46 protein-coding genes (2 of these 46 running past the window's edge) are annotated in these 57,671 nt (G+C 53.5%); 27 read left to right on the forward strand and 19 right to left on the reverse strand.

Annotation, left to right across the window (positions count from 1 at the left end):
• Positions 1 to 133, forward strand: the 3' portion of a protein-coding gene (locus DHf2319_RS06080; protein WP_243479901.1) for a hypothetical protein. Its footprint begins 212 nt before the window's first position; 133 of the gene's 345 nt are visible here — the last part of the coding sequence; its start codon lies beyond the left edge, outside the window; it ends in the stop codon at positions 131 to 133.
• Positions 134 to 734: 601 nt separating this feature from the next.
• Here DHf2319_RS06080 and DHf2319_RS06085 read toward each other — a convergent pair.
• The 4 genes from DHf2319_RS06085 to DHf2319_RS06100 all read right to left on the reverse strand — a co-directional run bounded on the left by DHf2319_RS06085 (position 735) and on the right by DHf2319_RS06100 (position 2,638).
• The gene (locus DHf2319_RS06085; RefSeq protein ID WP_243479902.1) at positions 735 to 1,163 is read right to left on the reverse strand and encodes a hypothetical protein; all 429 of its coding nucleotides are present in this window, start codon (positions 1,161 to 1,163) and stop codon (positions 735 to 737) included.
• Complete coding sequence (locus DHf2319_RS06090; RefSeq protein ID WP_243479903.1) at positions 1,153 to 1,731, reverse strand: nucleotidyltransferase domain-containing protein; 579 nt, start codon at positions 1,729 to 1,731, stop codon at positions 1,153 to 1,155. Before DHf2319_RS06090 ends, DHf2319_RS06085 begins: the two co-directional genes overlap by 11 nt.
• Before the next feature lie 356 nt (positions 1,732 to 2,087).
• Positions 2,088 to 2,423, reverse strand: a complete 336-nt coding sequence (locus DHf2319_RS06095; RefSeq protein WP_305802179.1) for a DUF5615 family PIN-like protein — start codon at positions 2,421 to 2,423, stop codon at positions 2,088 to 2,090.
• Positions 2,420 to 2,638, reverse strand: coding sequence for a DUF433 domain-containing protein (locus tag DHf2319_RS06100; protein ID WP_243479904.1), 219 nt, complete (start codon positions 2,636 to 2,638; stop codon positions 2,420 to 2,422). Before DHf2319_RS06100 ends, DHf2319_RS06095 begins: the two co-directional genes overlap by 4 nt.
• 592 nt (positions 2,639 to 3,230) lie before the next feature.
• Between DHf2319_RS06100 and DHf2319_RS06105 the strand changes: the two genes are divergently transcribed.
• The 3 genes from DHf2319_RS06105 (at position 3,231) to DHf2319_RS06115 (ending at position 4,772) form a co-directional block, all read left to right on the forward strand.
• A complete protein-coding gene (locus DHf2319_RS06105) occupies positions 3,231 to 3,482 on the forward strand; it encodes a ribbon-helix-helix domain-containing protein (protein WP_243479905.1) in 252 nt (83 codons plus the stop codon).
• 4 nt (positions 3,483 to 3,486) lie between these two features.
• A complete protein-coding gene (locus DHf2319_RS06110) occupies positions 3,487 to 3,807 on the forward strand; it encodes a type II toxin-antitoxin system RelE/ParE family toxin (protein WP_243479906.1) in 321 nt (106 codons plus the stop codon).
• 227 nt (positions 3,808 to 4,034) lie between these two features.
• Positions 4,035 to 4,772 (forward strand): Bax inhibitor-1/YccA family protein, encoded by a 738-nt coding sequence (locus DHf2319_RS06115; RefSeq protein ID WP_243479907.1) that lies wholly within the window; start codon positions 4,035 to 4,037, stop codon positions 4,770 to 4,772.
• 147 nt (positions 4,773 to 4,919) lie between these two features.
• Here the strand turns inward: DHf2319_RS06115 and DHf2319_RS06120 are convergent, their stop codons facing one another.
• Positions 4,920 to 6,572: an ATP-binding protein gene (locus tag DHf2319_RS06120; RefSeq protein ID WP_243479908.1), complete on the reverse strand. Its 1,653-nt coding sequence runs from the start codon at positions 6,570 to 6,572 to the stop codon at positions 4,920 to 4,922.
• A 162-nt stretch (positions 6,573 to 6,734) separates the two neighbouring features.
• Between DHf2319_RS06120 and DHf2319_RS13180 the strand changes: the two genes are divergently transcribed.
• The gene (locus DHf2319_RS13180) at positions 6,735 to 6,881 is read left to right on the forward strand and encodes a Bax inhibitor-1/YccA family membrane protein (protein WP_369810240.1); all 147 of its coding nucleotides are present in this window, start codon (positions 6,735 to 6,737) and stop codon (positions 6,879 to 6,881) included.
• On the opposite strand, the gene DHf2319_RS06125 is transcribed toward DHf2319_RS13180, so the two are convergent.
• Entirely contained in the window at positions 6,878 to 7,753 is an 876-nt protein-coding gene (locus DHf2319_RS06125) for an alpha/beta fold hydrolase (RefSeq protein WP_243479909.1), read from the reverse strand. The two genes, DHf2319_RS13180 and DHf2319_RS06125, sit on opposite strands and share 4 nt — an antisense overlap.
• Before the next feature lie 343 nt (positions 7,754 to 8,096).
• Between DHf2319_RS06125 and DHf2319_RS06130 the strand changes: the two genes are divergently transcribed.
• From DHf2319_RS06130 to DHf2319_RS06140, 3 genes are all read left to right on the forward strand, one after another.
• Positions 8,097 to 12,902: a cadherin-like domain-containing protein gene (locus tag DHf2319_RS06130; protein ID WP_243479910.1), complete on the forward strand. Its 4,806-nt coding sequence runs from the start codon at positions 8,097 to 8,099 to the stop codon at positions 12,900 to 12,902.
• A gap of 271 nt (positions 12,903 to 13,173) precedes the next feature.
• The gene (locus DHf2319_RS06135) at positions 13,174 to 14,316 is read left to right on the forward strand and encodes an AAA family ATPase (RefSeq protein ID WP_243479911.1); all 1,143 of its coding nucleotides are present in this window, start codon (positions 13,174 to 13,176) and stop codon (positions 14,314 to 14,316) included.
• Positions 14,317 to 14,328: 12 nt separating this feature from the next.
• Positions 14,329 to 14,826 (forward strand): hypothetical protein, encoded by a 498-nt coding sequence (locus tag DHf2319_RS06140; RefSeq protein WP_243479912.1) that lies wholly within the window; start codon positions 14,329 to 14,331, stop codon positions 14,824 to 14,826.
• A 59-nt stretch (positions 14,827 to 14,885) separates the two neighbouring features.
• Here DHf2319_RS06140 and DHf2319_RS06145 read toward each other — a convergent pair whose 3' ends face one another.
• Genes DHf2319_RS06145 through DHf2319_RS06155 form a run of 3 tightly spaced genes read right to left on the reverse strand, consistent with a single transcriptional unit; the run spans position 14,886 to position 17,798 of the window.
• Complete coding sequence (locus DHf2319_RS06145) at positions 14,886 to 15,329, reverse strand: hypothetical protein (protein WP_243479913.1); 444 nt, start codon at positions 15,327 to 15,329, stop codon at positions 14,886 to 14,888.
• A gap of 55 nt (positions 15,330 to 15,384) precedes the next feature.
• Positions 15,385 to 16,002 carry a response regulator transcription factor gene (locus DHf2319_RS06150; RefSeq protein ID WP_243479914.1) on the reverse strand — a complete coding sequence of 206 codons (618 nt, stop codon included), beginning with the start codon at positions 16,000 to 16,002 and terminating at the stop codon, positions 15,385 to 15,387.
• Positions 15,999 to 17,798: a PAS domain-containing sensor histidine kinase gene (locus tag DHf2319_RS06155; RefSeq protein ID WP_243479915.1), complete on the reverse strand. Its 1,800-nt coding sequence runs from the start codon at positions 17,796 to 17,798 to the stop codon at positions 15,999 to 16,001. The genes DHf2319_RS06150 and DHf2319_RS06155 overlap by 4 nt, the downstream gene beginning before the upstream one ends.
• A gap of 343 nt (positions 17,799 to 18,141) precedes the next feature.
• Here DHf2319_RS06155 and DHf2319_RS06160 point away from each other — a divergent pair, with 343 nt between their 5' ends.
• Positions 18,142 to 21,957 carry a DUF4214 domain-containing protein gene (locus tag DHf2319_RS06160; RefSeq protein ID WP_243479916.1) on the forward strand — a complete coding sequence of 1,272 codons (3,816 nt, stop codon included), beginning with the start codon at positions 18,142 to 18,144 and terminating at the stop codon, positions 21,955 to 21,957.
• Positions 21,958 to 22,196: 239 nt separating this feature from the next.
• Here DHf2319_RS06160 and hepT read toward each other — a convergent pair whose 3' ends face one another.
• The 4 genes from hepT to DHf2319_RS06180 all read right to left on the reverse strand — a co-directional run bounded on the left by hepT (position 22,197) and on the right by DHf2319_RS06180 (position 24,410).
• Positions 22,197 to 22,625: a type VII toxin-antitoxin system HepT family RNase toxin gene (hepT, locus tag DHf2319_RS06165; protein WP_243479917.1), complete on the reverse strand. Its 429-nt coding sequence runs from the start codon at positions 22,623 to 22,625 to the stop codon at positions 22,197 to 22,199.
• Positions 22,610 to 23,035: a type VII toxin-antitoxin system MntA family adenylyltransferase antitoxin gene (gene mntA, locus DHf2319_RS06170; protein ID WP_243479918.1), complete on the reverse strand. Its 426-nt coding sequence runs from the start codon at positions 23,033 to 23,035 to the stop codon at positions 22,610 to 22,612. The genes hepT and mntA overlap by 16 nt, the downstream gene beginning before the upstream one ends.
• Before the next feature lie 235 nt (positions 23,036 to 23,270).
• The gene (locus tag DHf2319_RS06175; protein ID WP_243479919.1) at positions 23,271 to 23,984 is read right to left on the reverse strand and encodes an RES family NAD+ phosphorylase; all 714 of its coding nucleotides are present in this window, start codon (positions 23,982 to 23,984) and stop codon (positions 23,271 to 23,273) included.
• 21 nt (positions 23,985 to 24,005) lie between these two features.
• A complete protein-coding gene (locus DHf2319_RS06180; protein ID WP_243479920.1) occupies positions 24,006 to 24,410 on the reverse strand; it encodes an MbcA/ParS/Xre antitoxin family protein in 405 nt (134 codons plus the stop codon).
• A gap of 303 nt (positions 24,411 to 24,713) precedes the next feature.
• Here DHf2319_RS06180 and aceE point away from each other — a divergent pair, with 303 nt between their 5' ends.
• From aceE to lpdA, 3 genes are read left to right on the forward strand one after another with little or no spacing between them, the layout of a single operon-like run.
• Positions 24,714 to 27,425 carry a pyruvate dehydrogenase (acetyl-transferring), homodimeric type gene (gene aceE, locus DHf2319_RS06185; RefSeq protein WP_243479921.1) on the forward strand — a complete coding sequence of 904 codons (2,712 nt, stop codon included), beginning with the start codon at positions 24,714 to 24,716 and terminating at the stop codon, positions 27,423 to 27,425.
• Positions 27,426 to 27,452: 27 nt separating this feature from the next.
• Positions 27,453 to 28,832: a dihydrolipoyllysine-residue acetyltransferase gene (gene aceF / locus DHf2319_RS06190; protein WP_243479922.1), complete on the forward strand. Its 1,380-nt coding sequence runs from the start codon at positions 27,453 to 27,455 to the stop codon at positions 28,830 to 28,832.
• A 16-nt stretch (positions 28,833 to 28,848) separates the two neighbouring features.
• Complete coding sequence (gene lpdA, locus DHf2319_RS06195; RefSeq protein WP_243479923.1) at positions 28,849 to 30,618, forward strand: dihydrolipoyl dehydrogenase; 1,770 nt, start codon at positions 28,849 to 28,851, stop codon at positions 30,616 to 30,618.
• A 293-nt stretch (positions 30,619 to 30,911) separates the two neighbouring features.
• Here lpdA and DHf2319_RS06200 read toward each other — a convergent pair whose 3' ends face one another.
• The 4 genes from DHf2319_RS06200 to DHf2319_RS06210 form a co-directional block, all read right to left on the reverse strand.
• Positions 30,912 to 31,829, reverse strand: coding sequence for a nucleotidyl transferase AbiEii/AbiGii toxin family protein (locus DHf2319_RS06200; protein WP_243479924.1), 918 nt, complete (start codon positions 31,827 to 31,829; stop codon positions 30,912 to 30,914).
• Entirely contained in the window at positions 31,822 to 32,352 is a 531-nt protein-coding gene (locus DHf2319_RS13185; protein ID WP_369810230.1) for a type IV toxin-antitoxin system AbiEi family antitoxin domain-containing protein, read from the reverse strand. The genes DHf2319_RS06200 and DHf2319_RS13185 overlap by 8 nt, the downstream gene beginning before the upstream one ends.
• Before the next feature lie 68 nt (positions 32,353 to 32,420).
• Positions 32,421 to 33,026, reverse strand: a complete 606-nt coding sequence (locus tag DHf2319_RS06205) for a hypothetical protein (RefSeq protein ID WP_243479925.1) — start codon at positions 33,024 to 33,026, stop codon at positions 32,421 to 32,423.
• Positions 33,023 to 33,781, reverse strand: coding sequence for a nucleotidyl transferase AbiEii/AbiGii toxin family protein (locus DHf2319_RS06210; RefSeq protein ID WP_243479926.1), 759 nt, complete (start codon positions 33,779 to 33,781; stop codon positions 33,023 to 33,025). Before DHf2319_RS06210 ends, DHf2319_RS06205 begins: the two co-directional genes overlap by 4 nt.
• A 319-nt stretch (positions 33,782 to 34,100) precedes the next feature.
• Between DHf2319_RS06210 and DHf2319_RS06215 the strand changes: the two genes are divergently transcribed.
• Both DHf2319_RS06215 and DHf2319_RS06220 read left to right on the forward strand, forming a co-directional pair.
• Positions 34,101 to 35,267, forward strand: a complete 1,167-nt coding sequence (locus DHf2319_RS06215; RefSeq protein ID WP_243479927.1) for an acetyl-CoA acetyltransferase — start codon at positions 34,101 to 34,103, stop codon at positions 35,265 to 35,267.
• A gap of 1 nt (position 35,268) precedes the next feature.
• Positions 35,269 to 36,852 carry an acyl-CoA synthetase gene (locus DHf2319_RS06220; RefSeq protein WP_243479928.1) on the forward strand — a complete coding sequence of 528 codons (1,584 nt, stop codon included), beginning with the start codon at positions 35,269 to 35,271 and terminating at the stop codon, positions 36,850 to 36,852.
• Positions 36,853 to 36,981: 129 nt separating this feature from the next.
• On the opposite strand, the gene DHf2319_RS06225 is transcribed toward DHf2319_RS06220, so the two are convergent.
• Both DHf2319_RS06225 and DHf2319_RS06230 read right to left on the reverse strand, forming a co-directional pair.
• Positions 36,982 to 37,419 (reverse strand): Dabb family protein, encoded by a 438-nt coding sequence (locus DHf2319_RS06225; RefSeq protein ID WP_243479929.1) that lies wholly within the window; start codon positions 37,417 to 37,419, stop codon positions 36,982 to 36,984.
• Between the two features lie 10 nt (positions 37,420 to 37,429).
• Positions 37,430 to 40,345 carry a DUF4114 domain-containing protein gene (locus tag DHf2319_RS06230; protein ID WP_243479930.1) on the reverse strand — a complete coding sequence of 972 codons (2,916 nt, stop codon included), beginning with the start codon at positions 40,343 to 40,345 and terminating at the stop codon, positions 37,430 to 37,432.
• Between the two features lie 256 nt (positions 40,346 to 40,601).
• On the opposite strand from DHf2319_RS06230, the gene purL reads away from it, so the two are divergent.
• From purL to DHf2319_RS06295, 13 genes are all read left to right on the forward strand, one after another.
• Complete coding sequence (purL, locus tag DHf2319_RS06235; RefSeq protein ID WP_243479931.1) at positions 40,602 to 44,603, forward strand: phosphoribosylformylglycinamidine synthase; 4,002 nt, start codon at positions 40,602 to 40,604, stop codon at positions 44,601 to 44,603.
• A gap of 91 nt (positions 44,604 to 44,694) precedes the next feature.
• Complete coding sequence (gene guaB / locus DHf2319_RS06240; protein ID WP_243479932.1) at positions 44,695 to 46,155, forward strand: IMP dehydrogenase; 1,461 nt, start codon at positions 44,695 to 44,697, stop codon at positions 46,153 to 46,155.
• 16 nt (positions 46,156 to 46,171) lie between these two features.
• Positions 46,172 to 47,764 carry a glutamine-hydrolyzing GMP synthase gene (guaA, locus tag DHf2319_RS06245; RefSeq protein WP_243479933.1) on the forward strand — a complete coding sequence of 531 codons (1,593 nt, stop codon included), beginning with the start codon at positions 46,172 to 46,174 and terminating at the stop codon, positions 47,762 to 47,764.
• 2 nt (positions 47,765 to 47,766) lie between these two features.
• Positions 47,767 to 48,135 (forward strand): ATPase, encoded by a 369-nt coding sequence (locus tag DHf2319_RS06250; RefSeq protein ID WP_243479934.1) that lies wholly within the window; start codon positions 47,767 to 47,769, stop codon positions 48,133 to 48,135.
• Positions 48,136 to 48,289: 154 nt separating this feature from the next.
• Complete coding sequence (locus DHf2319_RS06255; RefSeq protein WP_243479935.1) at positions 48,290 to 48,514, forward strand: hypothetical protein; 225 nt, start codon at positions 48,290 to 48,292, stop codon at positions 48,512 to 48,514.
• A 397-nt stretch (positions 48,515 to 48,911) separates the two neighbouring features.
• On the forward strand, positions 48,912 to 49,148 hold the full coding sequence (locus DHf2319_RS06260; protein ID WP_243479936.1) for a CDGSH iron-sulfur domain-containing protein: 237 nt from the start codon (positions 48,912 to 48,914) through the stop codon (positions 49,146 to 49,148).
• 67 nt (positions 49,149 to 49,215) lie between these two features.
• Entirely contained in the window at positions 49,216 to 50,331 is a 1,116-nt protein-coding gene (alr, locus tag DHf2319_RS06265) for an alanine racemase (protein WP_243479937.1), read from the forward strand.
• A gap of 109 nt (positions 50,332 to 50,440) precedes the next feature.
• A complete protein-coding gene (gene radA / locus DHf2319_RS06270; RefSeq protein ID WP_243479938.1) occupies positions 50,441 to 51,808 on the forward strand; it encodes a DNA repair protein RadA in 1,368 nt (455 codons plus the stop codon).
• Positions 51,809 to 51,833: 25 nt separating this feature from the next.
• On the forward strand, positions 51,834 to 54,317 hold the full coding sequence (locus DHf2319_RS06275; RefSeq protein ID WP_243479939.1) for an ABC transporter permease: 2,484 nt from the start codon (positions 51,834 to 51,836) through the stop codon (positions 54,315 to 54,317).
• Complete coding sequence (locus DHf2319_RS06280; RefSeq protein ID WP_243479940.1) at positions 54,310 to 55,014, forward strand: 3-deoxy-D-manno-octulosonic acid kinase; 705 nt, start codon at positions 54,310 to 54,312, stop codon at positions 55,012 to 55,014. Before DHf2319_RS06275 ends, DHf2319_RS06280 begins: the two co-directional genes overlap by 8 nt.
• A 154-nt stretch (positions 55,015 to 55,168) precedes the next feature.
• Positions 55,169 to 56,263 (forward strand): polyamine ABC transporter substrate-binding protein, encoded by a 1,095-nt coding sequence (locus tag DHf2319_RS06285; RefSeq protein ID WP_369810231.1) that lies wholly within the window; start codon positions 55,169 to 55,171, stop codon positions 56,261 to 56,263.
• A 6-nt stretch (positions 56,264 to 56,269) separates the two neighbouring features.
• Complete coding sequence (locus DHf2319_RS06290) at positions 56,270 to 57,400, forward strand: ABC transporter ATP-binding protein (protein WP_243479941.1); 1,131 nt, start codon at positions 56,270 to 56,272, stop codon at positions 57,398 to 57,400.
• Positions 57,400 to 57,671, forward strand: the beginning of a protein-coding gene (locus DHf2319_RS06295; protein ID WP_243480034.1) for an ABC transporter permease subunit. It continues 655 nt past the right edge of the window; 272 of the gene's 927 nt are visible here — the first part of the coding sequence; it begins with the start codon at positions 57,400 to 57,402; its stop codon lies beyond the right edge, outside the window. Before DHf2319_RS06290 ends, DHf2319_RS06295 begins: the two co-directional genes overlap by 1 nt.

Genomic DNA, 57,671 nt, shown 5'->3' on the forward strand with positions numbered 1-57,671 from the left:
TACTCAGGTGGTTGGCGGTATGGTGTCGTTAACTGGATGGCTCTTAAGGCTAACGCTCAAGACCCTGAAGTGGATCGTGATTTTCCTCATCGTCATGGCGATTCTCATTCAGATTAAGAAAATGTTTTCATGAGCGCTGTGAAACTTGCTTGGACTGGATAAACGCGATGAAGGCAGGCTTGTGTGTTTGACGGCTTTTTGTTTGAAGCGCCAAACTTGGGACCCATGCATATTCAACTCATGCAGCATGCAAGATCAATTAACCAATTTTCCTACCGAAATGTAGGCGGCTCACGAGAGAAACCTACCTTTAGGTCATTTTCAGAAAAGGGAGGATTTTTGAGTCTGCTTAATTTTTGAGCAAATAAATTACCCGAATTACATTTTTGACTCAATCTGAATTCCCACAAATCGGCAACAAAATCGGCCCTTGCCGCCAACTCAATCCTCTAATTTGGCTAAAAATTCTGCAAAGAATAACGCCTCGGTATGCAATATCAAACAACAAGAAACGCGACTGAATCAGCCGGCAAATACTAATATAAACTTAGTATTGGTAAATTTTCCAAACTGTTTTTACAAAACGAACCCAAGTTATAGGCGCAACAAAAGGGCACAGCCCTCAATAAAATACAAGAATACTTTAATCGCCCGCTAAAACCCTAACCCTGGCCATGACAGCCCAGGATCGGCAAGCGATTTCTGACGTGATCTTTGATTCATTGATATCCACGTTACTCCAGACGCTGTTCGGCCAACGCCAACAAGTCTCGGGCCTGCTCAAGACATTCTTGCAGCAAAGCTTCGGTGACAAGCTCGCCCTCATAGTCTGTCACGTTTCGCTGTTTGCGTAAGCCGTCTAGGATTTGTACGGTGAGTGTCGGAACATCTAGCGTGTGAACCAAACATTGCAAGGTCGTTTGATGGTGGCCTGGCTTGGATGTCGATGTCCGATACCCCTGCCTTAATAACGCGGCATCGGCAACCGCTCTGATCGCTGTATACGCACAATCGAAACGGGTCTCGGTACTGTTTTCTACGCGCAGGGCATCTTTCAGACGACTACGGGCTGTCGCAAGCATTCGATCCAATAAGTCTTGAGAAAACTCGACAGCATCAAGCTGTCCAATTTTTTCTAGGTTGCGCAAATTTTCAGAGGTCATGCTCACTACCGATGATAAAAATCTTTGGCTTTGAAACGATGTCTTTTACAAATGCATTCCCTTCTTGCCGTTTGCGTGTCCATTCGTCGCGCGACATAACCTTGGGATTGATTTCTCGAGACAAGACTTTCTGCGCATCATAGAGCGCGTTGTGGATTTGTCCGAATGTGACATCACCAATAATCAAAACATCGATATCACTGTGAGATGTCTCGGTTTCTTTGGCCACAGACCCAAACACGAATGCCACTTCCAAATGATCGGCTAGTGGTCTCAACGCATTAGCCAAGACATCATACAAACCGATGGTCTTACGAATCAGTGCCTGCAATTCCTGGTAAACGGGGTGGTCGGGGTTGATGCAAAACTGAACTTGATTGCCCTGCGCTTTTGATTTCACCAAATCTGCAGCGACCAGCAAGTCGAGCTCCTTTTTCAAAGTGCCCGGAGATGTGTGTGTCAGGCGGGCAAGTTCACGCAGATGAACCGAAACATCCGGATTCATTGCTAGAAACGCCAGCACTTTGCGGCGGTACTGGTTAGGAAAGAGTAGGTCAGCGACAGACATTAGTGAAAGACATTGTGTTTCATAAAACAAAACGATCGTTTCATATTTAGAAACATTTTATCCTTTTTGCTCGGCTACTACAACCGGCTAGGAGGATATGTTTAATAACAATGTGATGGCCATGAGTCGGTGCTTCTCACGAAAGATGTCCGAATTTCATGCCGCCCGTTTTAAGCTGGCTTCGGCTTGGTAGTGCTCTTTTGGCGGGTTAAGCGAAACCTGCTGCGGCCGATTCCAGTCACGAGTTGACCGGTTTTTCCACCGATGCGGTCTGGCAAGCTTAGCAGCCTCGTAAACGGCTTGGCGGTTTTGCACATCGATCTGATCCTGACCGCTGTGTTCACGCCTTGCGGGGCCTAGGCGAGTAACTCGATGCAAGCCAAACCGTGATCACCAAGCGTTTCATATATGTGATTCTTGTTATCTAGAAGCAGCTTGAGGATAGCGCCTCGGCCAACATTAGGTGTTATTAGGCGGATTACCTGGGGTGGCGTACCCCAGACCAAAGAAAGTTCCTGGAAATCCGCATCTCTAGTCACAACAACATAGCCGTTTTGTTTCGCATGATCCCAAACTTCCCTGTCACTGGCAGACTCTAGGCCGACGAGAACAACTTGGGATGTGCCCGGAAAGTCTTGTTCAAGAAAAGGAACCAATCGGCGAGAGAGGTTTTCGTCGAGTAACAGCTTCAATTAACCCTCAACGAATAAACCTGATGCTCTCGGTCAGCAGCATAGGCCAATACAGCCATGATGTCCTCAACGGTAAGCTCAGGGAAGTCTTCCAAGATTTCCTGATGTGTCATGCCGCTAGCAAGCATCGAGAGAACATCGTAAACGGTAATGCGCAAACCCCTGATGCAAGGTCTGCCCCCTCGTTTGCCAGGCTCCAGAGTGATCCTATCCATTTAATGTTCCACCAAGAGTATCGGGTTATTCGCGCGAAACCATTATCAAACCGCCCTAATCTGCCGGCGACCGTTGATGCCGAATCTGACCTCGTAATGAGTTTGGACAAAAGCCTACAAGGTCAACATTGTGCATTGTACGCTCACGACAGAAACCTAACGAGCACTCATGACAGCACTTATGGTAGTGGAAATCCATGATCAAAGGCGCGCACGCTGATTGTGATTCGGGTGTCACTTGCCTTTCGGTTTGTCCCTCGGTTCAACCTCTTTGCTCACGATTCCATGCGTTTGGGTCGGATAAGTCTGCGCCACACCGCGCACGACTTGATCGACTTAGTTTCGCGCGAGGCCTAGGAGCTCACGCCATTAATCACGCTAGCAGGAATTGACAGCCTGGTAGCTCAATACTTGTTGGCAACGGACGGGGGTTGTCTTTGATTTCCTCTCAGGAAAAAATGGCAGCAACCTTGGAACTCGAGGGGGCAGCAGGAGAGGTTTGCGGCAGGCGAGCCTGTTGTATCCACGTTGTAGGTGTATTCAATTTTGATTAGAATGAATACATAAAAACTTTTGTGTCTAGGAACCTCGAATGAGCACAACCACGTTGACTGTGCGTCTGAGCGGTGCACTGAGCGACTTTGTCGCCGCGAATGTTAGTGAAGACGGTTCCTATGAGAACGTCAGTGAGTACATACGTGACTTGATCCGTCGCGACAAAGAGCGAACTCAGGCTATGGCCTTTGAGCGGTTGAAGGCGGAATTGGCGATGGCATTCGCTGCGCCGGAAGATTCATACGAGCCATTATCGGCTGCCGATGTGATTAGTCGTCACGAACGGTGATCGAGTGCCAGTCCGTGTCCAAGCGGCGGCGTCGCTGCGAATCGACGAAATTTATCAATACACCAAACAAAAGTGGGGAAAGCGCCAAGCAGACAAATACATCAAGGGGATGTTTGCGGCGTTTGAGCGGATTGCATCACATGGTGTGTTGTCCAAACCTGTGCCAGGCGAGTTTGGGGTGTCTGGTTTTTGCTTGCGCTACGAGCACCATATTGTGTACTGGCGATATTTGTCAGACGGAGCGGTCGGTATCGTGACGATCTTGCATGAGCGAATGCACCAGATCGACCGCTTTGCTGATGACTTCGGTGTAGGGCCTGTCTGAGGTATGGCAGGGGCAACACCAAACCGCTTACATGGTGCAAAGCGTGTTTCTGTCGCTAGTAAAAAGGCGCTGCGGTCACGATGTGCTGTGGCCATGACGGCTAAAACGCGATCACAGCCGTACAATTTGTGACTACACGAGATCGTTGACTCACCTACATCAGCCCCATCACTCTGATCACCCCAATTTCCCTTATGTTCGTTTCCCCACCGCGCACGCCATCGCTAATGACAGGTCACCTTAAAGCGGTCGGCAGTCCGCTGCTTGCTCATGTGCCTGCGCCAACCCGACCAAGTACGGTCACGCTTGCCGTGCCTAAGGTGATTGGTGCGACTGTCTGGTTACTGCTGTTGTCGTGCGTATCGGGTTACGCCATCTGGTTTCTGTTTGCGGACGATGCGACCCTGGCCCGTAACTTTGGTTTTGGGGCTGGCGTGGTGGCTTTCAGTTTTGCGTTCATCGCGAGCCTCAAACCCCAACTGTCGACGTGGCTTGCGCCCCTGTATGCCGTGGCTGGTGGCTTGTTCATGGGTGGCTTGGCGTTTGCCTTTGAGGCCAGATACCCAGGCATTGCACTGCAGACGGTATTGGCAACGGCCTGCGTCTTTGTGGTGATGCTGGCTTTGTATTTGGCTGGTTGGCTGCGCGCCACGCCGCGGTTTCGGTTGGCGGTCTACGTGGCCACAGCGGGCATTGCATTGGCCTACCTGGTGGCGATTGTTTTAAGCCTATTGGGGATGCCTGTGGGCTGGTTGCGAGAGGGCAGTTGGGGCGCTGTGTTGTGGTTTGGGTTTGTGTCGTTGACGGCTGCGTTAAATCTAGTGCTTGATTTTGAGCGCATTGACAATCTAAGACGCCAGCCACAACCGGACTACATCAACTGGTACGTCGCAATGGGTTTGATGGTGACCTTGGTGTGGCTGTACATCTCGATCCTACGGCTAATCGCGAATCTGCGACGCTAGCTAAAAAACGCCCGTATTTCAGCTTGCAGCACCTCGGGTCGCTCTCCAGGGATATCGTGACCCGCATCGATGGTTTGATCCGAGACATTACTTGCTACCCGGTGACTGCAAAAGTACTCGCCTAGGATCAGTTGCCTCTTGCTGCGCTTACGCCGTGGCCTTGGGTTCAATGGTTTGCACATCAAGCGCCACAATTTCGCGTTTTTCACTAGAAAACTCTACGCCCACCAAGTGGATCAACTTATCGCTAGCTCTGTATTTATCAGCGTAGCCTTTCTCAATGATCTGCGCTAACGCTCGGCCTTCAGGCAGTTTTTCGACTACCTTGAATTCGAATATGTATATGTGGTTGCCGAACTCCACCGTCATGTCTACACGACCATGGTTGGTGGCATCCTCGACGGTAATGGCCAACCCCAAAGCTGCAAAGTGGCTGTAGAAGACGCTTGCGTAGTGACCTTCGTATTGCGCAATTGGGTTGTTGCGATACCAATCGTGTGGGATGCTCGAGTAGAGGGCTTGCAAGTGGGCTCGCAGACCAGCGACATGGTGGTTTTCAAGCAAGTCGAGCAGCTTGATTTGAAGTGTTTGTGCATCCTGACGATTAATGCCAAGTGTAGGCAATAAAGCATCATTCAAACTGCTCTCCACCTCGAGATTTGGAAAGCCGAGCGTGTATAGCTGCAGTCCGGGTTTAGGCTCTTTGACGTCCTTAATGGTCAGGTAGCCTGTTTGGAATAAGAGGCCTTCGGTACTGATATCGTCGACATCGAACTGGCCAAGCAGTTGCGTTTTTGCGGTCAAGTGATCAAGCGATGGCGTGAACACCCCACGCGCCTTCAGTATGTCCAACAAGAATGTCGGTGTGGCCGTCTCAAACCAGTAAGCGCCAAACCGCCGTTCTTGTAGTAGCAGCAAAACGTCAAACGGGTTGTATACCGATGCAACATCTTGTCCGCCCCAGCGGTAACCGTTGTACCAGTCACGGATCATGTCGCGATTCAGGTTGCCAAGCGCTGGTTTAAACACTTGATCGATGTCCGCGTCGGTGTAGCCGCAAATGGTCGCATGATCAGGCGAAAGCGTGATATCTCGAAGGTTGTTTAGTCCAGAGAACAAGCTGACTTTGCTAAATTTCGATACCCCGGTTAACAAAACCAGTCGAAGGTGTGGGTCGGCGTCTTTGAGCGCGCTATAGAGGTTTTTTAGACCTTCGCGCAACTCCATGGCTCGACTAGTATCAAGGATGTTGTCGAGGATGGGTTTGTCGTATTCGTCGATGAGTACAACAGCCGTCTGTTGGTACTGTTCTTGTGCGTCACGTATCAGCGCTAGAAACTCACCAGCGATATCTGTCTGCAAGCCGGGCGGCAAACCGAGGTCGTTTCGAATAATTCGGAATTGATCGCGGATCCGAACATCGAGCTCATCTCGGTTGCGCATGACACCGCTGCCAAAGCTCAGACGGATCACAGGGTGTTTGATTTGCCAGTCCCACTTATGATGGATGTAAAGGCCTTCAAATAAGCGTTGTCTACCCTCAAAAAGGCAACGTAACGTGTCTAATAAGAGGCTTTTTCCGAAGCGCCTGGGGCGAGACAGAAAGTAGTATTTGTTTTGAGCAACAAGTCTCTCAATGTCTGGTGTTTTGTCAACGTAGTAGTAGCCGCCTTCGCGGATTTCAGAGAAGGTCTGTATGCCGATGGGCAGTCGAAGATGATCGCCGCTGTCGATGTTATGCGGTGATTTGCCAAATGCTTTTCTCAGCCCATCTTGGTTTGGTTGACGTTCTTGTGTCATCGTGACGGTCAGTACCCGCGTTTAGTGCTGTCTGGCAGAGGAGGGAGCATCCTCGCTTCTGCTGTGATTATCGCATGTGACTCGGGCGAGCATAGTAGTCAGCTAGCTCATGCCAATTGGCGATGATGGATCATCATCCCGAAAACGTCATCCTAGGGGAGGATTACCCCACCAGTTCACCGTTCGGTTACCCTAAAACGCCAGCTACAGCCGGACTACATCAACTGGTACGTCGCACTCGGTCTGATGGTGACCTTGGTGTGGCTGTACATCTCGACCCTACGGCTAATCGCGAATCTGCGACGCTAGCTAAAAAACGCCCGTATTTCCGCTTGCAGCATCTCAGGTCTTTCTTCGGGAATATAGTGACCCGCATCGATGGTTTGACCCGAGACATCGCTTGCCACCTGTGCCCAATCTTCTAAAGGCTTAAAGCATTTCTCGATCATGCCGTGCTGGCCCCACAGCACGCGCACAGGCATTTGCAGTTTACGTTGCGCTTGACGATCGGCACGGTCATGCTCAAGGTCGATCGTAAATGACGCACGATAGTCCTCGCACATGGCATGCAGACAGGCCGGGTCTTGGATGCCTGCCAAATAGCTTTCCCATCGCTTGCTCTCAAAGATGTGCCGTCCGGGATAGCGTTTCACCATGAACTGGTCCATAAAAAAAACGGGATCTTGACCAATCATGGTCTCTGGCAACGGATAAGCCTGAATCAAAAAAAACCAATGCCAGTAACCGGCAGCAAATGTCATGTCGGTTTGCTCGTACATCGCAAGCGTTGGCGATATGTCTAAGAGCATCAGGCGCGAGATCCGCTCGCCATGGTCAGCCGCCAACCGATGCGCTACGCGCGCCCCGCGGTCGTGCCCAACCACCCCAAACCTTACATGCCCGAGCTCATCCATCAGCTTGATGAGATCGTTTGCCATGGCGCGCTTGGAGTAAGTCAGATGGGCTGGGTCACTTGCTGGTTTAGGTGATTGACCGTAACCGCGTAAGTCTGGCATGACCAACGTGAAATGAGGTGACAAGGCTGCCTTGATCGGTTGCCAAATGGCGCGGTTTTGCGGAAACCCATGCAACAACAGTAGCGCAGGACCTTGACCGCAAACCTCGTAATCGAGTGGCAATGGCATCAATTCTGTGGGTGTTTGTTGTGTTGGCGTATTCATCGTTTATTCCCCTTGTCTTGATCTTTGTTGTATTTGCGATCGGGTGTTCGCCTTCGTAGGTTTGACTCTTGCCTTAAGTTTAGGTCGAAGTGTGAGTGGTCAGGCTCGGTAGTGACCAGTGCGCGCATTTCACTAAGCAAGTTTTATTTTTCTAAAGATATCCTTGCAAAGCCAATAAAAATCACGGTTTACGCAGCCATTGTCTTGCGTTTTATGGCCATGCAAGGGAAACTTTCCCGCCAAGATTGCTACTAAGCAATGTCATCGTGAGATGTTTAACGGTGATCAAAGAAGCGCTGTTTTGATATTGCCCCTCGTCAAACCAACACATTGAGACCGCTAAATGGCCAACACCGCACCAACTTGGAACGTACCTACCTATAGTATCGGGTCAATCTTAGAGGACGCGACCAGTCCAACTGGGTTTAGCATTTCATCGTTATCCAATTCTGTTTCGGATTCGGAAGGCGATCAGTTTTCTGGCATCGTCATCACATCAAATACCGCGACCCAAGGTGCCTGGCAATACTCGACTGACGGGGCAAACTGGTACGACGTTGGAGCCGCGGTATATACATGGCAAGGTCTATTATTAGACAAAAACTCATCTTTGCGATTCGTGCCAGTGTCGAACTACAACGGGACACCGGACGCATTGCAAATTCATGCTGTCACAGACTCGACTCCAATGGCATGGACGTCTGGGCCTAGTCGACAGTTCTTCAATGCGATGTCAGACGGCCCAACCTCAAATGTGTCGGGGTCGCCCCTTCTCCTTTCGGTCACTGTGACTGCAGTCAACGACGATCCCAGTATGACGGGGGTGCCGTTTAGCATCACGGTGACGGAAGATACTGGAAGTCCTGTCGATCTGTCTTCAATTACGCTAAGTGATGTGGATTCCGGTTCTGGCAATATCACGGTTAACCTCAATGTGGGTGCCGGGACGCTGTCTGCCAGCAGTGGCTTTGGGGTGACCGTGGGTGGTTCGGGGACGGGCTCTTTATTTCTGTTTGGTACGGCTAGCAATATTGATACCTATCTGAATACGGCTAGCAATATCTACTACCAGGGACCACCCAATGGCAGTGGTCTTGGTTACACCACGCTGGTATTGAGTGCCAATGACGGCGGCAATAGTGGGGCGGGTGGCGGCGGTTCGGTGATCTTAGGGACGGTGAATGTCAATATCACGGCGGTCAATGATGCGCCGGTCTTCTCTGGCTTGAATGGGGCACCGTCTTTCACTGAAGGTGGGGTGCCTGTTGTGCTTGACAGTACCGTCACGGTCAGTGATGTGGAGTTGGCGGCGTTAAATGCGGCTAACGGGGACTACAGCGGGGCGTCGTTGACGATTGGGCGTTACGGTGGCGCCAATGCAGACGATTATTTTGCGTTCAATACGTCAGGTGCTTCATTTACGGTATCAGGCACCAACCTGCAAGCAGGTGGGCAGACGTTCGCAACCTTCACTGAGATCGGTGGCACGCTCACGGTTAGCTTCACAAGCTCGAGCACGACCGCTACGACGGCGCTGGTTAATGATGTTCTCTCGCGTATTCAGTATGGTAATTCGTCCAATGATCCCCCGACGTCGGTCCGATTGGACTGGACATTTGCCGATGGGAGTGCAGGCACAGACATTGGTTCCACGACGGTTGCTATAACAGCCGTCAACGATGAACCGACTTTGTCGACCACTGGGGCGAACCCCACATTCACGGAAGGCGGCAGTGCACAAGCATTATTCACGGATGCATCAGTCTCAACGGTGGAGTCAGGGCAGACCTTACAAGGCTTGACACTGACGGTGACCAACGTCGCTGATTCAACCGAATCGCTTGAGATTGATGGCACTGCGGTGGCTTTAACCGATGGCAATAGCGGAACAACGGCCACCAATGATGTTTCGTTTGCCGTTAGCGTGACAGGTGGGACCGCCACGGTTGCATTAACCGGGGCGAGCTTGTCTGCAGCAGCCATGCAGACATTGATTGATGGCATCACTTACAGCAACAGCAGTCAGGCACCGAGTACGAACAGTAACCGTGTGGTGACCATCACCGGTCTGCAGGACAGTGGTGGGACTGCCAACGGCGGAACGAATAGCGCTGCCTTGGCGTTGACGTCAACTGTCACCGTGACGGCGGTCAACGATGCGCCCACGGTGGCTGTCAACTCGGGGCTGACAGTATTGCAAGGTGGGTCGGGCACGATTGTTGACACGCTACTGGATGCGAGTGACCCCGATGACGCTGGCACTGGTCTGATTTACACCGTGACGACCAGCACGAGCAATGGCGATCTGTTCATTGACACAAACGGCAATAGTTTGGTGGATGTGGGCGAGCTCTTGGGGGTTAGCAGCACGTTTACTCAGGCGGACATCGACAATGGCTTGATCAAGTATCTGCATGGCGGTGGGCTGACAACGACTGACAGTTTTGTGTTCAGGTTGGCCGACGGTGGTGAAAACAGTGCGGCGGCTGTGACGGGCCAAACCTTCAATATTGCCGTGACGGCAGTCAACGGTGCCCCAGCTTTCGCTGGTCTAAACGGCGCACCATCGTTTACCGAGGGTGGATCGGCCGTTGTGCTCGATAGCAGTGTCACGGTCAGCGATATCGAATTAGATGCATTGAACGCAGCCTCTGGAAACTATAACGGCGCCTCGTTGACGATTGCACGCAATGGCGGTGCCAATGCAGACGATGATTTTGGGTTTGATACGTCAACCGCGTCATTTTCAGTGACAGGCTCAGACTTACAGGTTGCCGGTCTGACGTTTGCATCGTTTAGCAATAACGCTGGCACGCTCAGGGTTGACTTCACCAGTTTGGAAGCGACTGCCACAGCTGCACTTGTCGACAACGTGCTTTCTCACATTACGTATCGCAATCTGTCAAATGATCCGTCATCCTCAGTGCAATTGGACTGGACGTTTGCTGATGGGAGTGCAGGAACAGACATCGGTTCCACGACCGTTGCGATAACAGCGGTCAATGATGCCCCGACATTGACCGCAACGGGAGCCGATCCGACGTTTACGGAAGACGGTAGTGCGCAAACGTTGTTTAGTAATGCCGCTATTTCAACTGTGGAATCAGGGCAGACATTGAAGGCATTAACGTTGACGGTGACCAACGTCGCTGATTCAACCGAATCGCTTCAGATCGATGGCAGTGCGGTGGCACTGACTGATGGCAACAGTGGGGCGACAGAGGACAATAGTGTCTCGTATGCCGTGAGCGTGACGGGTGAGACCGCCACGGTTGCGTTGACTGGGGCTACCTTGTCTGAAGCGGCCATGCAGACACTTATTAACGGGATCACCTACAGCAATAGCAGTCAGTCGCCGAGCACCGCCAGTTCACGCGTGGTGACCATCACCGGTCTGCAAGACAGCGGTGGGATGAGTAACAGTGGCTCGGACACGGCCACGTTGTCGTTAGCCTCTGTAGTGACGGTGGCAGGGACCAATGACTTGCCTACCGCCGCCAACAGCACGGTAACTGTCAACGAAGATGAGTCCTACACATTTGGGATTGGGGATTTTGGGTATGCGGATTTGGATGGCGATGATCTGAGCCAAATCAAAATCACAGTCTTGCCTGCGGATGGCACGTTACGTCTTGACGGTACTGATGTGACGTTAAATCAAGTGATTGCACGAGCTGATCTGGTCGCTGGGTTGTTGCAATTTGCGCCAACGGCCAACGAGAATGGCGATGGGTATGCCAGCTTTGAGTATGAGGTCAATGACGGTACGGGCTATTCACAGGCTGCCTACACCATGACCGTGGATGTCACGCCAGTCGATGACCCAGTGGTTGTGCAGGACGATGGTCCGGCACAAGCTAATCAACCAGTGCTCGTGCGGCAGGTCATTGATGGCGTGCCTGTGACCACAACCCGGGGTGCTGATGGCGCTGAAGTGACTAACCTGTCGGTGCCAGCAACCGCAGCTAATCCGGCTGTCGTGCCGGTGTTCTCACAGGCTGGTGCTACTGAAGAGGGTGTGACAGCGCGCATGACGATCCCGGCTGGCGTGTCGATTGTCTCCAGTGGTTTTGAGGCGCCGCAAACAGCACAAGCCAGTGCCAGCAGTCTGGGGCTGATGCTACAAAACCTTGCAGGTGGTGGCAGTGGTGATACGGGTATCGGTGGCAATGCATCGATGTCATATCGTGCAGAAGTATTTACCAACAGCTTGCCGACCGGTACGACGGTCGACGTGCGCATGATTACCCCAACCGCCACAGGTGGCAGTCCGGGAACGCCCATCGTGATCACCGGCAGTGCCAGTGCATCTCCTGTTGAAGCCCTTATTATTGATGCATCAGGACTGCCGGCCGGGTCAGTGTTGCAGCTTGACGATATTGAGTTTGCAGGAATTGCGGGTGCTGTCACCGTCACAGGTGGTGCAGGCAATAACGTCGCGGTGGGTGATAGCGCCACGCAATGGATTGAGTTGGGCGAAGATGATGACATCCTCGACGGTGGGGCAGGTGATGACATTGTCGGATCGCGTGGTGGCAATGACCAGATATTTGGCGGCGAAGGCAATGACATTGTCTACGGCGGCAGTGGTGTGAACACCTTGCATGGCGGATCAGGCTTGGATACGGCCCGCTATCAAGGCGCATCAGATGACTACCTCATCATCTGGTCAAGGGGTGCAACGACCGTTCAGTCTCTGACAGATCCATCAACCGTCGATACGCTGATTAATGTGGAGCAGATCGAATTTAGCGATCAAACGCTTTACATTGATCACGGTGCCATCAGCCCTGTGGTCGCGCTCTATCAAAACGTCCTGGGACGCGAGGGTGATGCAACTGGGGTTCAGTATTGGGGCGCGCAGGCTGAAGCAGGTCTGTCGCTTGGTGATATGGCAATACAGTTTCTGCTGTCCTCAGAGTTCACGGACGGCCTGCAAACGGGGTTTGCCGAACAGGCAGTCGAAGATCAAGTCGATAGCCTCTATCAGGGCCTACTCAATCGCACTGCAGACGAGGCAGGCAAAAACTATTGGATGCAAGTCATTGAGTCAGGCGGCAGTGTCGAGGATGTGGCGAAATCGTTTGTCATGTCCACCGAGTTCATCTCTTATCAGACAGACGCCACCGCGTGGAGTTTCTCTGTTTGATGGTTTGATTGATAACCGTGGTGCTGCGGCGCTGCAAGCTGATAGGGTGAGACAGTTGACATCAGTGATGGAGGCTGATGCACCCTCCGTTTTCAGGATAATCAGCGTTCGTATTGACACGGTTTATCGACGCATTTGAGTGTTAGGTCGATAAAAAATTGCCATAGAAACAAAAAAATAGCATTAAAATGCAGAAATCAAATTTCTAGTGTGCAAAATGATCACTTCGTTTGAAATAAAAAACTACCTCTCCTTTGCGCAGAGATCTTCGATGGATCTCTCAGTCGGTGTGTCGGCACCAGACAACTATCATTTCTTAGACAATCCTTGCAGCAGTAACCGAGTAGCTAAAGTCGCTGGTATCTATGGCGCTAATGCATCGGGCAAGACGAATCTATTGAGGGTGTTGTCGGCACTGGCGGATTTCGTGAGTGAATCGTTTAGTTACAAGCTCGAGGACGCCACCCCATTTCGTCCCCACTTCTTTAACACCGATGCACCCGTAGGCATTCATGTCGAGTTTGTGCTTTCGGATGCAGAGGGCGCCGAGCCTAACTGTTACCGATATGACCTTGAAATAGCTGAGCAAGTTGTGCGGTACGAACGGCTACGCATCAAAAGCAGCAAACTTTTTAGTCGGGTTTTTGAGCGTCAGTGGGTCGATGGTCAGTACCAGATTCAAGGTCTTGGGGAGAAACTATCGGCCAACTTGCGTAAAAACGTTTCGTGGCTGGCTTGGCTTGCCCAGCATAACTTGCCGCAGGCAGTCAGCATTGTTCAGTACTTCAAACAAGTCCGAAGCAACTTGACCCCAAGAGGCCCCCGCATGCCAGGGCTATACAACACCTTAGATGCTATCGATATATTCCGCAAAAACCCTGGGCTATCACAGAGCATGCTTGCTCAACTCAATCGCTGGGATATCGATATCCAAGATGTGGTTTATGAGCGCATTGATGCGGCTAGTGCGGATCCTGAGGACGGCACTGGCCCTTGGATGGCCTATTGCGTTCATCAGTTGGCTAATCAAGAGGCGCGTTTGTCGATTTTGAACGAGTCTTCGGGTACCGTTGGCTTGTTTTCTTTGCTATCGATTGTTTTGCCTGTGCTGCGCGATGGTGGTGTGGCCATCATTGACGAGATCGAGGCCGACTTGCATCCGCACATGCTTCGAGCGGTGATTGATCTATTTGTCCAACCCGTATCGAATCCTTATGGATCACAGTTGCTATTTACGAGTCATGCTGACTGGCTCATGAACTTGTTGCATAAGACACAAATTTACTTGGTTGACAAGCTAGATACGAGTAGTGAGGTCGTCCGACTGTCAGACATCCGCGGTGTGGCAGCACGTGATAATTTCAGTGCTCGATATCGTGCTGGTGCCTACGGCGCAGTACCGGATATTCAATAGCGACGGTTAGGCATGCGAAAATCCGTCCGTAAAACTGTTTTGCTCTGTTGTGAGGGCAAAGCGGATCAGGCTTTTGTCGCCTATCTGCGCTCGACCTATACCGCCGGCAAGCGAGGCGCACCGTATGTCCTGCCAAAGCAGGCTGGTGGTAAAGGTGGCAACCATGTGATTGCAACGTTGCTTGGAGAGCTGCGATGCTCAAAACCCGATCGAGCCGTGGCATTGCTAGACGCCGATTGTCCTCCCGCTGCTGCTAAACGACGTGAAGCTCGCCACCACGGCATTGAGCTCATCGCCTTGGAACCTTGTCTAGAGGGTCTTTTATTAAGAATACTGGGGCTGGCGGTGCCGCCATCGAGCCAGGCCTGCAAAGAACGCCTTAAAAGCATCGACCGGCGCGACCCATTTGATCCAGGCTTTTATGCCAAGCATTTTCCAAAAGCACGTTTGGATATTGAACGACAGTCTATCCCTGAGCTTGACTCGCTATTGGCACTATTTGATTCGTAAAGAGTAGGCTCTAATCGGGTCACCGCCGACTGATTTGCGATTGATCCGCTGCTGGCTCGCTACTGACTAGCCGTGACAATGATGTCTTGATTTAGCATCACTTGTACAGTTGATGGGTAGGCCTGTATGATGCCACGCAGTTGCTCCTCGATGATGCTGACTGCGCCCACCGGTGCGACTACTGCTGCCGTAGGATGCACAAACACGCTTGGTGCGGGGCTAGAGACCGCCTTGGCCGTGCCGCTGTTGGCATCTTGGTTGGTGCAAGTCACCACGAGGTCTTGTTCTGATGTGGTGACTTCAATCGTGCCCGGTGTGGTGACGGTCCATTGTCCTTGGTCGTTTGCAAGGGTGCAGGTCACACCAGCGACCATTTTGTCAACATCCAGCGTTTGAATCGAGATGACCTGCTTGGGTGGGTTTATCAGGGGGGCTGTCGTCGTCGAGCTGCATCCGGAAAGTGCAACCAATACCATCAAAGCAAGTGAAGACTGTTTAAGCATGGGTGTCTGAGATCGTTTGTCGGGTTTGATGGTTTATCGGCGCTGTCGGTTGTTATTACGAATCACTGGCCAATGCCACTTTCATGAGGTCGGCTACAGTCGTGACTTGCAGCTTTTCCATGATGTTGGCGCGATGAGCTTCGACGGTCTTGATGCTGATGCCCAGATCGTCGGCGATTTGCTTATTTAATCGACCCGCCACAATCCGCTCAAGGACTTGCTGCTCGCGAGCGGTCAAGCGACCGAGCATGGCATCGTGCGCGCGCTTGGATTGCTGCTTTTGCAGGTTCTCGTTGGCGATGTCGAACATCCGGGTCACGATGTCGCGCAGATCGGTTTCATTAAACGGTTTTTCCAGAAAGTCGACAGCGCCTTTTTTCATGGTGTTCACTGCCATGGGCACGTCGCCATGGCCGGTGATGAACACAACCGGCATGTGTGACTTGCGTGCGATAAGTTCCTCTTGCAGTTGCAAGCCGCTCATGCCTGGCATGCGCACGTCAACAATCAAAATCCCCGGCTGGTCCTCCCGGTATTCCGCCAAAAACGCCTCAGCACTGGCGAATGACTTAACACGATAAGTGTTGGCTTCCAGTAACCAACGCAGTGAGTCACGAACAGCCTCATCGTCATCCACGATATATACAGTGCTAGCAGTTGGCGGCATCGTCATGCAGGAAACTCCTCTTTGATTTTGTTGTCAGGGGTTTGCTCGGGTGAGGTGCTGTTCTCAAGCATCTCGATTGGGGCACATGGTAACGTGAACCGGAAAGTTGTGCCGGATTTGTGCGGGTTGGTCGGTGTCTGGTTATTGACGGCCCATAGCTGACCGTGGTGCGACTCAATGATAGTGCGGCATATGTTCAAGCCCATCCCAAGTCCTTCCGACTTGGTGCTAAAGAAGGGCTCGAACAAGCGATCGGGGTCAGATACACCGTGGCCTGCGTCAATCACCGCCACTTGCATGGTGTTGTGGTGGCGGCTGACTTCGATGGTTAGGATGGCTTCGGCGCTTTTGTCCATTGCCTCCAGGCCGTTTTTGATGAGGTTTAGGAGCACCTGCTCAATCAGAATCGGGTCTGCCAATACTTTAGGCATATCCGTGGGCAGGTTGATCTCGATGTCGATGGCGCGTTTGCGCGCGTCGATTTCAGCCAAACTCACGGCGTTATCCACGATGGTCTTGATATCGACTGGCTGGCGCCGCGGTTCGCTGCGTTTAACGAATTCCCTGATCCGACTGATGATCTTGCCGGCGCGCTGTGCCTGGGCAGCGGCTTTTTCCAGGGCGGGCAGTAACTTTTCGGGCTCGGTCTGGCCCGCCTTGACCATGGCGGCCGCACCCATGCTGTAGTTACTGATGGCGGTCAGTGGCTGATTCAGTTCGTGCGCGAGCGACGAAGCCATCTCACCCATGGTGGTCAAACGACTGGTGATCTGAATTTTTTCCTGTTGGACTCGGGAGGCTTCCTCATGCTCGCGGCGTTCCGTGATGTCGCGTGCGACTTGCATGCGCACCCGACGCCCATCGGTCCAGGCCAGCATCCGGTGCTGTACCTCGAACCAACGTTCGACCTGCGTGGAGTAGACTTCGGCCGATTCGTCGCTGTAGCGCCCGCGCCGACCCGCGAGTAGTTCCTGGTGGCCATGGGTTTGTGCACCAAACAGACTGCGGTAGGTGCGGTTGGCAAACAGCAAATCCATGCCGTCTGCTGTGTCGGCAGTCACTGAAATAGCATCATCCAGACTTTCGAGCACGGTCATAAACCGTTCGTGTGCCGCCGTCAGTGCCTCTCGAATGCGACGTGGCTCGGTGATGTCAGTCATCGAGGTCATCCAGCCAATCTGGGTGCCGTTTGGCGCCAGCAGCGCTGACACGTACATGCGCGCCGTGAAACGCGAGCCATCGCGTCGCTGCGCCTCTAGTTCGATGCCGCTAGAAGGCGTTTTACCGGACAGCACGGCATCGAGCGTCTGTCGATGCGAGTCGTACTTGCCAGGCACCCAATAAGGAAAGGGCGGCATGCGCCCAATCAAGTCAGCCTCATTCCAGCCAATCATCCGACAAAACGCCGGGTTGACATAGGCAATCCGACCCTCAAGATCGAGTACACGCATGCCGGTGGACATCGAGTTTTCCATGGCGCGGCGAAACTCGGTTTCTGCCATCAAGGCCGCTTCAGTCTCGGTGCGATGGCGGGTGTAGCGCCAGAGTGCGAGCAACGCCACCACGATCACCACCGATAATCCGATCACCACCCAGGTCAGTCGCTGCTGGCGCATCTCCTGGTCAATCGTGATGAACATGATGCTGTCTTCACGAATCTGCTGTAACCAGAAAAAAGCCCCCATCACCAAGGTATACAAGGCCAGCACGAGCATGGGCGCCAGCCAATACCAGCGCCTGCGCTTTAGATGCGCATGTTCATGAAACGGCGTTGAGATAACCGATTTGGGTGGTTGTCGCATATGAGCGATAGCGCAGAGATAGAAACCGCTGGATAGTTCAAGACATGCTTATTGTAGACCGTGTTGTGCGACAAAATCCCCTGTTAGCCAGTCTGAGCTCAGGCATGCAGTATGAGCGTTTTGTTGTGATTGGCACACAACTCCATGGGCAGAGTTGTTTAAACGAGGTTGCTTCTAAATCACGCTTTGTTTTTTGCAGGAGTCTGCAAGCTTTTGCAAGTAATTAGGCAGTCTGGTGTTCTAAACATACCCTATGAAAGCAGGATCAATTGTCACCCTACGGGTGGTGATATGGGAATCATGGCGACAATCAATCGCCTATCAAGCATTGAGGTAGCAGCCTATGAGTACAGCGTTTATCAGCCAACTCTATCAGTCATTACTAGGACGAGAGGCTGATGAGCCCGGTGTGCGGTTTTGGGCTGCTCAGATGCAGTCTGGCGCGATTGACGCGGTAGGCGTCACGCAAGCATTTGTTGAGTCAGTTGAGTTCGATACCTTTGTGGAACCGGTTGCCAGACTGTACTTCAGTGCCTTCAATCGTGTGCCAGATGCAGATGGTTTAGCGCACTGGGTGGCTGCTTTGCGGCAAGGAGCCACCATCATTGAAATCGCTGAGCAGTTCGTGCAGTCAGGTGAATATCAAACTGAGCATGCCTCACTCTCAGATCGTGACTATATCGAATCACTTTACCAACGTGCGTTTGGCCGTGATGCAGATGAATCGGGCTTAGGTTACTGGTTGCAGTTGCTTGAGTCAGGTACGCCGAGGACCGCGGTGCTCACAAGTTTTGCGCAGTCCGAAGAGATGATCGCGCTACGAAGCGAGGCGGCCCAGTATTCGGTGCTGCACCTCGCGTTGACCGGCATGTCGTTGCCGATCAGCGATCTCGTTCAAGTGTTGCCGGTGCAAAGCCGGGCGGCTGTGATTCAAGCCATCTACACAGGTCCGAACTACCAGGGTGTTGATGTGCCGGGGGTCAGTCGGTATGTCGAGCCTGAACCTGAGCGTCAAGTGATGCCAGACCCCGAACCCGAACCAGATCCCGATACGACGGCTCCCACGATCGTGAGCTTTAGCGCCGCGCCACCAGCCACCTTGTCCGTTGCAAGTGATGAGCCGGGTCAAGCCCGACTGCTTGACGGCACGACGGTGTTGAGCAGTCAAACACTGGCAGCCGCTAATACGGCGTACTCTTTCAGTGTGACGCCGCAACTTGCGCTGACCACGACATCGCTGGCGGTTACAGATGCATCAGGCAATGTCACCACCAGCCCGATCCCGGTGGTGCTCGGCACCACCGGGCAGGATACCTTTGTCCCGGCGGATTCTGGTCAGCACTTCCTGTTCGGATTTGATGGCGATGATCGATTTCAATACAACCTCGTGTCTGCCTTCGTGTCCGATGGCCAAGTCAGAGATGTCATTGTTGGTGGCGCCGGAGAAAACACCATACGTCTGCTGGACTCGGGCCCGATCACCATTGTCGCTACCGACTCATTTGCCAATGTCAGCGACGTTGAGACTTTGGTGGCGATGGCAGCCAACACCAACGCGATTTCCTTGGCTTTAAATGCCGATGCGTTCGCGGCGGGTTTGCGCACGATTTCCCTGATGCCAGACACAGACCCGTTGGGCACCAACTTGATCGATGGGTCGAACGCCGCCAGTGACCAAGCCTTGACGCTGTATGGCTCGTCTGGTTCGGATTCGCTCATCGGTGGGGCAGGTGCCGACATTCTGGATGGTGGGGTTGGCGCTGACACGCTAGAGGGTGGGGTAGGTAATGATGTTTTAGAAGGTGATGACGGTGCAGATGAATTGGCTGGTGGTGATGGCAATGACACGTTCGTGTATGGCCTAACCAGCAGCACGGAAGTGGCTACGGGTGAAGTCATCGACGGTGGAAATGGCAGCGATACCATTTGGGTGCGCGGTTCTACCTCATTTGCAAATCTCACCACTGCCACGCTCTTGACCGCTGGCAGCATTGAGCATGTATTGCTTGCTAATTCAGTGCAAGCTACGTTTTTAGGCAGTCAGCTAGCTGGTCAGGTGATCAGCATCAACACCCAGCAGAATTGGGGTAATGAAGAGCTTCGCGTGGAGCTCGTTGGCACACCAAGTGTTGATTTGTCGACTTTGACGTTTGCGGCAGTCAACAATGGCATGGATTACTCCAGCTCAGTCACGGTGCTCGGTGACGCAGCAAACAACACAGTCATCGCACCAACCCGGGTGTCGAACATCCAAACGTTGGGAGGCGATGATGACATCACCTCTGGCACCGGGGCGTATTCAATTGACGGTGGCGAAGGCAATGATGTGTTCCGGTTCACCGACAATGTTCAGTTAAGAGACACCGCGACGGTGATCGGCGGTGATGGCACCGACACGATTGCGTTCAGCAGCCCGATAGACACGCTAACGGCTCAGAGTCCGCAGGGTGATAATTTTCATGCGGATTTTGACAAGGTGAGTTCTGTCGAACGCATTTCGCTCACGGGCGCCAACAGTTTCAACATCGGCGATGTGTTTGTGACAGCAGGTATCAACACCATTGTCACGGGTGATGACGACACGACGTTACGGTATGACAACACGGCCGTGGGCACGCTGACGGTTGATGCCACTGCGCTGGCCGACGGTAAGACCTTATCACTCATCGCGTTTGGGCCAAGTGCTGGGCATTGGTTTGACGTCACTGATCTGAAAGGCAATGTTGATGCGACTGGTCTTGCTGGTGAGATTTCAGTGACGGCGGCAACGGGTTCAGGGTTTGATGTGTCGGTCACGGGTGGTGAGGTCAATGACACCCTGACTGGTGGCAGTGGCGACGATGTGTTAACAGGGGCAAGTGGTGCGGACCAGTTAACTGGCGGTGTAGGTGCCGATTCGTTGACGGGTGGTTCTGGCGCTGATACGTTTGTCTACAACGCGGTGTTTGGATCATCGAGTGATAGTCATATTGACGTCAATGCGGGCGTGGATCACATCACTGATCTCGAAGCGTCAGACCTCATCAAAGCCAATTTATCCAACGTCAACTTATTTGATGCCACTTCAGCAAACTATGTTGTTACTGATCAGTGGGCGGGTGGGAATTTACTGATTATCGATGCGACAGGTACCGGCAGTGCTGGTTCGACAGATCTCGGTAGTGTTCGGATTGATATTGATACCTATGACAGAGCTACTGCGGCTAATCAGATTCTCTACAACATTGTGGGCACCTCAGGCAATGACACGCTGGTCGGTGGCAGTAAAGCGGACACCATTGATGGCGGCGACGGGAATGATCACATCACCGGTGGTAATAGTGCTGATGTGCTCAGTGGCGGTGACGGTGATGACCGCCTCTATTACAGGCAGGTTGATGAATTATTCTCGTCCAACGCGCTTATCGACTCCATCGATGGGGGCGCAGGTTCAAACGCGCTGGTTATTGGCAACAACGTTGGCACGCAGTCCTCGTTCCAACTGACGTCCTTGATGAGCTGGGCCGGTTTGAGCAATGTCAGTCGCGTTGAGGCGGTAGGTCCTTTTGACGCTCAATTTAACCTTGCGCTTGCCGACGACGCTTACGAGGCGGGGCTGCGAGTCGTGGACTTGTCAGCCGATACATCGACGTCAGGCAATGACAATTTCATTAATGTCTCTGCTGAATCAGGCAGCGGCAATGGCTATTCGCTCATCGGATCGACATTTCGTGACATCATCACCGGTGGAGCAGGGAACGATTCAATCGATGGCGGCGCAGGTAACGACACGTTAACGGGTGGCGTGGGTGAGGATGTCATTGATGTTGGCAGTGGAGTGGACCGTGTTGTGATTGGCACGGTTGCAGCCGCAGGGATCGACGTTGTTACTGGATTTACCAGCGATGACCAGATCAGTTTTGTGAGCGCAAGCTCGTATGTGGTTGACACGAACAACCTTGATTCTCGTTTCTCCAATTTGAATGACGCTATCGCCGATGTGGTTTGGGGTTGGTCAGGAAATCAACAGCCTGCTGCTATTGGGTTCACCTTCGCCTCAAATACCTATGTCGTCATCGATGGCAATAGCTCTAAACATTACGAAGCAGCATCTGACGCCGTTGTTCAACTAGTTGGCACCGACCTAAGTACGTTGAGCACAGCTAACTTTGTTGCTTAGGCGCTTTGTTAAGTCGATCGGGTTGCCGCCAGTAAATTGGTTTGTCGGTGTGATTTCTTTTGATCTGTAAGACCTGCCTTTTCTGTAGTCGATCGACTTTAGGGTGGCGTTCGATGGTCATACTGCCCTTTGGTCCAAGCTTTCACGAGCCGCCGCACGGATCTTTTGTGAGAGAGGGGGTCTAGCATTTCGTGCGAAGGGCGGTTGTCGTAAGTTAGAGGGCTATGACCTGTCTGGCTTTACCGAGCCGATGCTTGGCGCAGCCAGACATTGATTGCACGAACAAAGCGCCTGAAATCATCTAAGCGCTCGGTGGCGATGTTGTAAACCACTTCCCAATTGATCGCTTCGTAGTTATGTACCGCAATGTTTCGAAACCCAACCGCTTTACGCATACGAGCCGCAAGTTCTGCATCTAGCACACCGAGTTGGCTGAGAGTCTCGAAACTCTCTCCCATCGTTTGGGGTGTCTGTGCCCGTGTGCAGGCGATAATATGCGTGCTGACATCAACGGTCATCTGAACGGCCCGTGACAGATTCAGTGTCAATATATCTTGAGCGTCGATGTCTTTTTGCAGCTCAGCAACCGACTGCGGGCAAGTGCCACGGATTCGGTCTATCCAGCGCGTGAGAGACTCCAGCTTTTGTGAAATCACTTCGAGATCCATGCGGCGCTCTTTTCCTTGAGAATTCGGTTGCGTAGTGGCAAAAAGTCTGCTCGGTCGACGACGTTACGATACATGAGTGTAGCCATTTGTTCGTCGGAACCAATCAGGCGCAGACCGTGCTTTAGGATTTGGTTTAACAAAGGTTGCCCAACTGTACGTAAATCGATCAGATCGACGGGTCTGCCAGTTGCCAAGGCAAGGGCATCGATTAGCTTAATTTTCTGTCGAGCGTTTAATGGCTTGTTTGCCAGCACAGCCACGTCAACATCGCTGTCGCGAGTTTCAGATCCCCGAGCCAAGGATCCGAACAGCATCGCGAATTCCACATGCTTACACCCAATCAAGGCCGCTCGTGCTTGATCGAGGTTGTTTTGAACATGCGAGGCCAAATGGACAGGGTGTGTTGGCATATTTGGCATGGAAAGGTTGAATGTTTTTATTGCTTTTGCTTCGTTTACAGTGCCATGCCGCGCGTTGGCAGGCGGCAGGAAGTAGTGCTTGCGCCTCCTGACTGACTTTTAGTCGCAGATGTTGTCCCGACGTGGTCACGAAAGCATCGGGAGCGAGCCAGACCATCTTGTCTGACGGCTAATCGTCTATCAGGCTGTCGCCCCCATTCTTTTTGTCTATCCACAGACCCATGGGTCACAAAGCAGCTGCCTCGAGCGTGAACCAAGTCTTACCTGGCTGCTTTTGAACTGCAATCTGGCCAGCCTCAAGCCGATAAGTCAGTTGGCAGTGGTGCCGGGGATTAGAAAGCACTGCTGGGTTGAAGATGACAATGTTCTCACCGCTTGATCGACGCACCGATGGTGTCACTAAGCCTGGGTGACCTTCGCGGTGAACGCGTGCACCGACTGTCTGACAAAATGCGTAGTCCGTGCGGTGCACGAGGTCTGTGTGTTCGACAGCAGCAGCTCTGACATCAAGCAATGCCGCATCGCAGGAAACGCTGTAGACCTTGCGGTCGGCAGACACCGACATCTTCTCAAAACCTGCATCGGTCAATAGTCCCCGATACCAGTGATAGGCTGATTCGTAGATTGTGGTCTCTACCGAGTCGGATCCATACCAGACGCCATAGGTGCCATCAGAAAACCGACTGGCCTGCCAATGCTTAAACGGCCAGGCAATGGCATTAAACCAATCCGCATCTTCGAAGGGACGGTCGATGATGGGCGTACTTGAGCGATAGGTGGGTGGTTTGACGTCATCTTCGACGGTTTGGGCAAGCTCCCAAAGATGTGGGTCATCTGTTAAGTCATCAAACAAGTCCTGTGAATAACAAATTGAAACGATATTGCGCATGACGCTCTGATGCATGTCGACCAGCGCGATTCGAGAAAACAGGGGTGTCATTGATTACTTCCGATGCAACAGTCAATGGCCGCGGGCGCGATCCAAGTAGCCACGTACGAGCAACAAGCCAGCAAACCCCCATTCTTTGATGACTTCCACAGGTGTCAAGTTGTCGAAGGCTTTGTTGCGAGTGGTCATCCAGCGATACGCCAGTTCCCTATCGTGCGGGAACAGTAGTCGCAAATTTTTGTGGATGCCAAGCAAATGTCCTACACGCTCGTATTGGTCTCGGCTTGTGCCGATTGGTTTGCCGCTGCGGTAGTTGGACAATGCAGCCCGATTGCTTGGCGCAAGGCCAAGCAGAACTGCTTGCTCTTCAGTATTTAATTTCCAATGGTCAAGGAGGGTCATCACCATCTTGGCAAGTGCACCTCGGTCATCAGTCGATCTGTCCGACGATGCGTGGGTTCGATCTAGGCGTCTCATGGTTTGTCGCACAGGCTCATGTGTTTTTTGGGCTACGATCAGATTGTACGATTTGTTTGAATAAAAACACAAATTGTTTTTTTAATCTGATTGGATTTTTCCTTAGTAGCAATCGTCTGTTTGGGTCGTCATTGCCTCAAAGCTCAGTTAGCCACATGTGACAATATTTCACAATACAAAAAGTAAATCCAAATAGTGAAATTTTTCTTGCCCTGTCATCAAGTAGCCCCTAGAATCAAGTGACAAGTAGACCAAGCGCCTCGTTCACCCAAAAGCGGCGCTCTGAACAAAGGAGAGATGGCAATGGGCAATCCCGCATTGACGTATCAGGCCGCAAATGACCCTGACACCCTTGAGACCGAAGAGTGGATGCAGGCGCTGGCCGCAGTTCTTGAGCGCGAAGGGCCAGAGCGTGCACATTATTTACTTGAGCGACTGATTGATCAGGCTCGTCGTTCGGGTGCCCATATCCCTTTCTCTCCGAACACTGCCTACCTGAACACGATTGCTACCGGTGAACAAGTTGGTCACCCAGGCAATATGGAGCTTGAGGCCAAGATTCGCAGCTATATCCGCTGGAATGCTATGGCCATGGTGGTCAAAGCCAATAAGCACAACCCACCTGATGGCGGAGATCTCGGTGGTCACATTGCTTCTTTTGCATCACTGGCGACGATGATTGGTTGCGGCCAAAATCATTTCTGGCATGCCGAGAATGAAGAGCATGGTGGTGATCTGGTCTATTTCCAGGGGCACTCATCACCCGGCATGTATGGTCGTGCGTATCTCGAAGGCCGGCTGACGGAAGAGCAGTTAGACAACTTCCGCCAGGAAGTCGATGGCAAAGGTTTGTCTTCCTACCCGCACCCCAAACTGATGCCAGAGTTCTGGCAGTTCCCAACCGTGTCCATGGGCTTGGGCCCGTTGATGGCGATCTATCAGGCCAGGTTCCTGAAATACTTGCATGCACGTGGCATTGCTGACACTAGCAAGCGCAAAGTCTGGGTGTTTTGCGGTGATGGCGAGATGGATGAGCCCGAATCCTTGGGCGCCATCAGTCTGGCCGCGCGCGAGAAACTCGATAACCTCATCTTTGTCATTAACTGCAATTTGCAACGTCTGGACGGTCCGGTGCGTGGCAACGGCAAGATCATTCAGGAGCTCGAGGGTGACTTCCGCGGTAGCGGCTGGAATGTGATCAAGCTAATTTGGGGTGGCTACTGGGATCCGCTTTTGGCAAGCGACAAAGAAGGGATTTTGCGCAAAGTCATGGAAGAAGCCGTTGACGGTGAGTATCAAGCGTTTAAAGCCAACGACGGCAAGTTTGTACGTGAACATTTCTTTGGTAAACATCCCAAGTTGCTTGAGATGGTCTCGCGCATGAGCGATGAGGACATTTGGCGCTTGAACCGCGGTGGCCATGATCCCCACAAGGTATATGCGGCATTTGATGCCGCCACCAAGCATGAAGGTCAGCCTACGGTGATTTTGGCTAAGACGATCAAGGGCTATGGTTTGGGTCACGTCGCCCAAGGTCAGAACCCAGCCCATCAACAAAAGAAACTCGACCTTGAATCAATCCGTGAGTTTCGCGATCGTTTCAACATCCCGGTGCCGGATGATCAGCTTGAGAAGATTCCTTACTTCAAGCCCGCGGAAGACTCACCCGAGATGCAGTACCTGCATGAGCGCCGTAAAGAACTCGGTGGCTACTTGCCCAAGCGTCGCGTCATGGCAGACGAGAAACTCAAGGCACCTGCGCTCGAAGTGTTTCGCCCGATTTTGGATCCCACGCCCGAGGGTCGTGAGATTTCAACCACGCAGGCTTTTGTGCGCTCATTGAACCAGATCCTGCGCGACAAGGAAATTGGCCCGCGCGTGGTGCCCATTCTCGCCGATGAATCTCGCACGTTCGGCATGGAAGGGCTGTTTCGACAAATAGGTATCTATGCACCCGAAGGGCAGAAGTATGTGCCTGTCGATAAAGATCAGGTGATGTATTACAAGGAAGCAGCCAACGGGCAGTTGCTGCAAGAAGGCATCAATGAAGCCGGTGCTTTCAGTTCCTGGATTGCGGCAGCCACGTCGTATTCGACGAACAACCGCATCATGATTCCGTTCTTTATCTACTACTCCATGTTTGGCTTCCAGCGTGTTGGCGACTTGGCGTGGGCTGCGGGTGACATGCAAGCACGTGGGTTCTTGCTCGGTGGCACGGCAGGGCGCACGACACTGAACGGTGAGGGCTTGCAGCACGAGGATGGTCACAGCCATATCCTGTCATCGGTCATTCCGAATTGCGTGTCGTACGACCCCACATTTGCTCATGAAGTGGCTGTCATCATTCAAAGTGGCTTAAAGCGCATGGTCGAGGACCAGGAGAATGTCTACTTCTACATCACGCTGATGAATGAGAACTATGCTCAGCCAGGCTTAAAGACGGGTGATGAAGCAGGGATTCTGAAGGGCATGTACAAGATCAAGCCAGGTGCCAAGGCCAAAAGCAAAGACGCGCCTAAGGCTCAGCTCCTAGGCTCAGGCACGATCTTGCGCGAGGTGATTGCTGCGGCCGATCTCTTGCAAGAGGATTGGGGCGTGCATGCCGATGTCTGGAGTGCAACGAGCTTTACCGAGTTGCGCCGCAACGGCATGGATTGCGAACGTCACAACATGCTGCATCCAAGTGCCAAGCCACAAGTGCCCTATGTGACTCAGTTACTGGAAAAGACCGAGGGTCCCATCGTGGCATCCACCGACTACATGAAGCTTTTTGCTGACCAGATCCGTCCGTTCATTCCTGAAGGCCGTCGCTACAAAGTGTTAGGCACAGATGGTTTTGGGCGATCAGATTTCCGCGCCAAGTTGCGTGAGCATTTTGAGGTGGACCGTCACTTTGTGGTGTTGGCGACATTGGTGGAGTTGGCGCGCGAGGGCAAGGTAGCCAAAGATGCTCCGGCCAAGGCGATTGCCAAGTATGGCATCAACCCGAACAAACCCAACCCGGCTTACGCCTAACCGTCGAGCACTGAGGAGAGAATTGAGATGAGCAATCTGACAGCAGTCAAAGTGCCCGACATCGGTGACTTCAAGGACGTGGAGGTCATCGAGTTACTGGTTAACGTGGGTGACACGATTGAGCCTGAGCAAAGCTTGATTACCGTGGAGTCTGACAAGGCTTCGATGGAGATCCCGGCATCAACGGGCGGTGTGGTCAAGAAAATTGACATCAAAATCGGTGACAAGGTCAACGAGGGCAGTGTGATTTTGCACGTAGAAGCAGGTGCCAGTGCTGCGGCTGCGCCTGCCCCCAAGACAGAAGCGGCACAAGAAGTGAAGGTGGAAGAACCTAAGGCTGCGCCAGCGCCAGCAGCAACACCCGCACCGGCAGCCACCGCGGCACCAGCGGCACCAGCGGCACCAGCGGCACCAGCGTCGCCAACGGCACCAGCGTCGCCAACGGCACCAGCGTCGCCAACGGCCAATATCGCTGTGCCGACTGCGCCTGGCCAATTGCCGCATGCCTCGCCTTCGGTGCGCAAGTTTGCGCGTGAACTCGGTGTTGATCTCACGCGAGTCAACGGCTCGGGATCCAAGGGTCGCATTACTCAGGAAGATGTGCAACAGTTCGTCAAGGGTGTGATGCAGGGTGGTGGTGCAGTTGCCGCAGCCACGGGCGGATCAGGCGTGGGCTTGGATCTCTTGCCATGGCCGAAAGTTGATTTCGCGAAGTTTGGCGAGATTGAAGCCAAGCCTTTGTCTCGCATCAAGAAGATTTCGGGTGCGAACCTGCATCGCAACTGGGTGATGATTCCTCACGTCACCAACAATGACGAAGCGGACATTACTGAGCTCGAAGAACTGCGCAAGACCTTGAACAAAGAGCACGAGCGTGCGGGCATCAAAGTCACCATGCTTGCGTTTTTGATCAAAGCCGTGGTCGCAGCGCTTAAGAAGTATCCTGAATTCAACGCCTCGCTTGATGGCGACAATCTGGTGCTTAAGCGCTACTACAACGTTGGTTTCGCTGCCGATACCCCCAATGGCCTGGTTGTGCCAGTGATCATGAACGCCGACAAAAAAGGTGTGTTGGAACTGGCGCAAGAGACTTCTGATCTTGCCAAGCTCGCGCGCGATGGCAAGTTGTCACCGGCACAAATGACGGGTGGCTGCATGTCGATCTCGTCGCTTGGCGGCATTGGCGGTACGAACTTCACGCCGATCATCAATGCGCCTGAAGTGGCGATCCTAGGGGTTTCCAAGTCCTTCATGAAGCCGGTTTGGGATGGCAAGCAGTTCGTGCCACGCCTGACATTGCCGTTGTCACTGTCGTACGATCATCGAGTGATTGATGGTGCAGCAGCTGCTCGTTTCAATGCCTATTTGGGCAGCTTGCTGGCGGACTTCCGTCGGATCATCTTGTAAGGGGGCGGTGAACGATATGAGCAAAGATATTCACGTCCCCAACATTGGTGACTTCAAAGATGTCGAGATCATCGAGATTCTGGTGTCTGAAGGTGACACGATTGAAGCTGAACAAAGCTTGATTACGGTGGAGTCCGACAAGGCCTCGATGGAAATCCCGGCATCAGAGCCTGGCAAGATCGTCAAGCTCTTGGTCAAAGTCGGTGACAAGGTCAGCGAAGGATCGCCGATTGCGCAGATTGAACCAGGGGCAGGGGGTGTTGCCGCGCCTGAGGTGAAGCAAGAAGAGCAAAAGGCACCAGCCGTTGACAAGCCTGCACCAGCGCCGGCGCCAGCAACTGCGACTGCCGCTGCCCCAGCAACGACCTCAGCCACTGCTCCATCGGGCCCCCTAGTCGTGCTCGGTGCTGGCCCTGGTGGGTATTCAGCCGCGTTTCGAGCCGCTGATCTGGACATGGAAGTGATTCTGATCGAGCGGTACCCGACCTTAGGTGGCGTGTGTCTAAACGTGGGTTGTATCCCATCAAAGGCCTTGTTACACACCGCTGCAGTCATGGAGGAAGCTCAGCATATGGCGGCGCACGGCATCACGTTTGGCAAGCCCAAGGTGGATCTGGCCAAGTTGCGCGAATTTAAGTCTGGTGTGATTGGTAAGTTGACCGGTGGCTTGGCTGGCATGGCCAAAGCGCGCAAGGTGCGCGTAGTTCATGGCGTGGCTGAATTTACGGGTCCCAATACCATTGAGGTTAAAACCGAGAAGGGTGCGGAAACGATTCAGTTCGGCCAGGCCATCATTGCTGCAGGCAGTCAGTCCGTGAAGTTGCCGTTTATGCCAGAAGATCCACGCGTGGTGGATTCGACTGGGGCGCTGGAGTTGGCAGCGATTCCTAAGCGCATGCTGATTGTCGGTGGCGGCATCATCGGGCTTGAGATGGGCACGGTGTACTCCGCTCTGGGTGCACGACTTGATGTCGTTGAAATGCTCGATGGCTTGATGCAAGGCGCTGACCGTGATCTGGTTAAGGTCTGGCTGAAAAAGAACGAGCATCGGTTTGACAACATCATGCTCAAAACCAAGACCGTGGGTGCAGAGGCCAAGAAGGACGGCATTCATGTCACCTTTGAAGGCGAGGGTGCCCCGAAGGAGCCTCAGGTTTACGATCTAGTGCTTCAGGCCGTAGGCCGCTCACCCAATGGCAAGAAGATTGGCGCGGACAAGGCTGGTGTGGCTGTGACTGACCGTGGGTTCATTGAAGTCGACTCGCAGATGCGCACCAATGTGCCGCACATTTTTGCTATTGGTGACATCGTGGGGCAACCCATGCTCGCGCATAAGGCCGTGCATGAAGGTCATGTCGCGGCTGAAGCGGCGTTTGGAGAGAAGAGCTATTTTGATGCGCGCGTGATTCCGTCAGTGGCCTACACCGATCCCGAAGTGGCGTGGGTGGGTATCACGGAAGAGCAAGCCAAAAAAGAAGGTGTCAAGGTCAAAAAGGGCATGTTCCCATGGGCTGCTTCAGGGCGTGCGATTGCCAATGGTCGTGATGAAGGATTTACGAAGCTTTTGTTTGACGAGCAGACGGGCCGCATCATCGGTGGCGGCATCGTTGGCACCAATGCTGGTGACTTGATCAGTGAAGTGGCCTTAGCCATTGAGATGGGTGCTGATTCAGTCGATATTGGCAAGACCATTCATCCACACCCCACGCTAGGTGAGTCAGTGGGCCTGGCTGCGGAAGCCGCGGATGGTCACTGCACGGATTTGCCGCCAACGAGGAAGAAGTAGGATGCGGGCAGATAGTCGGCTGTCGTAAGTGGTTGTAAGTGGTTGTAAGTGCTTGTAAGTGGTTGTTGATTAGAAGGATTGGCATACCGACAGTAAAAGATGGCTTCAAACAAAGTGATCACGACTGAAGATACTGGTTTGTGATCACTTTATTGTCCTGTGTCATGAGATGAGCACTTTGCGTTCAAGTGTCCAAAATCGTTGACGAGCAAAAATTTATCATTGCACCGCGTTACTAAGGCTTGCTAGGCCAGTACGTTTTTCGAGTCTGGCCGGCATACCTGCAAACGCAATCATCGAAAAAACCTAGGTTCGCTATTCGTGCCTTGATCCTCTTGCATAGCCTGCATGAAATATTTGACTGATTCGTCACAGTAGGCGATGAAGGCATCGTCATTCATCAAGTTGTCATAGGTATCTGGGACTAGGAATCGCGCCATTTCTTTCGCGAATACACCGCTACGGATGTGTTCGGACACTCGGTCAGTCGTGTTTCGCCAAAGGTCGGGGCTGATTTGGTCACCGTATTGCAGTGCTTTGGCATACACCCAGTCTTTTCGTGGCTGTGCTCCTTTTTGGCGGCAAAACGCCAAGTCAAAAATGTCGCGCACCCGCAAAAATTTGGTTTGAACAGCTAGCGCCAATGTTTTGTCGGCCGCAATTTCTTCGATTGATTGGACTGGCACCAAAACGCGAGGTGCCGCTTGAAAGTCCTGCCAGTGTCCGATTAAGGGAAGAATTTCGCGAGTGAATGATGAGATTTCGGCGAAATCAATCTTAATGTGTTGGGATGGTTCGCTTCTGTTCAAAGCAGTCTCAACCACAATTTGCCAACATCTGACCGCGACATGGCGCGATGTAGGCTTTTTGTCTGAGGAAGTGGGGATCTTTACTCTCCCGCTTAGGCCGTACCCACGATTTAAAGCCTTTTCCAAGCGTTCCGCGAAGTTGCCGAGATCAACGTCTGAAAAGTCGGTCACTGCAAAATCAAGGTCCTCTGACAAACGCGGGTTGCCGTAAAGTAAGCGCAAGCAAGTGCCACCCTGAAATTGCATTTCGGGCAAATCGGGCAGATCAAGCAATGCTTCCAATATGATCGGGTGAAGTAGTTCTTTGCCGACCATCCATTTAACGGAGTCGGCACGGTTGCCATACGATTCAAGTGCTCGGCGTAACGTTTCGTGATAACGGGTTGCTTGGGTTTCAGCCATATTGTTCCTGGTAATCTTTTAAAAGACCTTGGGCGCGCCCAGTTCTGTTCGCGTCCTGGATAGCTAACGATGGACTGGCCCATGGTAAAGGACCCTCAGCTATCTCAGTTCTGCGGTAAAGGTCGGCGGGGTTTCTGCTAGTGTGCCGTAACTCAATCAGCCCAAACGGAGTCTGCAGCTGGGCACTCCTGCCGGTGGTCATGAGTGTCAGGGCTGTCGGTACTTGAGTGATTAGATGGTGGCGGTGGAGTGCGCATTCGAGTGAGATGTATATAAACTCCACTGACCCCCTTAGCGACAGGACAATTTGCTCTCTGACGTAATCGACGATGGGTTGGCTAGCGTGGACGTAAATCCCACGAGCAGCTCGGATAAGCGCTCCTCTTTTCACTAGATTAGCGACTGTCTTCTTGAGCTTGATGCCTTTTTCACAAAAGAGAAGGGAAAGGTCTCTGGACGTAAACACGCCCACGCCCCGACGACGCAAGTTATCAATCAGTTCCATTGCTTCAATTGTTTGCATGGCTTAAGTGTACAGAAAGTATAAAAATTTTTATACTTTCTGCACAGATGTTATTTTGGAAACTAATGTTAAATTCTCTTGTGAATCGGATGCGCATCTAACGCAGCGGTAGACGATGCCTTTTTATCACGATGCGTGATAGCAGCTCGCCCATAGGTGGGGTACAGCTTGATCTTACGCCTGCTGTTGTCAATCACTTCTTTGCCTCTGATCCTGTTTTCTCTCATCAGGGCCGTCGTATGGTCATGCGCGCGGCGGTACTGCATGTTCAAAGACATGGCGACTTCGTAGATGCTTTGGCCGGGTTTTTTTGCCACAGCGCGCAGGAACTGGCGTCGGCGTTCGGGCAAATCGTAGTAATCAGCAAACGGCCTTAAATCGTAGCCGCCGCCGGCCAACTGGCTCCAAAACACGTCGTAGATGGGGCAGTGTCTGTGAACTTGCGTCGGTAGCTGCGCTCTTAATCTTGGCCAATCGAGGACAAATGCTTTTTTGCCATAGAAGTGGATGAACTCGCGCGGGTGCATCGCCTTGATGGCATCTGGCAGATAGGAGCGATGACCGGTGGCGATGCGATCGCGCCACCTTTGCAAGTCCACATCGCGATCCCAGTAGGCTTTCTTGCTCACAACCTCCCAGGGTTCGATCATTGGTTGCGCTACGTGTTTTTTCATGATGGCGCTTCATCAGTCAGGCCGGTATCGTCATCATCGGAAAGAGTCTTGGCGCCAATCTGTGCGTAGAGCGAATTCCGTAAAAACTCAACATCTTTAGCTTGTGCCCACTGTGGTGCACAAATCAACTCTTCAAGCTCGTCGATTAACTCCAGCCATGGCATGCTGACCAATCCGTTGATGAATGAGCCGGTTGGAAAGGGGTAGGGTAGGCTTTCGATGAAACCTGGCAGCGGCATGTGCTTAACGGATAGGACATGCAGGTCAAACAAATCTCGCGCTTTTTGTCGACCGCCGTCGAAGGAATCAGGCTCTTCGCCTTGACCATGCCGCGCAACTGTGCGCAGCTTGCGGTGATAAAGGCCCGGGATTTCTTCCGTTTGCACCGTCAACTCGCCAAAGGGCTTCGATACGCTCGGATAAAGCTCAAAATACGCATCCTCAATGAACGAGACTTTAAGCCGTTGACCTTCGAGAAACACATCGCCGTGCAATTGATTGGCTTTGTGATCGTCTTGCACCAGATCACGCGTCTCGAACGAAATGCCCGCCTGCTTAATCGCAACAGCAAGATCCATCACCTTGAACCCATTCGGCAAGAAAAAATCAAGGTCGTAGGATATCCGGTGCTCTAGCCAGCAACGCGACAAGGCCGTACCACCGCATAGCTTGGCACGCCCGAACTGTTCGTCATTCATTGACTGCAGACGGCTTAAAACGGTTTCTTGGAGAGCGTATAGGTCTATTTGCTGCACGGAAACTACCTTACTAAAAATAAATTTGACATATATGTCATATATTAACAAGAGTTAGTCATCCGCGCAGCATTCTTTGCAGTGGTCTCTTAGGCGTAGTTGTATTTTGGTGGCAATTGCTCAGCGCAGCACTAAAAGCGGTTGGATGCTTGCCTACTCGTTCATCGCGCTAAGATTGTGGGTGCTTTGGAAACGTTCGGGACAGTTGGTTAGTTGGCTAGCGACTTGACACTCTGCATGGCGTCTTCGTTAGTATGTTTCGCGAACTACTCAGCATTCCCATTGCACCAATCAATATTCAAAAAACTGAGGGATAGACATGAACACACCGATGATCGTTGGCTGGGGCCACACCAAATTCGGCAAACACGATGCTGTTGAGATCGAAGAGCTGATTCGTGAGGCAGGGTTGGCGGCAATCGAATCGTCCGGGTTTGATGTCTCGGACATTGACGGTGTGTTCGTAGGCACATTTAACGGTGGCTTTGTGCCACAGGATTTTGCTGGGGCCATGGTGGGCGTGGCGATTCCTGAGTTGCGCCATGTACCAGCTGCTCGACTAGAAAACGCTTGCGCCACCGGGTCGGCCGCGATCTACACCGCGATCGATGCGATTTTGGCGGGCCGTATGAAGCGGGTCTTGGTCGTTGGTTACGAGAAGATGAACACCTTGCCCAACGCGCAGATTGGCGAGGTGCTGCTTAAGTGCTCATACGTTAAGGAAGAGGCAGGTATTCCGGCGGGTTTTGCCGGGGTGTTTGGCGAAATCGCTGGGGCCTACTTTGAGAGGTATGGCGATCAGTCAGACGCCTTGGCGACCATTGCAGCGAAGAATCACAAGAACGGTGTCGACAATCCCTTTGCTCATTTGCAGCGCGACTTGGGATTTGAGTTTTGTCGCAACGTGTCAGACAAAAATCCGATCGTGGCAGGCCCCTTGAAACGCTCGGACTGCTCCTTGGTCTCAGATGGGGCGGCAGCGGTCGTGATTTCGCTGGATCGCTCTAGCTCGGCCAAGGTGCCGGCGATCAAGTGGCTCTCGCGTACCCAAGTTAATGAGTGGTTGCCGATGAGCAGACGCGATCCGACTCGCTTTGAGGGGGCTGCCATGGCCTGGCAAAAGGGCCTGGCTGACGCGGGCATTGGATTAGGAGATTTGAACTTTGTGGAAACGCATGACTGCTTCACCATTGCTGAGATGCTGGAGTACGAGGCCATGGGGCTAGCGCCCCAAGGCCAAGGCGCCCGTGTGGCACTTGATGGCGTGACCGCTGCCGATGGCAAGCTGCCAGTCAATCGCTCGGGCGGCTTGAAGTCCAAGGGCCACCCGATTGGTGCCACCGGCGTGTCGATGCACGTGATGGCGGCCATGCAGCTAGCTGGCACGGCCGGCGCCATGCAACTGCCTGGCCCTGCGCGCGGTGCAGTGTTCAACATGGGTGGCACGTCAGTTGCCAATTACCTGAGTATCTTGCAGGCGGTCTAACATGCATGCAGCACAAGTGATGAATTTGAGCCAATTACTGGCTCAAACAGCCAAGTTACATCCGGATCGCCCGGGGGTGATTCGCGGCAATGATGTTTGGACCTGGCGGGAAATAGACAACCGCGTCAACGCCATGTGTCAGGCTTTGACTGATCTTGGGGTGGTTAAGGGGGATCGAATTCTCACGCAATCACGCAACTGTTTGCAGACCTTGGAGCTAGCCTGGGTGGCGTTTCGTCTGGGGTGCGTTTGGGTGCCAACCAACTTTCGGTTAACGCCAGATGAAGTGGCGTATCTCGGTGCTAGCAGTGGTGCCTCAGTCATGGTGTACGAGGATGTGTTTGCTGACCACGTGGATGCGGTCAAGCGCGAGTCAGGTGACGTAAGGTTGGTGATTGCTATCGGTGCGGCCAGAGTAGGTGAGCACAGCTATGAGGTGCTCGTTGATAAACACCTGGGCTGCGATTTTGCGCCGGCCGAAGTCTCGGAGAACGATCCCTGCTGGTTTTTTTACACGTCAGGCACGACTGGCAGACCCAAGGCGGGGGTGTTGACGCATGGCCAGATGGCGTTTGTGGTGACCAACCATCTCGCCGATCTGATTCCCGGTACCAATGAGTTTGACGTGTCTGCGGTCGTTGCGCCCCTGTCGCATGGTGCTGGTATCCACATGTTGTTGAATGTCGCTCGCGGGGCTGCCAATGTGCTCATGCCTTCAGAGAAACTCGACGCGCAGGTGTTCTGGCAGTTGGTAGAAAAACACCGGGTCACCAACGTGTTTACCGTGCCAACCATCGTGAAGGTGTTGGTTGAGCATCCTTCTGTGGATGAGTATGACCACAGCAGCCTTAAGTTCATGATCTATGCCGGCGCACCAATGTACCGGGCAGACCAGAAACTTGCCCTACAAAAGCTGGGCCGCGTGCTGGTGCAGTATTTCGGGTTGGGTGAGGTCACCGGGTGCATCACGGTGCTGCCGCCGCACATGCACTCGGCTAATGATGAGGATCCGAACGCCAATATCGGCTCATGCGGCAGACCACGCACGGGCATGGAAGTGGCGATTCTGGATAAAGACATGAAGCGACTTCCCACGGGTGAAGTCGGTGAGATTTGTGTGCGGGGCCCCGCGGTTTTATTGGGATATCACAACAATTCTGAGGCTACCGAGAAGGCGCTCAAGGGTGGTTGGTTCCACACGGGTGACTTGGGAAGGGTGGATGAGCGTGGATTGCTCTACATCACTGGCCGTGAGTCGGACATGTATATCTCGGGTGGATCAAACGTCTACCCGCGCGAGGTCGAAGAGGTGCTCTTAACCCATCCGGCTGTGCTCGAGGTTGCGGTACTTGGTGTGCCAGATCCCAAATGGGGCGAGGTAGGGGTTGCTGTGGTGGTTAGGCGACCGGATGCTGAGGAGGTTACGCCTGAGCAACTTTTTGCGCATCTTGAAGGACGCTGTGCCAAATACCGCTGGCCACGTGAATTCTTTTTTTGGGAGTCTTTGCCAAAGTCAGGGTACGGCAAGATCACTAAAAAGGATGTGCGGGCGATGCTCGTGGAGCGAGGGGAGATTGGGGGGTAGTGAGTCCGGATGAAAGCTTTCGGTTCTGGGTCGCGGTTGGCGGTGTTGGTGGTGTTGCTGATGTGTTTGGAAACTGTTCGGATATTCGATTTGATTTGTTAAGAGTTTTGGGTCAACTCGTCGCGCAAGCTAGCTGTTCGGTTTGAAGTCGAACACCAAACATCCGGCATCTTTGTCAAGCAACGGCCCGACAAAAGCTTTGAACGCGTGATGAACAGGGTCATAATGAGCCGGGTCACGAATGAATGGCTCACCGACGTAATAGTTTCGGTCACCTTCTGACCGAAACGTCACTATGTATCCTTGCTCGAAATCCAAACCGAAGGCTTCCTGGCTAATTTGGCTGCCGTATTCGATTGAGATGATGTAAGCACCCCCGTCACGCTTGGCATCGTTGAGCATGCTCAAGAAGCGCTGAGCAACTGATTGCTTGATCGATTCAGGTATTCCGTCTTTGAATTTAAACAAAACGATGTGGCGGATGATTCCCACCCGATAATTGCTAGCGGTCAGGGATTCTGCGCGAGTATTTAACTCGCCCGTGTTGATTGAGCGGGATTGGCTCACTAAATATCCATCAAACCAGCAGTCCCGCCCCAGCAGTCGAAGTGAAGTCCAACTGAATGATCAGGTCGTTGAAATCGAAGTCGCCACCACCATAAAGATCTTCCCAGCCCCAAGTATTTAGACCATAGTTACGCAGGTGTACAACTGATTGGCCGTCAACTTTTTCGTTGGCGGCAGCAAATCCGAAGAATGTGTTCTGACCATTTGTGAGTGTCATGGCGATGATATCCCCGGCATCAACGCCAGTGATCACTTCTTCTGTGTATTGTCCGTAGCCAGGCCCCGAGATCGAATCCGACCCGCTTTGCGTTAAGTACGCCCGCCCTGAGGCAAGTTCGCCATATGCCGCGTCTCCCGGCTTGATGCCATCAATTGTTCCTAGTAGATCATCAACTCGGTAGAATGTAACTGACACGTCGTCGCCACCATTTTGTCGAGCTCTGACAATGACATCCTGATCATCTGCACCCAAAGCAGTTGTCGCGATGGCAACCGGACGCGCCACGTTAACCGCGCCAGCATCGTCCGAGATAAAGCCCACAAAGCCATACGGCGACGTCATGCTCTCTAGCGGCGTTGTTGTGGTCTCACCGCTGATCGTGATGCTGACAGCGGTGTCTTGCTCAACGACAGTTTGATACATTTGGCCCAGTGAGTAGCCATCAAACAGGGTCACTAGCTCAGCCGAGAAGTCAGGTTGGAGGACTTGTTGTGCTAACAGTGAGGTCCAGCCAAACCCTGTCGTTTGGTCGCCTGAGAATGCGATCGATTGATCACCGATCGTGAAAGATAGCGTTTCGGCAGCTGGCAACCTTGGCTGGAAGATCAGACTTTGGGAAACCGGACTCACAAGGGTTTGCTGGTCATTTGTTTCCAGAACCACCGGTTTGTCAGGGAAGTAGAGTTGACTGTGAGCGATCGTACTCAATGCTCGACTCAGCAGCACTCCGTTAGGGGAGCCTAGGCCGGTCGCATAGTCATAACCCCATGCTGCTTCATAACCATAGCCCGTGGGTGTGACAGCGATGGGATCACTGGCGTTGGTCGAGAATTTCCCGCCAAGCCGATACGAGGTAGCGTTCGAACCGATCGTGATGTCGTTAAAAGACCCGGGTGAGACCGCGGAAGCCAAGTAGAGCAGGTCATTGGCATAGCCCAGATTAGGCAAGCCTTGGTTTAGAAAAATTGCATTGATCTGGGAAGCGAGTGCTGCCCACAGTGGTGACGCAGCACTGGTGCCCCCCACGAGCGCTGTACTGTTATTCGCGGAATCCAAAGTGATGTAATCAATATTGCTGCCTGCGCTGGCCACCACGTCAGGGACGCCTCGACCTACTTGTGGATTGGGTCCCACTGATAAGGGTTCAAGGCCATACGCCACCTGATAATTTGGTGTGCTTTGGCTAACATCAACCCCGCCGGCCCCAGCAAAGTTCTGAGTGTAGTCCTGAATCGAACCCGTTGTCCCAACCAGAAAGTTTTCGTTCCACAGAGTCTCGATAAAGAGATCGTTTTCAGATAACTGGTCCGTTGGACTCTTTAACCCTCCTGCCACGAGTAGCCAAAGGGCTTGTTTGTCGCCCGACTCGGCGAGCGCTACCAGATTTGGCTCAAAGGCCAAGGTCGGATCCTGTTGTGCTACCGCTAGGGTAGACAAGGAGGTGCCCCCAACGGCCACCATGTAAGGGCTGGTTTGTGACACTGAAACATTCACCAGGCCGTTTGCTCGATTCAGCGCGGATCCTTGGTCGCCAGCGGCAGCAAATACGCTTTGATTTCTTAGCGCTGCATCCACCCCAAGTTCTCTGAAAGCAGCAAGGAATGGCGAGTCAGGGCTCATGGCGTAGATCGTGCCGTAAGAAGTGGAGATGACCTCTGGGTCATAACTTGTGTCCCAGATCGCACTCTGCAAAGCAGTTAGTGCAGTGGCTGAGGCATTGCCCGTCGTGGCTGGATTCAGGCCTGATCCCGTGTACACGCGAATATCGCTTGTCGGGTTGACAGAGGCAATGACAGAGATATCCAAGTCGCGCTCATCGTAGGCTGGGTTCCAGAGTTGTCCACTAGCGCCTTGGGTGGAGAGCGAACCCACCCAGGCTTGCTCTTGAGTGTCGTTGATGAACTTTTTCAGCATCGACTCAAGATTCCCCGGCGAGTCTATTGCAGAACCAATGCCGGGCTCAGTCAGTCCAATGAGGGCTGTTTGCACCGATTTTTTATTAGCCAGTGGGAAGTTATAGATATTGTTGGCAAACTCGTATGCAGTAGCGTAGTCGCTGCGCACGCTTGCACCATTTCCGATCGATTGCCATCCAGGGACGAGTTCCGCTTGAGCATCTCCTGCGAAATTTTGCGCCTCGACTCGTCTAAGGTCGAAGAAATCGGTGTCAAACCAGATCGCCGAGACGTCTAATTGCTCATCAACGGCCAGCGAACCATTCCAAAAGGGCAGGTCTGTGTCGGGGCCGTCAGGACTGTCGTATAGATAGAAGTCAGTCCCGAAGAGTTTTGCGAAGTCGCTGCCTGATTTCAACTCAACCCAAATCGAACGCGCCTGTGCCGAGGAAACATAGTTGCTGTTGGTTTGGTCTAGGACAGTTAAGCCCAGTGTGTCCTCTAGGTAGCTGCGGGCTAGATCAAAGTCTGTTTGGCTCGCGCCAAAATTACTCCATAACTGACCGCTATCAGCTAGGCTTTTTAAGGTGGTTTGACGGGTAGCCCAATCCGAGTTCAGCAGGCTTTCAGGTGAGTTGGCCCTTGGCAGAAACAGACCAACGTTGATGCCCAAGCCATCAGGGAACACGTTATCGAGCAGACGCACAAAAGACGGATCCAAGTTATAGGCAGTCACCACCGATGTTTCTGCTGTCAGCCCGTGGGAAGTTAAATCTAGAAACGTGGAATTCGGTAGGGTTTTGTATGGCATGTTTGCAGGCCCATGATCTTAGGAATATGTCGCTCTTGTAACCCCTAAAGTTGAAGTTTTCAAGACTGCTTTAACAAACTTATCGGATGCCAATTGGTCTGGCACTTTCGCCCGCTATCATCGCTCTAGCACCAAGTTGGTGCCTTGGTTGTGCAAGCTCCACTCGATGATGTCTGAGTATTCGATCGGCTCGACCTCAGAGGGGCACTACCCCGGCTAAAATGCAACCATTGTTCACCTTTTGTGGTTGCTTGACGTGTCTAACACTCTCACGCTTGCCGGTTCATCGGCGATTTCCCCGTTTCGTGCCCAGCAGTTACTCGATAAGTTTGCTGCGGCGAACCTACCGGTCGCTGCGGTGCAGGCATGCTTTGAGCATTACATCTGGAGCACTGAGCCACTGACGGGAGCTGAACGTGAGCGGGTCACGGCATTATTGGACTACGGTGTCGCCTTGGATGCGCCGCTCGATGAGACAGATGCTCTGGTGTTGAGGGTCTTGCCACGTCTGGGTACGGTCTCACCCTGGGCCAGCAAAGCCACTGACATTGCGCACAACTGTGGCATGGGGTATGTCAAACGCATCGAGCGCGGGGTGCGGTATGTGCTGACGGTTAAGCGTGGCTTGTTGTCTAAGAAGAAGTTATCTGATGCTGAGTTAGCAGCGATTGCTGGTTTGCTGCATGACCGCATGACGCAAACCGTGGTCGACCAATCGTTTGATGTGTCGGTGCTGTTTGAAACCCGCCAGGGTAAGCCGGTGCAAACGGTAGATGTGCTGGGCGCTGGCAAGTCTGCACTGGAGGCTGCCAACGGTGACTGGGGTTTAGCGCTCTCAGACGACGAGATTGAGTATCTGGTGGATTCGTTTGTGGGGCTTGGGCGCAACCCGACTGATGTCGAGCTCATGATGTTTGCCCAGGCTAACAGTGAACACTGCCGTCACAAGATTTTTAATGCGCAGTGGGTCATCGATGGCCAGACTCGCGACAAAACACTGTTTGGCATGATCCGCGAGACGCACGCTAAGCAACCACGCGGCACGGTGGTGGCGTATTCTGATAACGCGGCCATCATGCAAGGTGGACCTGCGGTGCGGTTTGAGCCAGAGGTGTGGGCCGGCGATGCTTGGGGCCCAACGACCTATGGTCGTCGCGAAACGGTGGTGCATACCTTGATGAAGGTTGAGACCCATAATCATCCGACTGCAATCGCCCCATTTGAAGGGGCATCGACTGGCGCGGGTGGTGAGATTCGGGACGAGGGCGCCACTGGCAGGGGCTCCAAGCCCAAGGCGGGATTGACAGGCTTTACCGTCTCTCACTTGCGCTTTGAGGATGACGTTCAGCCTTGGGAGGCCGACCATCATGGCATGCCAGAGCGGATTGCATCACCGTTGCAGATCATGATCGATGGGCCTTTGGGCGGTGCGGCCTTTAACAATGAGTTTGGGCGTCCCAACATCCTGGGTTATTTCCGCAGCTTTGAGCAAAGCGGTGGCGGTTTGCGTTGGGGATATCACAAGCCCATCATGATCGCCGGTGGCTTGGGCAGCATCGATGATGGCTTGACCCACAAAGATCCGCTGCCACCGGGCGCATTGCTGATTCAGCTCGGTGGTCCGGGCCTGCGTATTGGCATGGGAGGTGGTGCGGCCTCGAGCATGGGCGTGGGTGCCAATCAAGCCGAGTTGGATTTTGATTCGGTGCAAAGGGGCAATCCAGAGATTGAGCGGCGCTGCCAAGAAGTGATTGACCGTTGCTGGCAGTTGGGGCAGGACAACCCGATTATTGCGATTCACGATGTAGGTGCTGGCGGTCTATCGAACGCCTTTCCGGAACTGGTCAATGACGCGGGTCGGGGTGCTATCTTTGATTTGCACCAAGTGCGACTCGAAGAGTCGGGCATGTCACCGGCCGAGATTTGGACTAATGAGAGCCAGGAGCGTTACGTGCTGGCGATTGCCCCGGAGGATTTGACGCGCTTTGCGGACATCGCGGCGCGTGAGCGTTGCCCGTTTGCCGTGATTGGCCATGCGACTGAAGCGCGCCAGCTTAAAGTGACTTACGGTGAAGATGCGCCAGTTGATGTGCCCATGGATGTGATTCTGGGCAAGCCACCGAAGATGACGCGCGATGTGACGCACGAATCACCCGTGTCTGAGGCCATGGACTTGACCGTGATTGATCTCGATGAGGCGGTTAATCGTGTGCTGCGTCACCCCACGGTGGCCAACAAGACGTTTTTGATCACCATTGGTGACCGCACCGTCAGTGGTTTGGTCAGTCGTGACCAAATGGTTGGCCCTTGGCAGGTACCCGTGGCCGATTGCGCGGTGACCTTGACAGACTACGATGGTGATCGTGGTGAAGTCATGGCCATGGGAGAGCGCACACCCTTAGCGATGTTCAATGGGCCCGCCTCAGCCCGCATGGCCATCACCGAAGCGTTAACCAACCTGGTGGCCGCTGATGTGCAGTCCATTGAGGACATCAAACTGTCAGCCAACTGGATGGCAGCGTGTGGTTCACCTGGGCAAGATGCGGTGCTGTTTGATACGGTGCAGGCTGCCAGTGAGTTCTGTCAGGAAGCAGGGCTGTCGATTCCGGTGGGCAAGGATTCGCTCTCCATGCGCACGCGCTGGCAAGCAGGTGACCAAACCAAAGAAGTGATTGCGCCGGTGTCGCTTATTGTGAGTGCATTTGCGCCAGTGGCTGACGTTAAAAAGACGGTTACGCCGCAGTTGCGTACCGATCTGGGTCCGACCACGCTGATTCTGGTGGATTTGGGCGAAGGGCGTCAACGAATGGCGGGCTCTGTATTGGCGCAAGTGGCAGGCCAGTTGGGCGAAGAAGTGCCTGATATGGCAAGCGCTGAGACATTGCGCAGTTTTTTTGCGACGATGCGTGCCTTAATTGACTCAGGCATCGTGCTGGCCTACCACGACCGATCAGACGGGGGCTTGTTCACCACCCTTTGCGAGATGGCGTTTGCAGGTCACTGTGGCGTGTCAGTCAATCTGGACTTGCTGACCATAGACCCCTATGCGGCTGATTGGGGCGACTTCAAGATTCGTCCTGAGCAGGTCGCTGTTCAGCGCAATGAGTTGACGTTAAAGGCACTCTTTAATGAAGAAGCTGGTGCCGTCATTCAAGTCCCGTCAGCGGAGCGCGATGCTGTCATGCAGGTGCTGCGTGGTGCGGGCTTGTCCAAGCACGCCCATGTGATTGGCATGCCGAACACGACCGATGAGATCGAGATTTTCCGGGATGCCAAGAAGATTTGGGGCAGGGCACGCTCGGACCTGGCCAAGCGCTGGTCTGATGTCAGCTGGCGCATTGCCCGCTTGCGAGACAATCCGGTTTGCGCTGACGCGGAGTACCAAATTTGGGATGACACCGAGGATCCCGGCATGTCATGTGTCGTGCCGTTTAATCCGCAAGAGGATATTGCCGCACCGTTTATCGCGTCAGGCGTGCGCCCCAAGGTAGCGATTCTGCGCGAGCAAGGCTGCAACAGCCAAGTGGAGATGGCTTGGGCATTCGATCGTGCTGGCTTTGAAGCGGTTGATGTGCACATGACCGATCTGCAGCAAGGCCGCACCGAGCTCGTCTCGTTTACTGGACTGGTTGCGGTTGGCGGGTTTAGCTACGGTGATGTATTGGGCGCTGGCGAGGGCTGGGCCCGAAGTATTTTGTTTAACGATCGTCTGTCGCAGATGTTTGCCGAGTACTTCGCCCGGGGTGATGTGTTTGCCTTGGGCGTTTGTAATGGTTGCCAGATGCTGGCGGCTTTGGCCGAGATGATTCCCGGTGCCGAGCATTGGCCACGCTTTACGCGCAACCAGTCGGAGAAGTATGAGGCCAGACTGTCGTTGGTGGAAGTGGCTGACTCACCTTCTATTTTCTTTAGCGCGATGGCGGGCACGCGCATCCCTGTAGCTGTTGCCCATGGCGAAGGATTTGCTGACTTCAGGCGTCAGGGCGATGCAGGCAAGGTGATTCGGGCCATGCATTATGTCGATCACCGCGGGCAAGCCACTGAAGCCTATCCATACAATCCGAACGGCAGCCCTGATGGCTTGACTGCGGTCACCACAGCGGATGGTCGATTCACCGCGTTGATGCCGCACCCTGAGCGGGTCACGCGCAATGTCATGATGTCGTGGCATCCGGCGCGTTGGGGTGAGGCCGACACCGGCGGCATGGATTCGCCCTGGATGCGGTTTTTCCGGAACGCCAGAGTGCACGTTGGCTAAGCAGGCAAGGGCTGTCGCCCCAGGGTGACAACCCTTGCCTGAAAACCTTGCGGCGCTCACGTATAATCTTGCTTTGCGCCCGGAGTTTTCTATGCGTCTTAGTCAAACAGCGCTCACCTTCGATGATGTTTTGTTGGTGCCAGCCTACTCTGATGTGTTGCCGCGCGACACATCGCTCACAACCCAACTGACTCGCCAGATCTCGCTGAATATCCCCTTGGTATCAGCGGCCATGGACACCGTGACCGAAGCACGGCTAGCAATTGCCATGGCACAAGAAGGTGGTATCGGGATCATCCACAAAAATCTCACGGCTGACGAGCAAGCCGCCGAAGTCTCTCGCGTCAAGCGCCACGAGTTTGGCATTGTGATTGATCCAGTTACTGTCACACCATCAATGCGGGTGCGCGATGCGATCGCGCTGCAAAAGCAGCACGGCATCTCGGGCTTGCCTGTGGTCGAGGGCGGCAAAGTGGTCGGCATTGTGACCAATCGTGATCTTCGGTTCGAAGAGCGACTGGACGAACCCCTTAAAAACATCATGACGCCACAAGAGCGCTTGGTCACCATGCCTGAAGGGGCCACGCTCGATCAGGCCCAATCGTTGATGCACAAGCACCGCCTAGAACGTGTGCTAATCGTCAATGACCAGTTCGAGCTTTGCGGGCTGGCAACTGTAAAAGATATCGTCAAAAACACCGAGCACCCGATGGCGTGCAAAGACAGTTTTGGGCAGTTGCGTGTTGGCGCAGCAGTCGGTGTGGGCGCTGACTCAGAAGAGCGCATTGAAAAGCTGGTTGCCGCAGGCGTGGACGTGATTGTGGTCGACACTGCCCACGGTCACTCGGCTGGTGTGATCGATCGGGTTAGCTGGATCAAAGAGCGCCACGACAAAGTTCAGGTGATTGGTGGCAACATTGCCACGGGTGCAGCAGCCAAGGCATTGCTTGATGCGGGTGCGGACGGCGTCAAAGTTGGTATCGGCCCAGGATCCATTTGTACAACCCGAATTGTGGCCGGTGTGGGTGTGCCGCAAATTACCGCGATATCGGATGTCGCAAAAGCACTGGAAGGCACTGGCGTGCCACTGATTGCTGACGGTGGCGTGCGGTTTTCTGGGGACATTGCCAAAGCGATCGCTGCGGGTGCCTCATCGGTCATGATGGGGAGTATGTTCGCCGGTACCGAAGAAGCGCCAGGCGAGGTGGTGCTCTTTCAGGGACGCTCCTACAAGTCATATCGGGGCATGGGTAGCCTGGGCGCGATGGCCGATGGTTCGGCTGATCGGTATTTCCAAGACTCGTCGAGTAACAACGACAAGTATGTGCCTGAAGGCATTGAGGGTCGGGTGCCGTATAAGGGCAGTGTATTAGCGATCATCTATCAGCTTGTTGGTGGTTTGCGAGCCTCTATGGGCTATTGTGGTTGTGCTTCGATTCAAGACATGCGCACCAAACCGAATTTTGTGCAGATCACTGCGGCTGGCATTCGTGAGTCACACGTTCATGACGTGCAGATCACTAAAGAAGCCCCGAATTATCGCGCGGACTAACCCCGGAATAACTCGCATGCATGAACGAATTCTGATCCTGGACTACGGTTCACAGGTTACGCAACTGATTGCCCGCCGGGTGCGTGAAGCCGGTGTCTATTGTGAATTGCACCCGGGTGATGTCTCGGATGCGTTCCTCCTAGAGCAAAAGGCAAATGGCTTAAAAGGCATCATCTTGTCAGGCAGCCATTTGTCTGCGTATGACGAAGATGCCTTAAAAGTGCCGCCCGCTGTGTTTGAGCAAGGGGTGCCTGTGCTTGGCATCTGTTACGGCATGCAGGCCATGGCCATGCACTTTGGCGGTGAAGTCACCCACGCGCATCACCGTGAATTTGGCTATGCTGAAGTCAGGGCACGCGGTCACACAAAACTGTTTGATGGCATAGAGGACTTCAGCACGCCCGAAGGCCATGGGATGCTTAAGGTGTGGATGAGCCATGGTGATCAAGTCACCCGATTGCCTGACGGGTTTAAGTTGATGGCATCCACGCCGTCATGCCCGATCGCGGGCATGGCTGATGAGACCCGTTTGTTCTATGGGGTGCAGTTCCATCCAGAGGTCACTCATACGGTACAAGGTCAGGCGATGTTGACGCGTTTTGTGCGTGACATCTGCGGTTGCCATGCCGACTGGAACATGCCGGACTATGTCGATGAGGCTGTTGCCAAGATTCGTGAGCAGGTGGGCTCAGATCACGTGATTCTGGGCTTATCTGGCGGCGTGGACTCTTCGGTTGCTGCAGCCCTGATTCATAAAGCCGTTGGTGATCAGTTGACTTGCGTGTTCGTCGATCACGGTTTGTTGCGCTTAAACGAAGCCGATCAGGTGATGTCGACATTTGCCGAGCACATGGGTGTGAAGGTGATTCACGTTGATGCCACCGATGACTTCATGGGTAAACTCGATGGCGTCACAGATCCAGAGGCTAAGCGCAAGATCATCGGCAAAGAGTTCGTCGAAGTGTTTCAGCGTGAAGCTAGCAAGATTGATAACGCGAAGTGGTTGGCGCAGGGCACGATCTATCCCGATGTGATCGAGTCGGCCGGTGCTAAGACGGGCAAGGCGGTGTCGATCAAGTCTCACCACAATGTGGGCGGCTTGCCAGAGACATTGAATCTGAAACTGCTCGAGCCTTTGCGTGAGCTTTTTAAGGATGAGGTCAGAAAACTTGGTATCGCACTAGGGTTGCCAACCGAGATGGTCTATCGCCACCCGTTCCCGGGTCCTGGTTTGGGTGTCCGGATTTTGGGGGCGGTGAATAAGCAGTTTGCCGATTGGCTACGCGAAGCCGATGCAATCTTCATCGATGAGCTTAGAAATACGATTGATCCCGACACCAACCAATCCTGGTATGACCTGACCTCTCAGGCTTTCGCAGTGTTCTTGCCGGTGAAATCGGTGGGTGTGATGGGCGATGGACGCACGTATGAGTATGTGGTTGCTCTGAGGGCGGTTCAAACGTCGGATTTCATGACAGCAGACTGGGCGCCGTTGCCGCATCAATTGCTCTCCAAAGTGTCCTCGCGCATCATCAACGAGGTCAAGGGCATTAACCGAGTGGTGTATGACGTCTCGACCAAGCCACCGGCAACGATCGAGTGGGAGTGATCGTGTCTGATGTGCCTGAGATTGTTGTAATTGCGGGTCCGAATGGCGCTGGAAAGACAACCTTTGCCAAGCAATATCTTGCGCAATGCCTGCAGCCCCTGCCATTTGTTAATGCTGATTTGATCGCTGCAGGCATTGCGCCCCTTTCCCCTGACTCAGCAGCCTTGCTAGCCGGCCGCCTGATGCTTGAAGAAATGGATCGGCTGGTTCAACAAAACAAATCTTTCGCCTTTGAGACGACATTGGCTGGAGTCGGCTATGCGAAAAAGCTCTCTGTCTGGTCGGATCTGGGGTACTCGATCGTACGCGTCTTTCTAAAGCTACCGGACGTAACGCACGCGCTTGACCGTGTGAAAGCGCGAGTGGTGTAAGGTGGGCACAACATCCCGGAGGTAGTCGTCCGTCGGCGATTTGCCGCGGGCTGGAGGAATTTTGAAAACATCTATAAAGACTTAGCCAGCGAGTGGTATGTTTTAGACGCAAACGATACGACCGTTATCTTGTCATCCGGGGAGCGTCCAAGCAATGGCTGAAAAAAAACGGCCTGACAGGGCTGAAACCGAACGCCGAATCCTGAAAGCTTTCGAGGCGGGCGTGCTGCAAGCGAAAATTGATGCAGTTCGATTTAACACTGATCTCATTGTCACCAGAAACGGGAAGCTGACACGCATTCCACCTGAGGATTTGATCCCTGATCTAGAGGCAGCTGGTCTTGAGGTCATTATTGTTCGACCGAAGCGCAAGCCATAATCTCGCGGCTCAGTGGTTTTTTACTTTTGGCTGTTTTTGCTCTTTTGTACTTCGTCAGCACTTGGACGCTGAGTGTGATGCAACTCCAGAATCCATAATTTCTGCCATTAGGCTCCAAATTTCAAGGCGAGTTGGTTGAAACTTGACGGGCCACCGTTTAACTTCAGACGCTAAAAATAGCGCGTTAGCCAACGTTCCTGTCGCGAGCTTGATGGCTAGTCAAGCGTACTTTGGTTAGGTTCGCGCTAAGCCGATCGGTCAAGGACTTGCCCACACATTTTGTCCGTCATCCATCGCACAACGCCGTCGGTGGGGTTAGAGTCGTGGGTGGAGTTTTTAACCGGACTGTTCGTGTTTGTTTTTAAGCTTTAGTTTATTGAACAAAAAGGAGACCTACATGCAACCCACCATCGCACAGAAAGCACCTTATCCAGTTGAGGTCGAGGCAGGTAAAACCTACTACTGGTGTTCCTGTGGCAAAAGCCAGAACCAACCATTCTGTGATGGCTCGCACAAAGGCAGCGAATTCTCGCCAATCGCGTTTACAGCTGAGAAGTCGGAGACCAAATACTTCTGTGGCTGCAAGATGTCAGCTAACAAGCCATTTTGTGATGGGGCTCATAACAAGCTTTGATTCTTTTTATGTGACAGCTAAGACTGGCCGTGCCATGCGCTAGACTCTTGTTAACTGGAGTTTTCGTATGCCGCGCCCGATTCAAGCCATTGTCCACACCGCTGCTTTAGCCCACAACCTTGATCTCGTTCGCGGGGTCTTACAGGGCACGAAACCATCTTCCAACGTTTGGGCGGTGATTAAGGCCAATGCCTATGGCCACGGGATCGAGGCTGCCGTTAGCGGCTTTCAAGAGTCTGACGGGCTTGCATTGCTGGATTTGGATGAGGCTGTGCGAGCGCGTCAAGCTCGATGGGATAAGCCTATTTTGTTGCTCGAAGGCCCATTTCAGATGAGCGACCTTGGCCTTGTCGCTCACCACCAACTCACGCCTGTAATTCACAACCTTGAACAGTTGGCCATGTTGCGTGCTTTTGACGGCTCGCTGCCGGCTATTTACCTCAAGCTGGATACCGGCATGACCCGCCTTGGTTTTTTGCCGGTCAATTTGCAGCAAGCGTTTGATCAGATTGACGCACTCGTTCGTGACGGCAAGCTTGGCAAGGTCACCTACATGACGCACTTCGCTTGTGCCGATCGCCTCGATGGGCTCGATGATCCGTTGCAACGATTTGTGCAGATGGTGACCAATCGGCCTGGTGCCTGGTGTCTAAGCAACTCAGCTGCGTGCCTCTTGCATGCAGATAAAGTGGCTGGTCTAGCCGCTGGTCATGGACGAAGTCTATGGTCAAGGCCGGGTATTTGTTTGTATGGCGCGAGCCCATTCAGTGATCGTGCCGCCAGTGATCTGGGTTTTAAGCCTGCGATGACGCTACGGTCTGAGCTCATCAGCGTTAAAGATGTTCAGGCCGGTGAAGGTATTGGCTACGGGCGCATGTTCGTGGCAGATCGGCCCATGCGGGTGGGGGTGGTGGCCTGCGGGTATGCCGATGGTTATCCGCGTCATGCGCCCACGGGCACACCAGTGGCCGTTGGTGGTCAGATCACTCGTATTTTGGGTCGCGTTTCCATGGACATGATGACAGTGGATTTGTCGGGCTTGAGTTCGGCTGGCGTTGGCACACCCGTTGTCTTGTGGGGCGAGGGTGGACCCTCGGTCGATGAGGTTGCAAAGGCTGCTGCCACGATTGGCTATGAGCTACTAAGTGGCGTGACTGCGCGGGTGCCGCGGGTGGTGTTGTAAGTCAGCCTGATCGGGTTGGATCGACGTCCTAGGGTATTATCGGAAGATTATTCAAAGTCAGTTCGGGAACTGGTTGGTCTTTTCTCGATCGGCCCTAAAGTTCTTACCCATGTCCAAATCAAAAACCAAGTTTGTCTGCCAGTCCTGCGGCACGGAGAGTCCTAAGTGGCTTGGCCAGTGCCCGGGCTGCCAGTCATGGAACACCTTTGAAGAAACCCGTGAGGAAACAGCAGCTGCTGCTGCCCATCGCTATGCTGCGGTCGCGGGTACGGCGCAACTGCAACGCTTGGCTGACGTCGAAGCCCGTGAATTGCCCAGACTGCCCACGGGCATTGCTGAGTTTGATCGCGTGCTAGGTGGGGGCTTGGTCAATGGTGGGGTGGTGCTCATTGGTGGTGATCCCGGTATTGGAAAGTCAACGCTTCTGTTGCAGGCGCTTGCCGCGATGTCAAGAAGTGCCCGCGTACTGTATGTCACCGGTGAGGAGTCAGCCGAACAAGTTGCCTTACGGGCAAGGCGGCTCAACCTCTCGAGTCCCGAGGTGGATTTGTTGGCAGAAATTCGTCTTGAAGTGATTGAAGAGGCGCTAAAGCGTGAACCAGCACCCGCGGTCGCCGTCATTGATTCGATCCAGACCATCTACACCAGCGCACTGTCTTCAGCACCAGGGTCTGTGTCACAGGTTAGAGAGTGTGCGGCGCAGCTAACCCGCATGGCCAAGCAGTCGGGTGTGCCGATCGTCATGATTGGACACGTCACCAAAGACGGTGCTTTGGCAGGTCCCCGCGTACTTGAACACATTGTTGACACGGTGTTGTATTTCGAGGGTGATACACACTCTTCCTTCAGATTGGTGCGCGCTTTTAAAAACCGATTTGGTGCGGTCAATGAGTTGGGTGTATTTGCCATGACCGACAAAGGTTTAAAAGGCGTTTCGAACCCATCAGCGTTGTTCTTGTCACAACACGCCGAGCAAGTCGCTGGTTCTTGCGTCATGGCCACGCAAGAGGGTTCGCGCCCTTTGCTAGTTGAAGTGCAGGCACTCGTCGATGCTGCCAACATGCCCAACCCCCGACGATTGGCCTTGGGTCTTGAGGGGCATCGATTAGCGATGTTGTTGGCTGTGTTACACCGACATGGTGGCGTGAGCACCTCCGATCAGGACGTGTTTGTCAATGCCGTGGGTGGCGTGAAGATCACAGAACCTGCTGCGGACTTGCCGGTGTTGTTGGCGATTTTGTCGTCATTGCGCGATAAGCCTTTGCCAGTAGGTTTGGTCTCGTTCGGCGAAGTGGGCTTAGCCGGCGAGGTCCGGCCTGCGCCGCGCGGGCAGGAGCGGCTAAAAGAAGCTGCCAAGCTGGGGTTCTCGGTGGCGATTATTCCGGCGGCTAACAAGCCAAAGCAAGCCATTGAGGGTCTGAGAGTTATTGCGGTCAACCGTCTGTCGCAGGCGATCGATGCGGTCAGGCAGGTCTAAGGAATAGATTGAAAGGTAGAGGCGAATGTGGCGATTTGCGTTAAAGCAGACATGGCGCGATTTCAGGGCAGGTGATCTGCGCTTGTTGGGCTTGGCTGTGGTCGTGGCGGTTGCTGCCATCAGCAGTGTCGGTTTTTTGTCCGACAGAGTTGGTAGGGCACTAGAGCGCGATGCGGGCCAGATGCTTGGCGCTGATCTAGTCGTCGAGTTACAGGGCGAGGCTGCGCAGGGGTGGATCGATCAAGCCAAATCCTTGGGTTTATCGGCCATCCGCACCTGGAACTTCCCCTCGATGGTGGGTAGCTCGGCAGGCGAATTGCAACTAGCTTCAGTGAAAGCTGTCGAACAAGGCTACCCCTTGCGTGGGCAATTACGGACGAGCTTGGGTATTGCCGAGCCCGATGAGCCCACGGCTACTGCGCCCGAGGTAGGCAAGGTCTGGGTCGATGGCCAGCTCCTGGCTTTGTTAGGTCTGCAAGTAGGCGATACGTTGTCGATAGGCAATCAGTCCTTGGCGATTGATAGGGTCATTACGTATGAGCCCGATCGAGGGGTGCAGTTCGTCAATGTTGCGCCACGCGTACTGATACGTGCAGAGGATCTTGCTCAGTCGGGTCTTGTGGGACCCGGCAGCCGGGTGCGGCATTCCATGTTAGTGGCGGGTGATATGTCGGCGGTCAACCAATACCGTGATTGGCTAAAACCACAACTAACGCAAGCCCAAGAGCTGGTCACTGTGAACGATGGTCGCCCCGAAATTACTCGGACACTTGAGCGAGCCAATGAGTTTTTAACGTTGGTGGTCATGATTGCTGTCTTGATCGCAGCCGTGGCGGTGGCTCTCGGAGCCAGACGTTTTAGTCAGCGCCAGCAACCTGCTATTGCCGTCATGCGATGCTGCGGTGCGACGCAGGCAGCTGTGACCAAGTTGCTTTTTATCGAATTTATGGTGGTCGCACTGGTCGGGTCGTTGATCGGTTTGGTGATTGGATGGGCAGCGCAGATGGTGCTGGTCAATCTCATGCAGGGCTTTGTCAGTGAGAATCTGCCAGGCGTGGGTTGGGTCCCTGCGCTACAGGGTTTGTATGCCGGGCTCTGGCTGCTGTTTGCCTTTTCTTTGCCTCCATTGCAGGCCTTACGACGTGTGTCAGCGGCCCAAATCCTGCGCCATGACGTACCAGCATTTCCAGTGCAAAGTATCGCGGGCTATTTGCTAGCCTTTATCGGCTTTGCGGTTCTGATGTGGTGGATCGCTGGCAATTTACGTTACGGTTTCGGTTTGGCAGCTGGTTTCGTTTTAGCCGCGGTAGTCTTTGGTTTATTGTCCCTAGGCGCCCTAAAGGTTTTGAATCTCGTGCGCCCGGCACTTGGCCATCGACCGGCCTGGCGGTTTGCGTTGGCGGGCATGGTGCGCCGCAAGGCGTCATCGATTGCGCAGATCAGCGCGTTGGCGGTCGGCATGATGGCGATTCTGCTCCTGACCATCGTTCGTACTGACCTGTTGCAAGGCTGGCAGCAGACTGTGCCGCCTGACGCGCCGAATCGGTTTTTGATCAACATTCAGCCTGACCAAGTACCGACCGTCAGGGCGGCGCTCGTAGATGCTGGCATAAAAAACCTTGAGTTTTATCCGATGATTCGCGGTCGTGTGATTGAGCGTAACGGCCAGGCGATCGTCGCTGAGGATTTTGAGTCGCCGAGGGCGCAACGGCTGTTACAGCGCGATTTCAATCTGTCATACGCCGACGCACTGCCTGAGAATGTCAAGCTCTTGGGTGGTCAGCCCCTAAACCCCAACGCCATGGAGTTGTCCATGGAGCAGGAAGTCGCTGACCTTCTGGGGATGCGCGTGGGTGACGAAGTGGTATTTGAGGTGGCGGGGCAGCCGGTGCCGGTGAAGATGACCAGTGTGCGGCAGGTGGACTGGGACTCCATGCAGCCAAACTTCTTTGCTGTTTTATCAACTGCGGCACTAAAAGATCAGCCGCAGACCTTTATCACGTCGTTTCACTTGCCCGCCCAGATGGCGCCAGTGACTCAGTCCTTGATCCGCCAATTTCCAAATTTGACGATCTTTGACGTCGGTGCACTGTTGGCGCAATTGCAGTCGGTCTTGGATCGGGTGTCGGTGGCGATTCAAGGCTTGTTTGTATTTGCGATATTAGCTGGGGCAATTGTGCTGGCCGCTGCGCTCAGTGCCAGTCGCCATGAGCGTATGCGTGAAGCGGCACTGTTGCGAGCGATTGGTGCGACCAATGAACAACTCTCGCGGGCGCAGCGCATCGAGCTTCTGGGTATCGGAGCATTGGCTGGTTTGATGGCCGCCACCGGGGCAACGCTGGCAGCGTGGGCACTGGCAACCTGGGTATTTGAGTTTTCAATGCAGTGGTCATTGACGCCTTGGTTACTTGGTCTGGCGGTTTGTATGCCAGGCGCATGGTTGGCAGGTTCGTTGGTATTACGCGGGGTGCTGAAGAGCCCGCCACTTTTAATCTTGCGTAATGAGTGAGCGTTTATCGGCTCCTGCTGCTGAAGTTGAGCAGTTCGGCTCATGCTGGGTCGTCACTGATGGCAGTTTGTCTCCAACTGACGCCCTGAAGGTGTTTGGCCAGGACGTCAATCAGGCGGACATGATCCGCGTAGGCAGAGGTGGCCGAGGCAGCGCCTGGCAACTATTGGTCAATGACGAGCCAGCGGTGCTCAGACGCTACCGCAGAGGCGGCATGATGGCAAAGGTCAATCGCGACCATTATCTTTGGCTAGGTCTGGAATTAACCAGGGCATTCAAGGAGTTCAGACTGATGCTGAGACTCGCTGAGGCTGGACATCGGGTGCCACGGCCCGTTTCAGCCATGGTCAAGCGATCGGGTATTTTTTATCGAGCGGCCATCCTGACTCGATTTATTGAGCACCGAGGCGCATTGTGCGACTGCGATTCCGAAGTTGCCTGGCGTGCGGCGGGGACCTCGGTGGCTCGCCTGCATCAGGCAGGCGTATGGCACGCAGACCTGAATGTGCACAATATTCTGATTGATGCGCATGACCAAGCTTGGCTAATTGACTTTGACCGAGCGCGCGAGGGCGTTGCCGACCCTCAGAAATTACAAGAAAATCTGAGCCGTTTGCTGCGTTCTGTACGTAAGACCTGCCCTGATTTGGAGCAGCGTCTTTGGCCGGTGTTGCTTGGCGGGTACGGGCGTATTTAAAAAATTCCCTGCTCTTGACTAGACACACTGTGCCACAGTGAAAAATAGCTTTAGAATCAACCCTGTCGGACCCGTTTTGTGATGCATGAAACGGGATTTTTTATGTCAGGTTCAAGGTGAAGGATTTACTTTGCCGCAGATCAGGGAGGCTCGAATGGTTGCACGTCTTCTTAGTGTGTTGGTAGCAGGCAGTCTTGGCTGGATGGGTGTGGCAAATGCCCAGGATAATCAGCTCAACATATACAACTGGGCGGAATACACCGCTGAAGACACCATCCCCGGATTTGAGCGTCAGACGGGTATCAAGGTGCAGTACGATACCTACGACAGTAATGACACTTTGCAAGCCAAGTTGCTGACCGGTAAGTCTGGTTATGACATTGTGGTGCCATCGACTCACTTTGCCGCGCGACAACTCGAGGCCGGTTTGTTTCAGAAACTGGATAAATCCAAAATCCCGAATTGGGCCAATCTTGATCCAGCCATTATGGATCTACTAAAACCGGTGGATCCTAACAATGAGTATCTCGTACCCTGGGGCTACGGCACCAATGCCTTGGGCATTAACGTCACCAAGGCGAAAGAGATCATGGGGGCTGACGTAAAACTCAACGACTGGTCGCTATTGTTCGATCCAGAAAAGGCAAAGCAATTCCAGTCATGCGGGATTTCTGTGCTTGATGAGGCTGCGCAAGTGTTTCCGGCAGCTTTGCACTATATCGGCAAGGATCCCAACAGCAGTAACCCGGATGATTACCGACAGGCGTTGGAAATGTTAAAGAAAGTTCGCCCTTACATTCGTCAGTTCAGCTCGTCTGGCTACATCGATGAATTAGCCTCGGGTGACCTCTGCCTGGTATACGCCTACTCCGGTGATGTGTTGATAGCGGCCGATCGTGCGCGTGAGGCAAAGCGCAATTACGAGATTGATTTCTTCTTGCCTGATGACGGGGCGCCAGCCTGGTTTGACACCATGGCTGTCCCGGCTGACGCGCCCAATCCTGAGGCTGCCTTTAAGTTCATCAATTACTTCAATGAGCCCAAGGTCTCAGCCGATATCACCAACAACATGTTCTACCCCAATGCCAATAAGGCGGCTCGTCAGTTTGTGGTTCCAGGCGTAGCGAATAATCCGGCGGTTTACCCGCCACCAGAGGTTGCCAAGAACCTATTTGTGATTCAGGCGCAGCCTTTGAACATCCAGCGTTTGCAGACACGTCTTTGGTCTGAACTGAAGTCGGGAAGATAATCGATCATGACGCAAGGGGTAGGCAGCCTGTCCGGCTTCTCGGGCGACGCACAGGCGTTCGTCAAAATCCAGGACCTCACAAAGGTATTTGGACAGACGGTCGCCGTGCAGTCGGTCAGTCTTACGATTCATCGCAACGAGATATTTGCTCTGCTGGGTAGTTCAGGCTGTGGCAAGTCAACGCTGCTCAGAATGCTGGCCGGTTTTGAGACGGTGAGCTCCGGACGCATTTATCTTGACGGCGAGGACATTACCGAGCTTGCCCCGTATGAGCGCCCCGTGAATATGATGTTTCAGTCCTACGCACTGTTCCCACATATGACGGTTGAGGCCAACGTTGGGTTCGGGCTGAAGCAGGAGGGTATCGCTCGTAACGAGATCCATGAGCGTGTCTATGAGGCGTTGGAGTTGGTGCAAATGTCACCTTACGCACGACGCAAACCCCATCAGCTCTCAGGTGGGCAACAGCAACGCGTCGCGTTGGCAAGAAGCTTGGTCAAGCGCCCCAAGTTGCTGTTGCTTGATGAGCCGATGTCCGCGTTAGACAAGCAAATTCGCCACAACACACAAATCGAGTTGGTGCGCATACTCGACCAGCTCGGTGTGACGTGTTTTATGGTCACGCATGATCAGGAAGAGGCCATGACCATGGCAAATCGCTTGGCTGTGATGACCGAAGGGCAGATTCAGCAGGTGGGTACGCCGCAAGAGGTGTATGCGTTTCCGAACTCCCGGTTTGTGGCGGGCTTTATCGGTTCGACCAATCTGTTTGAAGGTGAGATTACGGTTGATGAGCCTGATCACGTCATGATTGAAAGCCAAGACTTGCAGCGCCCGTTCTATGTCGACCACGGGGTTAGCGAACCGTTGGGGATGACAGTGGCTGTTTCGCTGCGTCCGGAGCAGATTCGCGTGGCCCGCTCAGCACCAACCCAAGACTTCAACTGGGCCCATGGCATGGTCAGCCACATGGCCTGGATGGGGAGCTACGCCCTGTATCAAATTCGCCTGGATTCGGGCAAAGTGATTGAAGCCAGTATGCCTAGTCGGTTGCTTGCGCAAGAAGAGCCCCCGGGTGTGGACGACGAGGTCTATGTCAGTTGGGGGCGTGACAGTGTGACGGTGTTGTCCTCATGATGCTCGATCGACTGGGGCGTCGCCTCGGTAACAAAGCGGCATGGTCGGCTTTCTGGACGATTGCGCCGCCTTATCTGTGGTTGGTGCTGTTCCTGTTGTTGCCGTTCGTGCTGGTTCTGAAGATTAGTCTGGCGGATCTCAAGTTTGGCATCCCACCATACACCTCTCTGACCGACCTCAAAGATGAAGCGATCAATCTAACGCTACATCTGCGTGGTTATATCTTGCTGTTTAGTGACTCTCTGTACATCAGCACGTATATCAGTTCACT

It is taken from the genome of Orrella daihaiensis (genome assembly GCF_022811525.1).
Classification (GTDB): Bacteria; Pseudomonadota; Gammaproteobacteria; order Burkholderiales; family Burkholderiaceae_B; genus Algicoccus; species Algicoccus daihaiensis.

Excerpts from the sequence above, each read along its gene's own strand:
- hepT (WP_243479917.1), bottom strand. The coding sequence starts at position 22,625 with ATGGATCTCGAAGTGATTTCACAAAAGCTGGAGTCTCTCACGCGCTGG.
- DHf2319_RS06280 (WP_243479940.1), top strand. The coding sequence starts at position 54,310 with ATGAGTGAGCGTTTATCGGCTCCTGCTGCTGAAGTTGAGCAGTTCGGC.
- guaA (WP_243479933.1), top strand. The coding sequence starts at position 46,172 with ATGCATGAACGAATTCTGATCCTGGACTACGGTTCACAGGTTACGCAA.
- DHf2319_RS06115 (WP_243479907.1), top strand. The coding sequence starts at position 4,035 with ATGACAGGTCACCTTAAAGCGGTCGGCAGTCCGCTGCTTGCTCATGTG.
- radA (WP_243479938.1), top strand. The coding sequence starts at position 50,441 with ATGTCCAAATCAAAAACCAAGTTTGTCTGCCAGTCCTGCGGCACGGAG.
- DHf2319_RS06140 (WP_243479912.1), top strand. The coding sequence starts at position 14,329 with ATGCGAAAATCCGTCCGTAAAACTGTTTTGCTCTGTTGTGAGGGCAAA.
- DHf2319_RS13185 (WP_369810230.1), bottom strand. The coding sequence starts at position 32,352 with ATGCAAACAATTGAAGCAATGGAACTGATTGATAACTTGCGTCGTCGG.
- DHf2319_RS06260 (WP_243479936.1), top strand. The coding sequence starts at position 48,912 with ATGCAACCCACCATCGCACAGAAAGCACCTTATCCAGTTGAGGTCGAG.
- mntA (WP_243479918.1), bottom strand. The coding sequence starts at position 23,035 with ATGCCAACACACCCTGTCCATTTGGCCTCGCATGTTCAAAACAACCTC.
- DHf2319_RS06200 (WP_243479924.1), bottom strand. The coding sequence starts at position 31,829 with ATGGCTGAAACCCAAGCAACCCGTTATCACGAAACGTTACGCCGAGCA.
- DHf2319_RS06230 (WP_243479930.1), bottom strand. The coding sequence starts at position 40,345 with ATGCCATACAAAACCCTACCGAATTCCACGTTTCTAGATTTAACTTCC.
- aceF (WP_243479922.1), top strand. The coding sequence starts at position 27,453 with ATGAGCAATCTGACAGCAGTCAAAGTGCCCGACATCGGTGACTTCAAG.
- DHf2319_RS06150 (WP_243479914.1), bottom strand. The coding sequence starts at position 16,002 with ATGACGATGCCGCCAACTGCTAGCACTGTATATATCGTGGATGACGAT.
- guaB (WP_243479932.1), top strand. The coding sequence starts at position 44,695 with ATGCGTCTTAGTCAAACAGCGCTCACCTTCGATGATGTTTTGTTGGTG.
- DHf2319_RS06220 (WP_243479928.1), top strand. The coding sequence starts at position 35,269 with ATGCATGCAGCACAAGTGATGAATTTGAGCCAATTACTGGCTCAAACA.
- DHf2319_RS06215 (WP_243479927.1), top strand. The coding sequence starts at position 34,101 with ATGAACACACCGATGATCGTTGGCTGGGGCCACACCAAATTCGGCAAA.
- DHf2319_RS06085 (WP_243479902.1), bottom strand. The coding sequence starts at position 1,163 with ATGACCTCTGAAAATTTGCGCAACCTAGAAAAAATTGGACAGCTTGAT.
- lpdA (WP_243479923.1), top strand. The coding sequence starts at position 28,849 with ATGAGCAAAGATATTCACGTCCCCAACATTGGTGACTTCAAAGATGTC.
- DHf2319_RS06155 (WP_243479915.1), bottom strand. The coding sequence starts at position 17,798 with ATGCGACAACCACCCAAATCGGTTATCTCAACGCCGTTTCATGAACAT.
- DHf2319_RS06130 (WP_243479910.1), top strand. The coding sequence starts at position 8,097 with ATGGCCAACACCGCACCAACTTGGAACGTACCTACCTATAGTATCGGG.
- DHf2319_RS06290 (WP_243479941.1), top strand. The coding sequence starts at position 56,270 with ATGACGCAAGGGGTAGGCAGCCTGTCCGGCTTCTCGGGCGACGCACAG.
- DHf2319_RS06285 (WP_369810231.1), top strand. The coding sequence starts at position 55,169 with ATGGTTGCACGTCTTCTTAGTGTGTTGGTAGCAGGCAGTCTTGGCTGG.
- DHf2319_RS06180 (WP_243479920.1), bottom strand. The coding sequence starts at position 24,410 with ATGAGACGCCTAGATCGAACCCACGCATCGTCGGACAGATCGACTGAT.
- DHf2319_RS06100 (WP_243479904.1), bottom strand. The coding sequence starts at position 2,638 with ATGGATAGGATCACTCTGGAGCCTGGCAAACGAGGGGGCAGACCTTGC.
- DHf2319_RS06255 (WP_243479935.1), top strand. The coding sequence starts at position 48,290 with ATGGCTGAAAAAAAACGGCCTGACAGGGCTGAAACCGAACGCCGAATC.
- alr (WP_243479937.1), top strand. The coding sequence starts at position 49,216 with ATGCCGCGCCCGATTCAAGCCATTGTCCACACCGCTGCTTTAGCCCAC.
- DHf2319_RS06145 (WP_243479913.1), bottom strand. The coding sequence starts at position 15,329 with ATGCTTAAACAGTCTTCACTTGCTTTGATGGTATTGGTTGCACTTTCC.
- DHf2319_RS06105 (WP_243479905.1), top strand. The coding sequence starts at position 3,231 with ATGAGCACAACCACGTTGACTGTGCGTCTGAGCGGTGCACTGAGCGAC.
- DHf2319_RS06175 (WP_243479919.1), bottom strand. The coding sequence starts at position 23,984 with ATGACACCCCTGTTTTCTCGAATCGCGCTGGTCGACATGCATCAGAGC.
- aceE (WP_243479921.1), top strand. The coding sequence starts at position 24,714 with ATGGGCAATCCCGCATTGACGTATCAGGCCGCAAATGACCCTGACACC.
- DHf2319_RS06090 (WP_243479903.1), bottom strand. The coding sequence starts at position 1,731 with ATGTCTGTCGCTGACCTACTCTTTCCTAACCAGTACCGCCGCAAAGTG.
- DHf2319_RS06125 (WP_243479909.1), bottom strand. The coding sequence starts at position 7,753 with ATGAATACGCCAACACAACAAACACCCACAGAATTGATGCCATTGCCA.
- DHf2319_RS06160 (WP_243479916.1), top strand. The coding sequence starts at position 18,142 with ATGAGTACAGCGTTTATCAGCCAACTCTATCAGTCATTACTAGGACGA.
- DHf2319_RS06275 (WP_243479939.1), top strand. The coding sequence starts at position 51,834 with ATGTGGCGATTTGCGTTAAAGCAGACATGGCGCGATTTCAGGGCAGGT.
- DHf2319_RS06120 (WP_243479908.1), bottom strand. The coding sequence starts at position 6,572 with ATGACACAAGAACGTCAACCAAACCAAGATGGGCTGAGAAAAGCATTT.
- DHf2319_RS06205 (WP_243479925.1), bottom strand. The coding sequence starts at position 33,026 with ATGAAAAAACACGTAGCGCAACCAATGATCGAACCCTGGGAGGTTGTG.
- DHf2319_RS06135 (WP_243479911.1), top strand. The coding sequence starts at position 13,174 with ATGGATCTCTCAGTCGGTGTGTCGGCACCAGACAACTATCATTTCTTA.